General features: G+C 68.4%; 48 protein-coding genes. 31 read left to right on the plus strand and 17 right to left on the minus strand.

Translation table 11 applies throughout. The features are described 5' to 3' along the window. Positions 1–292: 292 nt before the first annotated feature. The 3 genes from ACFCV3_RS17350 to ACFCV3_RS17360 form a co-directional block, all read right to left on the minus strand. On the minus strand, positions 293–1,435 hold the full coding sequence (locus ACFCV3_RS17350) for a methyltransferase domain-containing protein (RefSeq protein ID WP_376030986.1): 1,143 nt from the start codon (positions 1,433–1,435) through the stop codon (positions 293–295). Between the two features lie 9 nt (positions 1,436–1,444). Continuing rightward, positions 1,445–2,041, minus strand: a complete 597-nt coding sequence (locus ACFCV3_RS17355) for a peptidoglycan-binding protein (RefSeq protein ID WP_376030987.1) — start codon at positions 2,039–2,041, stop codon at positions 1,445–1,447. Positions 2,042–2,109: 68 nt separating this feature from the next. Further along, a complete protein-coding gene (locus ACFCV3_RS17360) occupies positions 2,110–2,583 on the minus strand; it encodes a peptidoglycan-binding domain-containing protein (RefSeq protein ID WP_376030988.1) in 474 nt (157 codons plus the stop codon). A gap of 270 nt (positions 2,584–2,853) precedes the next feature. Here ACFCV3_RS17360 and groES point away from each other — a divergent pair, with 270 nt between their 5' ends. Together groES and groL (ACFCV3_RS17370) are read left to right on the plus strand one after the other, a co-directional pair. Then, positions 2,854–3,150, plus strand: a complete 297-nt coding sequence (gene groES, locus ACFCV3_RS17365; protein WP_130384566.1) for a co-chaperone GroES — start codon at positions 2,854–2,856, stop codon at positions 3,148–3,150. 128 nt (positions 3,151–3,278) lie between these two features. Then, complete coding sequence (gene groL / locus ACFCV3_RS17370; RefSeq protein WP_376030989.1) at positions 3,279–4,898, plus strand: chaperonin GroEL; 1,620 nt, start codon at positions 3,279–3,281, stop codon at positions 4,896–4,898. A 56-nt stretch (positions 4,899–4,954) separates the two neighbouring features. Here the strand turns inward: groL (ACFCV3_RS17370) and ACFCV3_RS17375 are convergent, their stop codons facing one another. Together ACFCV3_RS17375 and ACFCV3_RS17380 are read right to left on the minus strand one after the other, a co-directional pair. Further along, positions 4,955–5,278 (minus strand): hypothetical protein, encoded by a 324-nt coding sequence (locus ACFCV3_RS17375; RefSeq protein ID WP_376030990.1) that lies wholly within the window; start codon positions 5,276–5,278, stop codon positions 4,955–4,957. A gap of 2 nt (positions 5,279–5,280) precedes the next feature. Next, positions 5,281–5,856: an SRPBCC family protein gene (locus ACFCV3_RS17380; RefSeq protein WP_376030991.1), complete on the minus strand. Its 576-nt coding sequence runs from the start codon at positions 5,854–5,856 to the stop codon at positions 5,281–5,283. An 89-nt stretch (positions 5,857–5,945) separates the two neighbouring features. On the opposite strand from ACFCV3_RS17380, the gene ACFCV3_RS17385 reads away from it, so the two are divergent. The 7 genes from ACFCV3_RS17385 to ACFCV3_RS17415 all read left to right on the plus strand — a co-directional run bounded on the left by ACFCV3_RS17385 (position 5,946) and on the right by ACFCV3_RS17415 (position 12,468). After that, the gene (locus tag ACFCV3_RS17385) at positions 5,946–6,500 is read left to right on the plus strand and encodes a TetR/AcrR family transcriptional regulator (RefSeq protein ID WP_376030992.1); all 555 of its coding nucleotides are present in this window, start codon (positions 5,946–5,948) and stop codon (positions 6,498–6,500) included. Positions 6,501–6,598: 98 nt separating this feature from the next. Continuing rightward, positions 6,599–7,210, plus strand: a complete 612-nt coding sequence (shbA, locus tag ACFCV3_RS17390; protein WP_376030993.1) for an RNA polymerase sigma factor ShbA — start codon at positions 6,599–6,601, stop codon at positions 7,208–7,210. Further along, positions 7,203–8,528 (plus strand): hypothetical protein, encoded by a 1,326-nt coding sequence (locus ACFCV3_RS17395; RefSeq protein WP_376030994.1) that lies wholly within the window; start codon positions 7,203–7,205, stop codon positions 8,526–8,528. Before shbA ends, ACFCV3_RS17395 begins: the two co-directional genes overlap by 8 nt. Positions 8,529–8,658: 130 nt before the next feature. Further along, positions 8,659–10,170, plus strand: a complete 1,512-nt coding sequence (gene guaB / locus ACFCV3_RS17400) for an IMP dehydrogenase (RefSeq protein ID WP_376030995.1) — start codon at positions 8,659–8,661, stop codon at positions 10,168–10,170. 25 nt (positions 10,171–10,195) lie between these two features. Then, positions 10,196–11,302 (plus strand): GuaB3 family IMP dehydrogenase-related protein, encoded by a 1,107-nt coding sequence (locus ACFCV3_RS17405; protein WP_376030996.1) that lies wholly within the window; start codon positions 10,196–10,198, stop codon positions 11,300–11,302. Continuing rightward, on the plus strand, positions 11,299–12,018 hold the full coding sequence (locus ACFCV3_RS17410) for an alpha/beta fold hydrolase (RefSeq protein ID WP_376030997.1): 720 nt from the start codon (positions 11,299–11,301) through the stop codon (positions 12,016–12,018). Before ACFCV3_RS17405 ends, ACFCV3_RS17410 begins: the two co-directional genes overlap by 4 nt. Positions 12,019–12,069: 51 nt before the next feature. Beyond that, positions 12,070–12,468: a hypothetical protein gene (locus ACFCV3_RS17415; protein WP_376030998.1), complete on the plus strand. Its 399-nt coding sequence runs from the start codon at positions 12,070–12,072 to the stop codon at positions 12,466–12,468. Here ACFCV3_RS17415 and ACFCV3_RS17420 read toward each other — a convergent pair. Further along, on the minus strand, positions 12,465–13,931 hold the full coding sequence (locus ACFCV3_RS17420) for a hypothetical protein (RefSeq protein WP_376030999.1): 1,467 nt from the start codon (positions 13,929–13,931) through the stop codon (positions 12,465–12,467). The two genes, ACFCV3_RS17415 and ACFCV3_RS17420, sit on opposite strands and share 4 nt — an antisense overlap. Before the next feature lie 125 nt (positions 13,932–14,056). On the opposite strand from ACFCV3_RS17420, the gene ACFCV3_RS17425 reads away from it, so the two are divergent. The 3 genes from ACFCV3_RS17425 (at position 14,057) to bioB (ending at position 18,941) form a co-directional block, all read left to right on the plus strand. Then, on the plus strand, positions 14,057–15,649 hold the full coding sequence (locus tag ACFCV3_RS17425; RefSeq protein ID WP_376031000.1) for a succinic semialdehyde dehydrogenase: 1,593 nt from the start codon (positions 14,057–14,059) through the stop codon (positions 15,647–15,649). Positions 15,650–15,669: 20 nt separating this feature from the next. Further along, complete coding sequence (locus ACFCV3_RS17430; RefSeq protein ID WP_376031001.1) at positions 15,670–17,379, plus strand: GMC oxidoreductase; 1,710 nt, start codon at positions 15,670–15,672, stop codon at positions 17,377–17,379. A 566-nt stretch (positions 17,380–17,945) separates the two neighbouring features. Next, positions 17,946–18,941: a biotin synthase BioB gene (bioB, locus tag ACFCV3_RS17435; RefSeq protein ID WP_376031002.1), complete on the plus strand. Its 996-nt coding sequence runs from the start codon at positions 17,946–17,948 to the stop codon at positions 18,939–18,941. A 172-nt stretch (positions 18,942–19,113) separates the two neighbouring features. Here bioB and ACFCV3_RS17440 read toward each other — a convergent pair whose 3' ends face one another. Further along, a complete protein-coding gene (locus ACFCV3_RS17440; RefSeq protein WP_376031003.1) occupies positions 19,114–20,547 on the minus strand; it encodes a S8 family serine peptidase in 1,434 nt (477 codons plus the stop codon). Between the two features lie 168 nt (positions 20,548–20,715). Here ACFCV3_RS17440 and ACFCV3_RS17445 point away from each other — a divergent pair, with 168 nt between their 5' ends. From ACFCV3_RS17445 to ACFCV3_RS17470, 6 genes are read left to right on the plus strand one after another with little or no spacing between them, the layout of a single operon-like run. Next, a complete protein-coding gene (locus tag ACFCV3_RS17445) occupies positions 20,716–22,017 on the plus strand; it encodes an adenosylmethionine--8-amino-7-oxononanoate transaminase (protein WP_376031004.1) in 1,302 nt (433 codons plus the stop codon). Next, the gene (locus ACFCV3_RS17450) at positions 22,017–23,138 is read left to right on the plus strand and encodes an 8-amino-7-oxononanoate synthase (RefSeq protein ID WP_376031005.1); all 1,122 of its coding nucleotides are present in this window, start codon (positions 22,017–22,019) and stop codon (positions 23,136–23,138) included. Before ACFCV3_RS17445 ends, ACFCV3_RS17450 begins: the two co-directional genes overlap by 1 nt. After that, positions 23,135–23,797 (plus strand): dethiobiotin synthase, encoded by a 663-nt coding sequence (bioD, locus tag ACFCV3_RS17455; RefSeq protein ID WP_376031006.1) that lies wholly within the window; start codon positions 23,135–23,137, stop codon positions 23,795–23,797. The genes ACFCV3_RS17450 and bioD overlap by 4 nt, the downstream gene beginning before the upstream one ends. Beyond that, complete coding sequence (locus ACFCV3_RS17460) at positions 23,794–24,849, plus strand: hypothetical protein (RefSeq protein ID WP_376031007.1); 1,056 nt, start codon at positions 23,794–23,796, stop codon at positions 24,847–24,849. Before bioD ends, ACFCV3_RS17460 begins: the two co-directional genes overlap by 4 nt. A 2-nt stretch (positions 24,850–24,851) precedes the next feature. Then, entirely contained in the window at positions 24,852–26,402 is a 1,551-nt protein-coding gene (guaA, locus tag ACFCV3_RS17465) for a glutamine-hydrolyzing GMP synthase (RefSeq protein WP_376031008.1), read from the plus strand. A gap of 24 nt (positions 26,403–26,426) precedes the next feature. Beyond that, complete coding sequence (locus ACFCV3_RS17470) at positions 26,427–28,268, plus strand: tetratricopeptide repeat protein (protein WP_376031009.1); 1,842 nt, start codon at positions 26,427–26,429, stop codon at positions 28,266–28,268. Here the strand turns inward: ACFCV3_RS17470 and ACFCV3_RS17475 are convergent, their stop codons facing one another. Together ACFCV3_RS17475 and ACFCV3_RS17480 are read right to left on the minus strand one after the other, a co-directional pair. Beyond that, positions 28,269–30,923, minus strand: coding sequence for a hypothetical protein (locus tag ACFCV3_RS17475; RefSeq protein WP_376031010.1), 2,655 nt, complete (start codon positions 30,921–30,923; stop codon positions 28,269–28,271). It lies immediately after the preceding gene. Continuing rightward, positions 30,920–32,689 (minus strand): HSP90 family protein, encoded by a 1,770-nt coding sequence (locus ACFCV3_RS17480; protein ID WP_376031011.1) that lies wholly within the window; start codon positions 32,687–32,689, stop codon positions 30,920–30,922. Before ACFCV3_RS17480 ends, ACFCV3_RS17475 begins: the two co-directional genes overlap by 4 nt. Positions 32,690–32,779: 90 nt before the next feature. Here ACFCV3_RS17480 and ACFCV3_RS17485 point away from each other — a divergent pair, with 90 nt between their 5' ends. After that, positions 32,780–33,742 carry an endonuclease/exonuclease/phosphatase family protein gene (locus tag ACFCV3_RS17485; protein WP_376031012.1) on the plus strand — a complete coding sequence of 321 codons (963 nt, stop codon included), beginning with the start codon at positions 32,780–32,782 and terminating at the stop codon, positions 33,740–33,742. Here the strand turns inward: ACFCV3_RS17485 and ACFCV3_RS17490 are convergent. Next, positions 33,728–34,486, minus strand: a complete 759-nt coding sequence (locus tag ACFCV3_RS17490; protein WP_376031013.1) for a TetR/AcrR family transcriptional regulator — start codon at positions 34,484–34,486, stop codon at positions 33,728–33,730. The genes ACFCV3_RS17485 and ACFCV3_RS17490 overlap by 15 nt on opposite strands. Positions 34,487–34,558: 72 nt before the next feature. On the opposite strand from ACFCV3_RS17490, the gene ACFCV3_RS17495 reads away from it, so the two are divergent. Further along, positions 34,559–35,392, plus strand: coding sequence for an NmrA family NAD(P)-binding protein (locus ACFCV3_RS17495; RefSeq protein WP_376031014.1), 834 nt, complete (start codon positions 34,559–34,561; stop codon positions 35,390–35,392). A gap of 85 nt (positions 35,393–35,477) precedes the next feature. Next, positions 35,478–36,593: an Rv2578c family radical SAM protein gene (locus ACFCV3_RS17500; RefSeq protein WP_376031015.1), complete on the plus strand. Its 1,116-nt coding sequence runs from the start codon at positions 35,478–35,480 to the stop codon at positions 36,591–36,593. A gap of 868 nt (positions 36,594–37,461) precedes the next feature. Here the strand turns inward: ACFCV3_RS17500 and map are convergent. Then, positions 37,462–38,229, minus strand: a complete 768-nt coding sequence (gene map / locus ACFCV3_RS17505) for a type I methionyl aminopeptidase (RefSeq protein WP_376031016.1) — start codon at positions 38,227–38,229, stop codon at positions 37,462–37,464. Positions 38,230–38,360: 131 nt separating this feature from the next. On the opposite strand from map, the gene ACFCV3_RS17510 reads away from it, so the two are divergent. Then, complete coding sequence (locus ACFCV3_RS17510) at positions 38,361–39,527, plus strand: CapA family protein (protein WP_376031017.1); 1,167 nt, start codon at positions 38,361–38,363, stop codon at positions 39,525–39,527. Positions 39,528–39,659: 132 nt separating this feature from the next. Then, positions 39,660–40,130, plus strand: a complete 471-nt coding sequence (locus ACFCV3_RS17515) for an rRNA adenine N(6)-methyltransferase family protein (protein ID WP_376031018.1) — start codon at positions 39,660–39,662, stop codon at positions 40,128–40,130. Between the two features lie 52 nt (positions 40,131–40,182). Here ACFCV3_RS17515 and ACFCV3_RS17520 read toward each other — a convergent pair whose 3' ends face one another. Together ACFCV3_RS17520 and ACFCV3_RS17525 are read right to left on the minus strand one after the other, a co-directional pair. Beyond that, positions 40,183–41,919, minus strand: coding sequence for an ABC transporter ATP-binding protein (locus ACFCV3_RS17520; protein WP_376031019.1), 1,737 nt, complete (start codon positions 41,917–41,919; stop codon positions 40,183–40,185). Next, complete coding sequence (locus tag ACFCV3_RS17525) at positions 41,916–43,649, minus strand: ABC transporter ATP-binding protein (protein WP_376031020.1); 1,734 nt, start codon at positions 43,647–43,649, stop codon at positions 41,916–41,918. The genes ACFCV3_RS17520 and ACFCV3_RS17525 overlap by 4 nt, the downstream gene beginning before the upstream one ends. A 78-nt stretch (positions 43,650–43,727) precedes the next feature. Between ACFCV3_RS17525 and ACFCV3_RS17530 the strand changes: the two genes are divergently transcribed. Next, positions 43,728–44,357 (plus strand): lysoplasmalogenase, encoded by a 630-nt coding sequence (locus ACFCV3_RS17530; RefSeq protein WP_376031021.1) that lies wholly within the window; start codon positions 43,728–43,730, stop codon positions 44,355–44,357. Here ACFCV3_RS17530 and ACFCV3_RS17535 read toward each other — a convergent pair. Then, positions 44,292–45,440 (minus strand): DUF418 domain-containing protein, encoded by a 1,149-nt coding sequence (locus tag ACFCV3_RS17535; RefSeq protein WP_376031022.1) that lies wholly within the window; start codon positions 45,438–45,440, stop codon positions 44,292–44,294. The genes ACFCV3_RS17530 and ACFCV3_RS17535 overlap by 66 nt on opposite strands. A 96-nt stretch (positions 45,441–45,536) precedes the next feature. On the opposite strand from ACFCV3_RS17535, the gene ACFCV3_RS17540 reads away from it, so the two are divergent. After that, entirely contained in the window at positions 45,537–46,502 is a 966-nt protein-coding gene (locus tag ACFCV3_RS17540) for a glycerophosphodiester phosphodiesterase family protein (RefSeq protein ID WP_376031023.1), read from the plus strand. On the opposite strand, the gene ACFCV3_RS17545 is transcribed toward ACFCV3_RS17540, so the two are convergent. After that, entirely contained in the window at positions 46,499–47,755 is a 1,257-nt protein-coding gene (locus ACFCV3_RS17545; protein ID WP_376031024.1) for a M48 family metalloprotease, read from the minus strand. The two genes, ACFCV3_RS17540 and ACFCV3_RS17545, sit on opposite strands and share 4 nt — an antisense overlap. A 23-nt stretch (positions 47,756–47,778) precedes the next feature. Further along, positions 47,779–48,111 carry a PspC domain-containing protein gene (locus ACFCV3_RS17550; RefSeq protein ID WP_376031025.1) on the minus strand — a complete coding sequence of 111 codons (333 nt, stop codon included), beginning with the start codon at positions 48,109–48,111 and terminating at the stop codon, positions 47,779–47,781. 155 nt (positions 48,112–48,266) lie between these two features. Here ACFCV3_RS17550 and ACFCV3_RS17555 point away from each other — a divergent pair, with 155 nt between their 5' ends. Genes ACFCV3_RS17555 through ACFCV3_RS17570 form a run of 4 tightly spaced genes read left to right on the plus strand, consistent with a single transcriptional unit; the run spans position 48,267 to position 50,903 of the window. Beyond that, positions 48,267–48,758, plus strand: a complete 492-nt coding sequence (locus ACFCV3_RS17555; RefSeq protein ID WP_376031026.1) for a SigE family RNA polymerase sigma factor — start codon at positions 48,267–48,269, stop codon at positions 48,756–48,758. Continuing rightward, the gene (locus ACFCV3_RS17560) at positions 48,755–49,597 is read left to right on the plus strand and encodes a PASTA domain-containing protein (protein ID WP_376031027.1); all 843 of its coding nucleotides are present in this window, start codon (positions 48,755–48,757) and stop codon (positions 49,595–49,597) included. Before ACFCV3_RS17555 ends, ACFCV3_RS17560 begins: the two co-directional genes overlap by 4 nt. Before the next feature lie 33 nt (positions 49,598–49,630). Next, positions 49,631–49,966, plus strand: coding sequence for an MmcQ/YjbR family DNA-binding protein (locus tag ACFCV3_RS17565; RefSeq protein ID WP_376031028.1), 336 nt, complete (start codon positions 49,631–49,633; stop codon positions 49,964–49,966). A 13-nt stretch (positions 49,967–49,979) separates the two neighbouring features. Continuing rightward, positions 49,980–50,903, plus strand: a complete 924-nt coding sequence (locus tag ACFCV3_RS17570) for a zeta toxin family protein (RefSeq protein ID WP_376031029.1) — start codon at positions 49,980–49,982, stop codon at positions 50,901–50,903. Here ACFCV3_RS17570 and ACFCV3_RS17575 read toward each other — a convergent pair. After that, the gene (locus tag ACFCV3_RS17575) at positions 50,870–51,742 is read right to left on the minus strand and encodes a GlxA family transcriptional regulator (protein WP_376031030.1); all 873 of its coding nucleotides are present in this window, start codon (positions 51,740–51,742) and stop codon (positions 50,870–50,872) included. The genes ACFCV3_RS17570 and ACFCV3_RS17575 overlap by 34 nt on opposite strands. Before the next feature lie 114 nt (positions 51,743–51,856). On the opposite strand from ACFCV3_RS17575, the gene ACFCV3_RS17580 reads away from it, so the two are divergent. Together ACFCV3_RS17580 and groL (ACFCV3_RS17585) are read left to right on the plus strand one after the other, a co-directional pair. Further along, on the plus strand, positions 51,857–52,231 hold the full coding sequence (locus tag ACFCV3_RS17580; RefSeq protein WP_376031031.1) for a Rid family hydrolase: 375 nt from the start codon (positions 51,857–51,859) through the stop codon (positions 52,229–52,231). Positions 52,232–52,442: 211 nt separating this feature from the next. Next, positions 52,443–54,068: a chaperonin GroEL gene (gene groL, locus ACFCV3_RS17585; protein WP_376031032.1), complete on the plus strand. Its 1,626-nt coding sequence runs from the start codon at positions 52,443–52,445 to the stop codon at positions 54,066–54,068. Positions 54,069–54,211 lie beyond the last annotated feature (143 nt).

Raw genomic sequence — 54,211 nt, forward strand, 5'->3', positions numbered from 1 at the left:
GAGGGGGTGGCGCGGGGAAGGCGCGCGCGGAGGAGGGCGCCGGGGTGGAGAGGTGAAGACCTGGGGCGGTGTTGCCGCTTGGGCCCCAGGTAAGCGGTCAGCGGCCGACCGGTTCTGCTCCAGAGGGTGCCGGAGGTGGGTGAACGGGGCGCTGCGGTGGCGTGACGTCTTAGTGGCGGGCCCCCGGGGAGTGCATCAACTGGACGCAGCACCTCGTCCGCCGGCTAATCACCCGGGGGCCCGCTCGTGACTCGATCATATGTTCGAGTGTGCTCCGAGCGCAAGTCCGGGGTCAGGCCCGGCGGCAGGAGTAGGCGACGGCGTCGCGGCCGATGCGGGTGATGACTAGGGTGGCCGCGGTGGTGCCTTTGGGGGCGAGCTTCTTGCGGAGTACGGCGGGGTCCAGGTCGACGCCGCGTTTCTTGATCTCGAGGGTGCCGATGTCCTGAGCGCGAACCCAGGCGCGGAGGGCCTTCTCCTTGTAGGGCAGTTGCTCGACGATCTCGTACGCCGAGGCCAGCGGCGTCGGCACGAGCTTGTCCGCGGTCACGTAGGCGATCCGCGGATCCAGCAGCCACCCGTCGACCGCGGCGGCCACAGCTGTGACCAGACCGGCCCGTACGACGGCGCCGTCCGGCTCGTACAGGTAGTTGCCGACCGGACCGCTCTCCGTCTCCGGCGCCTCCGTCACAGTCGCGCCACCCGGCAACAACGTCGCCCGTCGCGCAGTACCGGAGTACAAAGCACCGGACCACAGTGCGGCCTCTTTGACCTCACCCGCGTCGCTGATCCACTCAGCCTCAACCCCATCCGGTACGGCGTCGTGCGGGATCCCGGGTGCGACCTTCACACAAGCGGTCCGCTCCAGCAGTCCCGTGATGAAGGTCCACGGCGGCGAGTAGGCGTTGTGATCGAACACGCGCCGCCCGTCCGCTCGCCGTGCCGGATCGGCGAACACCACGTCGTACGGCGTGAGGTCCGCGATCTCGGCGTCGCCGACGAGCACCTCGCCCGGCAGATCCAGCGCTGCGAGGTTGGCGCGTGCTGCTGCGGCCGTCTCGGGATCACGCTCGACACCGGTGACCCGCAGGCCGGCGCGGGCGGCGCTGATCAGGTCACCGCCGATTCCGCAGCCCAGGTCGATCACCCTGCTCCCCGGCAGGGCCGCAGCGATCCGTGCGGCCCGGTGGGTGCCCACTACGGTTCGGGTGGACTGCTCGTAGCCGTCCGGGGTGAAGTACATCCGCGCTGCGTCCGCACCGAACTTCGCGACCGCCCGGTACCGCAGTGCGGCCTGCGTGACCGCAGCACTGACCAGGGCGCCGTCGTACCGGCGTCGGAGCTTCTCGACGACCTGTAGCTCTCGACCCACCTCGTACTCCGCACAGGCGGCTGCCAGGACCTCAGGGTTGTCCAGCAGGGAGGTGACGGTCACCCGCACACTTTAGAGCGGGCTGGAACAGGTCTTGCTCCAGCTGCGGGTGGAGGTGGAGTAGAGGCGCCAGTTCATCGCTGAGCGGGTCTTGGGGCCGTAGATGCCGTCCACGACGATCTTGTGCTTGCGCTGAACCATGGTGACCACGGCGCGGGTGTTCTTGCCGTAGATACCGTCGACGGTGAGTTTGGTGCCGTAGCAGGAGTTCAGGTTGCGCTGCAGGACCTGGATGGCGGTCAGCGGATCACCGGTCCGGTCGGAGCCGCGGTGCGGGGTGTCGCCGTACTTGAGGTTGCAGTTGGTGCTGGAGCTGCCGTTGACCGACGGCATCGGGATGCCCCAGGTCTTGCTGACCGGGATGAGCCGTGCGGAGCGGCACTGACCTAGCTTGGCTTCGGCCGCGGCTGCTGCCTCGAGCGAGACGTGGTCGCCGGCCTTGTCCGTGGTGAGCGGAGCGGCCTGGTCGCTGGCCGGCTTCGGCGCTGCCGCCTGCTGCTTCTTGGAGGCGTTCGCCGCGACCGCACCGACCGCCAACGCACCTACGGCGGCGAGCACCACGAGGGTGCGGCCGGAGAGTTTCGGCAGTTTGGGGAGCGTGAAAGCCATGAGAAGACGGTCCCACGCCGGCCCGGCTTAGGCCAGCGCGTGACCACTATCTGCACACGCCCGGATGCTCAGAGCTTGTCGTAACAGCCCTGGCTCCAGACCTTCTTCGACGGGTTGTACATCCGCCACTTCATCGCCGACCGCGTCTGCGGACCGTAGACGCCGTCCGCGGGGAGCTTGAGCTTCTTCTGGACAGCCTTCACGGCATCGCGGGTCTTGGCGCCGTACCGGCCGTCCTTGGCCAGCTTGGAGCCGTAGCAGTAGTTGAGGTTGCTCTGCAGTGCCTGGATGGCCCGGGCCGGGTCGCCGAACGGGTTCTTCGGGTCGCGGTGCGGGTTGTCGCCGTACTTGAGGTTGCACGTGGTGCTGGTGCTCTCCCACTCGCCCGGGACGAACACCGTCCAACCGCTCCCGACCTTCTTGAAGGTCGCGGAGTCGCACTGGCTGAGCGGTGCGGCGGAGGCGGGGGCTGCTGCGGCGACCAGTGGCGTGACGGCGAGAGCGGCCACGGCGATGGTGGACTTCAGTAGGCGCATGGACATGGTGACCCTCCAACGTCCGGACCCCGTCCGATCGGGTTCCTGTGGGGGGTCAGACTCCGGTGCGTGGTCAAGAGTTGCCCGGAGTGAGCGCTCCTGGCGAGATTGATCTGGCACTCGAGTTGACCGAGTGCTAATCGCGGCCTAGATTCGGTGTTGGCACTCTCCTAGTGAGTGTGCCAACGGTCCGGCCTCCTGAGCCCCGCGACGGCAGGGGAGCGCGACCGCGCAGCACCACAGACAAAAATGCGAATCGACCGTGGAGGTCAGCAAGTGTCGGTCACGATCAAGCCGCTCGAGGACCGTGTCCTCGTCGCGCCGCTCGAAGCCGAGCAGACCACGAAGTCCGGCCTGGTGATCCCGGACACCGCCAAGGAGAAGCCCCAGGAGGGCGAGATCCTCGCCGTCGGTCCGGGCCGGATCGACGACAACGGCAACCGCGTCCCGCTGGACGTCGCTGTCGGCGACAAGGTCATCTACTCCAAGTACGGCGGCACCGAGGTCAAGTACGACGGCCAGGACTACCTGATCCTGGGCGCCCGCGACATCCTCGCAGTCGTCAGCAAGTGACGACCGCCCACTGTTCCTGACTGACACCGCCCCGGCCGCCTCTGGCACCGGGGCGGAGCCGGTCAGGACAGTGGGACCTGGATCGAAGCCTGCTACGCGAGACATTCAGAAAAGGACTGGTTTTCTTCATGCCGAAGATCCTCGAGTTCGACGAGAACGCTCGGCGCGCGCTGGAGCGTGGCGTCGACAAGCTCGCGAACACGGTGAAGGTGACGCTGGGCCCGAAGGGCCGCTACGTCGTCCTGGACAAGAAGTGGGGCGCCCCGACCATCACCAACGACGGTGTGACCGTCGCCCGTGAGGTCGAGCTGGACGACCCGTTCGAGAACCTTGGTGCGCAGCTGGCCAAGGAGGTCGCCACCAAGACCAACGATGTCGCCGGTGACGGCACCACCACCGCGACGGTGCTGGCGCAGGCACTGGTGCACGAGGGCCTGCGGGCCGTCGCCGCCGGGGTCAACCCGATGGGCCTCAAGCGCGGGATCGAGGCGGCTGTCGAGGCCGTCTCCGCGCGGCTCGTCGAGACCGCCCGGCCGGTGGACGACAAGGGCGACATGGCCCACGTCGCCACCATCTCCGCCCGGGACGCCGAGATCGGCACCCTGATCGCGGACGCGTTCGACAAGGTCGGCAAGGACGGTGTGATCACCGTCGAGGAGTCGAACACCTTCGGGACCGAGCTCGAGTTCACCGAGGGTATGCAGTTCGACAAGGGCTACATCTCGCCGTACTTCATCACCGACGCCGAGGCCGGCGAAGCGGTGCTGGAGGACCCGTACATCCTGATCCACCAGGGCAAGATCTCCGCGATCGCGGACCTGCTGCCGCTGCTGGAGAAGGTCGTGCAGTCCGGCAAGACGCTGCTGATCATCGCCGAGGACGTCGAGGCCGAGGCCCTGTCCACCCTCGTGGTGAACAAGATCCGCGGCAACTTCACCTCCGTCGCCGTCAAGGCGCCGGGCTTCGGTGACCGCCGCAAGGCGATGCTCGAGGACCTCGCCGCCCTCACCGGCGCCCAGGTCATCGCGCCGGAGGTCGGGCTGAAGCTCGACCAGGTCGGCCTCGAGGTGCTCGGTACGTCGCGCCGGATCGTCGTCACCAAGGACAACACCACTGTTGTCGAGGGTGCCGGCAAGGCCGACGACATCGAGGGCCGGGTCAACCAGATCAAGGCCGAGATCGAGCGGACCGACTCCGACTGGGACCGCGAGAAGCTGCAGGAGCGGCTGGCGAAGCTCGCCGGCGGCGTCTGCGTGATCAAGGTCGGCGCGGCCACCGAGGTCGAGCTCAAGGAGAAGAAGCACCGGATCGAGGACGCCGTCTCCGCGACGCGCGCCGCGATCGAAGAGGGCATCGTCGCCGGTGGCGGCTCTGCTCTGGTGCACGCTGCCACGGTGCTGGACGACGGCCTGGGCCTCGAGGGCGACGAGCTCGCGGGTGTCCGGATCGTCCGCAAGTCGGTCGTCGAGCCGCTGCGCTGGATCGCCGAGAACGGTGGCTACGAGGGGTACGTCGTGACCTCGAAGGTTGCCGAGCTCGAGATCGGCAGCGGTTTCAACGCCGCCACCGGTGAGTACGGCGACCTGCTCGCGCAGGGCGTCCTGGACCCGGTCAAGGTGACGCGTTCCGCGCTCGCCAACGCCGGCTCCATCGCCGCGCTGCTGCTGACGACCGAGACCCTGGTCGTCGACAAGCCCGAGGACGAAGAGCCCGCCGCAGCCGGTCACGGCCACGGCCACGGTCACTGACCTCAGGCAGTAGTTCCACCGCACCGCCCCGGCACCTCGCGTGCCGGGGCGGTGTTTCATTTCCTGCGCCGTACGACGGTTGTGGCGAGTGCGACGGTGATTCCGGCGGCTGCCAGTAGGTAGGTCATGAGCGGGGTCATGTACTTCGTGAGGCTGGGGGCGTCGCTGGGGCCGAGTTGCCAGAGGGCGACTGGTACGGCGTAGGCGGTGGTGAGGGCGGCGGCCCAGAGCCGGACGGTGTGCTGGCGGAGTGCGTTGATGAGGACGACGAGGACTGGGATGCCGGCGAGGAAGGCCCAGCCGGTGAGGACCATGACGGGGAAGGCCCAGGCGGCGATCAGGATGGCGCGTGAGGGGACGCGGGGTGCGGTGGTTGTCATGGTCAGCGGGCCTTCTCGGCGGTGGTTTTGAGGTCGGTGAGCCAGGTGTCGAGGCCTTGGCCGAGGAACTGGCGGGAGAGGGCGGGCATGGACTCGACCTGGGCGCCGGTCCAGGTTTCTTCGGTGCGGACGATGGTGCCGCCGGGGACGGGCTCGAAGGTCCAGACGTGGACGCCGCGGTCGATCCGCAGACCGTCGCCGATGGCCGGGCCGGTCCAGCGCAGGCAGCGGTTGTGCTTGAGCTGGTGAATCGTGGACGTGATCACCAGCGTGGTCGCGGGGGTCACCGGTGTCGCCGGTACCGGCGTGGTCCAGCGGAAGGCTGAGCCCGGGCGGAGCGGGCCGTGGCCAAGGCGCTCGATCGTGGCCACCGGCTTTTGCCAGCGTGGCCAGTTCTTCAGGTCGGTCTGCAGCTTCCAGACCGACCGCACCGGCGCCTTGATGAAGATCTCGTTCCGGTAGCTGATCTTCGCGGCCCGGTCCACGGTCTGCCCCAGGCAGCTCAGCGGAGGTGGCGTGGTGGCGGGCGCCGGACCGGCGAGAAGTGCGGTAGCGGCGATCAGGGCGGTGATGCTCATAGAAGATTCTCCTTAGTAGTTATCGCGTTGGTTAGAAGCTATAACAGCCCAAGCTTGAGAGTCAATAAGAAAAGTGAGAGGTTCTAACCATGGGTCCGAGGGAGCGGTACCGCGAGCAGGTGCGGGACGAGGTCAAGCAGCACGCGTGGGAGCAGATCGCCACGGCAGGTGTCCCGGCGCTCTCGCTGAACGCGATCGCCAAGCAGATGGGGATGAGTGGTCCCGCCCTCTACCGGTACTTCGCCAACCGCGACGAGCTGATCACCGCGCTCATCCGCGACGCGTATCAATCCTTGGCGGACGCTGTGATCACCAAGGAGACCGATCTGCTCGGGCTGGCCGAGACGATTCGGGAGTGGGCCCTGGCTGACCCGCACCGGTACCTGTTGATCTACGGAACGCCGGTGCCGGGCTACCACGCGCCGGCGGACACGACCGCGATCTCCGACCAGGTGATGCAGGTGATTGTCGAAACGGCCGGCGACCCGGCGACCGCCGTACATCGGGGGTTGCTGTTCTGGACCCGGCTGCATGGTGTGCTGTCACTCGAACTGGCTGGGCACTTCACCGGGATGGACGTCGATCCGGCGGCGCTGGTCGCCGAGGAGATCAAGGCGCTACGGGCCGGTAGTCACAGATCGTGATGAAGTGGCCAGTAGTGGCCACGGATTGCCACTAGGCAAGCAGAGATGAGAGCCGTACCATCTTTCACGCTGACCGGTCCGACACGAGGGGGCGAGGGGTGACTGAGGTCCGAGTACCGCACACCCACGACCGGGTCGAGCTCAGGGATCTAGCCGCACTTGCCGGCAACGGGGACCGTACAGCTCTTAACGACCTGCTCACACGGGTGCGCGCCGTCGCGCACCGCTATGTTCGGTCCCGTCTGTGGACCTATCCCGGTGGCGCCGACATGGTCGATGACGTCGCCCAAGAGGTTTGTGTCGCGGTCTTCGGCGCGCTCGGCCGGTACCGTGACGAGGGAAGGCCGTTCGAGGCCTTCGTCTACGGCATCGCCGCCCGCAAGGTCGCCGATGCCCAGCGTGCGTTCGCGGTCGCCGACGTCACCACGCCGGACCTGCCGGACGGTGCGGACGAGTCGCCGACGCCTGAGGAGCACGCGGTCCGGCACTCGGAGGTCCAGCGCATCACGGACCTGATGGAGAAGCTGCCGGAGAAGCTGCGGGAGATCCTGCGGCTCCGGGTGGTGGCGGGAATGTCAGCCGAGGAGACCGGCCGGGCACTGGGGATGACACCGGGGGCGGTGAGGGTCGCACAGCATCGGGCGTTGAACACGCTCAGGGGGTATGTGGGGCATGAGGGACGAGGAGCAGGGGAGGGGCATCATGGCTGACCGATTCGACCTGGACGCGATCGACGCCGATGACGCACTGCTCGACCTGCTGGCTGCTGGAGGGGAGTCCGCGCGGTTCGCGGGCGAGCACGACCCGGCCGTCGCGCTGCTGGCCGAGCTACGGCTGGCCGTGGAGGTCGAGGACGAACTCCCGGTGGAGACGATCGACGACCCGGAGAGCTTCCTGGCGCGTTGCGCCGCGCTGAACCCGGTGACGGACCCGTTCGCCCGCAAGATGGCGGCGCGTGGTCTGGCCCTCGGTGTCGCCGCGGTGGCCGCGCTGTCGGTCTCCGGGGTGGCCGCGGCCGTCAACGGCAATCCGCTGTCGCCGTACGAGAAGGTGATCGAGAAGATCACCGAGGCGGTCACGCCGTCGACGGACTTCCCGAAGGAACAGCTCGACGGGTTCCCGGTCCTCGACAAGGCCAAGATCGTCAAGGTCCAGAAGAACTTCCAGAAGAAGCAGGAAGAGAAGGCCGCCGAGGCCGAGGCCGAGCAGGACAAGACGCTGGCCAACGGTGAGCTGCCGCAGGCGAACGTCGAGCCGCAGCCGCCGCTGTTGCGGCCGCCGGTGGAGACCAAGCCGTCGGTGATCGAGCAGCCGGTTCCGCAGCCGACGCAGCCGACGACCACCCAGCAGCCGCCGGCCGACCCGGAGCCGGGCGACCCGACGACCAAGCCGACCGACCCGGCCCCGACCGACGGGCCGACGACGGAGCCGAGCACACCGCCGGAGACCCCGCCGCCGTCCACGCCGACCGATCCGCCGTCCACGCCGCCGTCGACGGACCCGACCACGCCGCCCACCACGCCGACCAACAACGGCGAGACGGGTAACAACCCGAACCCGGGCAGCACCGACCCGACCACAGTGCCGAGTACGGCGCCGACGGGTGACACCGGCAGCAACCCGGGCCAGGACACGGGGAACACCGACGACCCGGGCGATGGCAAGCCGACGGGTGAGGTCAAGCCCAGTACGCCGCCGCTCGGTGACCAGCAGTCGGGCGACACCAAGCCGGCCGAAAACCCCGCCGAGCCGGGCAAGGTCGTCGTACCGGTGTTGCCGACGCCGTCCGGTGCGCCACCCGAGGTGGCCAGTGCCGTGCAGTTCTTCGGCAAAGGGCTGGAGCTGATCGGCAAGCACTCCAACGGCAAGGTGACGACGGGCTCGGTCCGTGAGCAGTACGCCAAGGGCAAGCACTCCACGGGGTCGTACGCGGAGGGTAAGCACGCGGCGATCGCGCGTACCCACGGCTCGCTCGACGACGCGACCGTACTGCGGATCCTCGGGGTGCTGAACCAGCGCTCCAAGTGAACTGAACGCCGATTCAGGGCCCGGGTGACCACCCGGGCCCTGGTCATGCGTGGAGACCGATTCTGACTCCGGGTAGCGGCGGCATACGATGGTGGTCCGTTCTCGCCGGACAAAGGTGCACGTTTTTCCCATGGACATCACAGCCGCTGGAGTTCCCGACAAGTTTGCCGCGCTCGGCCTGACCTTCGACGACGTGCTGCTGCAGCCCAACGAATCCGATGTCATCCCGTCCGAGGCTGTCACCCGGTCGCGGGTGAGCCGCAATATCGAGGTCAACATCCCGCTGCTGTCCAGTGCGATGGACACCGTCACCGAGGCGCGGATGGCGATCGCCATGGCCCGCCAGGGCGGTCTGGGCGTGCTGCACCGCAACCTGTCGATCGAGGACCAGGCCCAGCAGGTCGACCTGGTCAAGCGCTCGGAGTCTGGGATGATCGCGCAGCCGATCACCATCGGCCCGGATGCCAGCATCGGCGAGGCCGACGCGCTCTGCGCGCAGTACCGGATCTCCGGCGTGCCGGTCGTCGACAACGCCGGCGTCCTGGTCGGCATCGTGACGAACCGTGACATGCGCTTCGAGAGCGACATGAACCGGCCGGTCCGCGAGGTGATGACCAAGCAGCCGCTGATCACCGGCAAGCAGGGCATCTCCGCCGACGACGCGATGGGCCTGCTCAGCAAGCACAAGGTCGAGAAGCTGCCGCTGGTCGACGCGGACGGCAAGCTGACCGGCCTGATCACGCTGAAGGACTTCGTGAAGCGGGACAAGTTCCCGCTCTCCACCAAGGACGAGACCGGCCGGCTCCGGGTCGCCGGTGCGATCGGCTTCTTCGGTGAGGCCTACAAGCGCGCGATGACGCTGGTCGAGGCCGGCGTCGACCTGCTCGTGGTGGACACCGCCCACGGTCATTCGCAGGCGCAGCTGGAGATCATCCGCAAGCTCAAGGCCGACCCCGCGACCCGCGGCGTCGACGTCGTCGGCGGCAACGTCGGCACCCGCGGCGGCGCCCAGGCGCTGGTCGACGCGGGCGCGGACGGCGTGAAGGTCGGCGTCGGTCCGGGCTCGATCTGTACGACGCGCGTCGTGTCCGGCGTCGGTGTCCCGCAGGTCACCGCGATCTACGAGGCCTCGCTGGCCTGCAAGCCGGCCGGTGTCCCGGTGATCGGCGACGGCGGCCTGCAGTACTCGGGTGACATCGCGAAGGCGCTCGTCGCCGGTGCGGACACGGTCATGCTCGGCTCGCTGCTGGCCGGTTGCGAGGAGTCGCCCGGCGATCTCGTCTTCATCAACGGCAAGCAGTTCAAGGCCTACCGCGGGATGGGCTCGCTCGGCGCGATGCAGTCCGGCGGGCTGCGCAAGTCGTACTCCAAGGACCGCTACTTCCAGAGCGATGTCGGCAGCGACGAGAAGCTGATCGCCGAGGGCGTCGAGGGCCAGGTCCCGTACCGCGGTCCCCTGTCGGCCGTCGCCCACCAGCTGATCGGCGGCCTGCGCCAGTCGATGTGGTACACCGGCGCCCGCACCGTGCCCGAACTGCAGGACAAGGGCCGGTTCGTCCGGATCACCTCGGCCGGCCTGCAAGAATCGCACCCGCACGACATCCAGATGACGGTCGAAGCGCCGAACTACTCCGGCCGCTGATCCGCCGGCAAGCGAAGGACACCAGATGACCGAGATCGAGATCGGCCGGGCCAAGCGCGGGCGGCAGGCCTACGCGTTCGACGACATTGCGATCGTGCCGTCGCGCCGGACCCGGGATCCCGAGGAGGTTTCGGTCGCCTGGCAGATCGACGCGTACCGGTTCGAGCTGCCGATCCTGGCCGCGCCGATGGACTCGGTGATGTCACCGGCGACCGCGATCGCGATCGGTAAGGCCGGCGGTCTCGGGGTGCTGAACCTCGAAGGTCTCTGGACGCGGTACGAGGACCCGAGCAAGCTGCTCGAGGAGATCACCTCGCTCGATCGTGAGCTGGCCACACACCGGCTGCAGGAGATCTACTCGGCGCCGATCAAGCCCGAGCTGATCTCGCAGCGCGTGCAGGAGATCCGCGACTCCGGTGTCACGGTCGCCGGCGCGTTGTCGCCGCAGCGGACCAAGCAGTTCGCGAAGCACGTGGTGGACGCAGGGGTCGACCTGTTCGTCATCCGCGGTACGACGGTGTCGGCCGAGCACGTGTCCGGTCAGGCCGAGCCGCTGAACCTGAAGCAGTTCATCTACGACCTCGATGTCCCGGTGATCGTCGGCGGCTGCGCCACCCACCAGGCCGCTCTGCACCTGATGCGGACGGGGGCGGCCGGCGTACTGGTCGGCTTCGGTGGTGGTGCCGCGCACACGACCCGCAAGGTGCTCGGGGTTGCGGTGCCGATGGCGTCCGCAGTGGCCGATGTCGCTGCGGCGCGGCGTGACTACATGGACGAGTCCGGTGGTCGCTACGTGCACGTGATCGCGGACGGTTCGGTCGGCCGCTCCGGCGATGTCGCGAAGGCGATCGCCTGCGGTGCCGACGCCGTCATGGTCGGTTCGCCGCTGGCTCGCGCCAGCGACGCGCCCGGCGGTGGGTACCACTGGGGTGCCGAGGCCTGGCACGCCGATCTGCCCCGTGGCGAGCGCGTCGAGGTCGGTGTCACCGGCACGATGGAGCAGATCCTCTTCGGCCCGTCCTGGGTCCCGGACGGCACGATGAACCTGGTCGGTGCCCTCAAGCGCGCGATGGCGACGACGGGCTACACCGAGGTGAAGGAGTTCCAGCGGGTCGAGGTCGTCGTCGGTTGAGTACCGGGGTCCTGATCCTGCACGGCTCCAGCGGTACGCCGGACGTGGATCGGGCCCGGATTCTGCGTGCCGAGGGGTACGACGTACTGGCCCCTGCCTGGGCTGTTCGGGCCGAGGTGCCGTTGGAGTCGTTTCCGCTCGACGAGCTTGCGGAGCGCAACGATCGGCTCGTGCTGATGGGTAGCTCGTGGGGTGCCGAGGCCGCGCTGCTGCTCGGGGCACTCGACGAGCGGGTGGACGCGGTGGTCGCGTTCGCCCCGGGCGCTTACGTGTGGGATCGAGTGCAGCAGGACGGCGGCCAGCGGTCGGCCTGGACGTGGCAGGGTGAACCGTTGCCCTTCGTGCCGTTCGATTCGAGCTGGCGGGCTGATGAGGATCCGCCGAGCTACACGTCGATGTACCGGCAGAGCCTGCGAACCTGTGCTGACGTGCAGGCGGCCCGGATTCCGGTCGAGCGCATTCGCGACGTACTGCTGATCGCCGGTGGCGACGACAAGGTCTGGCCGTCGGTGGACTTCGCGGAAGAGATCGTCCGGCGGCGCGGCCCGTTGCCGACGCGCGTGGTGACGGGGGCCGCGGCCGGACACCGGGTGGTCCTGCCGGGGGAGACGCCGAAGACGGCCGGGCAGACGATGGCCCGGGGCGGGACCGATGCGGCCGATCGTGAGCTCGGTGAGCGAGCGTGGCCGGAGATCTTGAGTTTCCTCGCGGACTGACACGACGTGCGGTGAGCGGCACGGCTTGGTGAACTCTGAAAGGATTGCCGCATGGGATTGTTCAGCCGCAAGCGCGACCAGGACTCCGACAACACCGCCCTCGCGGGGGCACGCGCGAAGCTGACCTCGGACGACGTGGACCAGATCCGGTTCCTGATCACGTCCCGGCGGCTGGTGAACGCCACGAAGCTGGTGATGGACCGGACCGGGCTGGACCTGAAGAAGTCGAAGCAGATCGTCGACGAGATCCGGTACGGGACGTACGTGCCGCCGATTTCGAAGACACCGCTGATGCGCACGCCGGGGACGAACCTGGCCGAGCGCACCCGCGCGTTGAAGGCGGCCGGTGAGCTGCACCAGGCGACCGCCCTAGTGGTCTCCGAGACCGGCATGACCGAGCTCGAAGCCGGCCTGTTCGTCGGTGCTCTCAAACCCCAGCAGGACAACTAACCGATGCGGCGTTCCGGGCCGATCAGGAGTTGCTGAGCTGCCTCGTGGGCGTGCTGGGACGCGGTGAGGTCACCGGTCGCGGCCAGCAGGTCGCCGTGGTGGCGGTAGCAGTCAGCGGCCAGATCCTTCATCTCGGGATCGTCGTCGGTGAACGGGATCAGGGCCGTGGCCACCTCGGCACACCAGATCGCCAGGTCGAGAGCGAGCTCCAGCCGGCCGGACTGGTAGTAGGCGTTGGAGATATCGCGCAGCAGCTTCGCCCAGATCGGGGCGTACGTGCTCGTCTCGTAGCGCATCCGCTGTGACTCGCGCTCCGAGGAGATCGCGAACAGGTAATGCGCCTCCACGCCCAGCGTCAGCGCAGTGTCCACGTCCTGCACCAGCAACTGCGGGACGAGCTCAGCCAGCTCAGTCGCGCGCACTGCGGCCGACTCGGGGTCGGTGCGGCCGGAGACGGTCGCCAGCGTCATGCCCGGCGCCGGCTCGGCCAGGGCGAGCAGGCGGAAGTACTGCTCGTACGGGCCGAGCTTGATCTCCGCGTTCTCCAGTGCGGTGACCAGGGTGAGCGGTAAACCGCGCTCCAGCTCCTCGGTGACCCGGGCGGCCGTCTCAGCGTCGGTGTCGAACGCGGTGCGCAGGCAGGTCTCGCCTTCCATCACCCGCCCGACGATCCCGAGGTGCTTGCCCTTGCGGGTGAGCGCGGCGACCAGCGTGCGCATGTCGGTCGCGGAGTCCGAGTCGGCGAGGGTGTCTGCCGTGGTCAGGCCGATCTCGTCCGCCTCTAACGCCAGGTCGAGCCGGCCCTCGGCTGCATGGACGTCGGCGGATACGGCGGTCGCCGTACAGAGGTAGCGCGCGTAGGACAGGGACTGCGGGCTCTCGTTGATCTGGTCGGCGAGCTGCAGGAACAGCTGGGTGGCCGCGTCCGCGGAGGCGACGGCCAGCGCGGGATCGCCGTACCGGCGCAGGATGAGCGCGTTCATCGCGAGCACGCGGGCGAAGTCTGGCTGGTGCCGTAGTCCGTCCTCGCCGCTGACGAGCTGCCCGTACGAGATGACCGCGCCATCCATCTCCAGTACGGCGGTGGCCCCGCGACCGCGGTGTGCCTGCGTCATCGCCCGCCGGGCCCGGATATCGGCCAGGAACGATGTGGCGTCGAGCACACCGGCGTCGCTCAGTTCGGTGTAGCCCAGCTGCGCCTCGTGCAGCGCGGCCAGCGCCTCCTCGTGCCGTCCGGAGGCGTTCAGTGAACCGGCCAGCTCGTACTGGGTCGCGGCCATCAGATGCTTGGCCTCGTAGTGGTTCGGGCTCCCCTCGGCCCGCTCCCTGGCCAGCTCGATCACGCGCTGCTGGTAAGGCCCCGCCTCGTCGGCACGGCCTTCCTCGATCAGTACCTGGGCTGTCTGCAGCGCCTCACCGAGCTCGTCCTCAGGAGGCGTGAAGAGCCCCCCGCTGTCCACCATCTTGTCGTTCCACCCCTTCGAAGCTTCAGCCGTCCAGCCTAGGGCAATGCATCTGCACGTGCAGGAGGACACGAACACGACTTCCACTACTGACACTTCCTATTACTGGCAGGTAGCCTGGACAGATGAGCGAGCAGACGTCGATTCCTGCTGACCCGGAGCTTGATCCGACCGCGTCGTACGCGACCGATCAGTCGGTCATCCGGCGGTTGTCGGGGTTGCTGCGGGCCTCGGCCGGGACGCGGACGTCGTACGCGCCGGCCACCGGGCAGCCGATCGCCGACCTGCCTGTCTCCAGTCCGGACGACGTGATCGCCGCGGTGCGGTCGGCGCGGAAGACCCAGCTGAGCTGGAAGCGGGTGCCGCTGGACGAGCGGGCCGGGATCCTGCTGCGCTACCACGACCTGGTCCTGGACCACCGGCACGAGCTGGTCGACCTGGTGATCCGGGAGTCCGGCAAGGCGCGCAAGCAGGCCTTCGAGGAGGTCGCGCATGTCGCGCTGACCGCCCGGTACTACGGCCGCAAGGCGCACGAGCTGCTCGACCCGCAGCGCAAGCTCGGCATGTTCCCGGTGCTGACCCGCGCGGAGCAGCGGTTCGTCCCGAAGGGTGTCGTCGGCATCATCTCGCCGTGGAACTACCCGCTCAGCATGGCGATGGCCGACGGTCTCCCCGCCGTCCTGGCCGGCAACACCGTTGTCCACAAGCCGGACAGTCAGACCCCGCTGACCGCATTGCGGGCGATCGAGCTCCTGTACGACGCCGGCCTGCCGCGCGAAGCGTGGATCCCGGTGAACGGGGACGGCCCGACGGTCGGCGGCGCGATCATCCAGAACACCGACTACATCTGCTTCACCGGCTCCACGAAGACCGGGCGGCTGGTCGCGCAGCAGGCGGCCGAGCGACTGATCGGTTTCAGTCTGGAGCTCGGTGGCAAGAACCCGATGCTGGTCCTCCGTGACGCTGACGTGCAGCGCGCGGCCGAGGGCGCCGTACGGGCTTGTTTTGCGAGTGCCGGTCAGCTCTGTGTGTCGATGGAGCGTCTGTACGTCGCCGACCAGGTGTACGACGCGTTCGTGACAGCGTTCGTCGCCCGGGTGAACAAGCTGAAGCTGTCGGCCGGGACCGGCTGGGACGTCGACATGGGTTCGCTGATCTCGAAGGCGCAGCTGGAGACGGTGACCCGGCATGTCGAGGACGCCAAGTCCAAGGGCGCCGTGGTGCTGGCCGGTGGGAAGGCGCGGCCGGAGATCGGCCCGCTGTTCTACGAGCCGACCGTGCTGTCCGGCGTGACGCCCGCGATGGAGTGCTTCGACAACGAGACCTTCGGGCCGGTCGTGTCGCTCTACCGGTTCTCCGACGAATCCGAGGCGATCCAGCGCGCCAACGAGGGTGAGTACGGGCTGAATGCGAGCGTGTACACCCGGGACACCCGCCGCGGCCGCGCGGTCGCAGCCCAGCTGGTGGCCGGCACGGTCAACGTGAACGAGGGCTATGCGGCGACGTTCGGCTCGATCGACACCCCGATGGGTGGCATGCGCTCCTCCGGCGTCGGTCGCCGTCAGGGCGTCGAAGGCATCCGCCGGTACGTCGACCCGCAGGCGATCGCCACCCAGCGGCTGCTGCCGATCGCGGCATCGCACGGCTTGTCCGACCAGGCGTACGCCGAGGTCATGACCGGCGCTCTCCGCGTCCTCAAGAAGCTGGGCCGCGCTTGATCTTCTAGCTTGGAGTTCACATGTCCTTCGACTATGACGTGCTCATCATCGGGTCCGGGTTCGGCGGATCCGTCAGTGCGCTCCGGCTGACGGAGAAGGGCTACGACGTCGCCGTGCTCGAGGCCGGCGCGCGGTTCGAGGACTCCGGGTTCGCGAAGACGTCGTGGGACAAGAAGCGGTTCCTGTTCGCACCTAAGCTCGGTATGTACGGAATCCAGCGGATCACCGCGCTCAAGGACGTGATCATCCTGTCCGGCGCCGGGGTCGGCGGCGGCAGCCTGGTCTACGCGAACACGCTCTACGAACCGCTGGACGCGTTCTATTCCGACCGCCAGTGGGCGCACATCACCGACTGGAAGTCCGAGCTCGCGCCGTACTATGACCAGGCGAAGCGCATGCTCGGCGTCACCACCTACCCCGGCTTCACTCCGGCGGACGAGGTGATGAAGCAGGTCGCCGACGAGATGGGCGTGGGGGAGACCTTCCACCCGACCCCGGTCGGAGTCTTCTTCGGGTCGCCCGGTGTCGAGGTCGATGATCCGTACTTCGGTGGCGCGGGCCCCCGCCGTACCGGCTGTATCGACTGCGGCGAGTGCATGACGGGCTGCCGGCACAACGCGAAGAACACGCTGACCAAGAACTACCTCTACCTGGCCGAGAAGGCCGGAGCGCAGGTCTACCCGCTGACCACGGTGACCTCGGTCGAGCCGCTGGCCGAAGGCGGGTACGCGGTGGACACCCGCGGGACCGCGGATCGGAAGAGCACGCGGCGGTTCACCGCGCGGCAGGTGATCTTCGCGGCCTCCGCCCTCGGTACGGCGAAACTCCTGCACCGGTTGCGGGACGAGAACAAGCTGCCCCGGCTGTCGACCCGGCTCGGAGTGCTCACCCGGACGAACTCCGAGTCCCTGCTGGGCGCGATGGCGATCAGCCGCGATATCGACTACACCCGCGGGGTCGCGATCACCTCGTCGTTCCACCCGGACGAGATCACCCACATCGAGCCGGTCCGCTACGGGCGCGGCAGCAACGCGATGTCGCTGCTGCAGACCGTCCTCACCGACGGGGACGGCGACCGGCCGCGCTGGCGGACCTGGCTGCACGAGCTGCGGGTGGAGTGGCGGAACCTCCGCCGGCTCTACGACCTGAAGCACTGGTCCGAGCGGACGGTGATCGCGCTGGTCATGCAGACCGCGGACAACTCGATCACCACCTTCGGCAAGCGGGACAAGCTCGGCCGCTGGCGGCTGTCGTCCGAACAGGGACACGGCGCCCCGAACCCGTCCTGGATCCCGGTCGCGAACGAGGTGGTCCGCCGGATGGCGCGGGTGATGAAGGGGACGCCGGGCGGCACCATCGGTGAGCCGTTCAACGTGCCGATGACCGCACACTTCATCGGCGGCTGCGCGATCGGCGACTCCCCGGCCACCGGCGTGGTCGACCCGTACCACCGCGTCTACGGGTACGACGGCCTGCACATCATGGACGGATCCGCGATCTCGGCCAACCTCGGCGTGAACCCGTCGTTGACGATCACCGCCCAGGCCGAGCGGGCACTGTCGTTCTGGCCGAACAAGGGGACGGCCGACCCCCGGCCGGCCGTCGGCAAGTCGTACGAGCGGTTGCAGCCGGTCACTCCGGTCTCCCCGGTGGTCCCCGCGGATGCGCCCGGAGCACTCCGGCTTCCGATCGTCCAGATCAGTACAAAGCATCCTGTGACGAAGTCGTAACGCATTCCTGATCTTTCATCGAGGTAATTCCCCGGGTGCGTTGCGAACCCCGATGAAATGAAAGAACCTCAGTCCCCGGAGGGGCTGAGGCCATTCTGAAAGGTGCCGTCACTGAAAGGTGCCGTAAAAGGGAGCGAGCCCCTCGGGAACGTTTCCGCCCAAATCGTTTCCCGAGGGGCTCACTCAAGCCGGGGTGAGGCGCCCGGCGCTTTGGGATCGGGTCACCAACCATGGCTGGCGACCCGAGCTCTTGGTCACTACCTTACATCCGATTCCGTGAGTTTCGAGCCCTGCGGAGTGGTTGTTATCACTCTGCGTGCCGTTCGTAATGATCGGCTGCTCGTTGCTCTTTGTTACCGGGTGGCGGTCTTCCTTGCGGTAACCGCCTCTGCTCACATCAACGAGCCCTTCTACAGGGGGTTACGAGGTTCCCAGCAAAAATCCAAAAACTTTCTCCGGGACCTTGCGGCAGTCGCGCAGAGTTGCTGTGACGCGGGCCGCAGCCGCGCCGTACCGGCCTGCCCTAGGGTGAGCCGACCCACCGGTCCGGATCAGGTAGGAGAACCATGGGCGACATCGTGGACGTGGCACGCGAGCAGGTACTGGAGCAGGGCGTCGGCCTGAGCCAGGAGCAGCTCGTCGAGGTGCTGCAGACACCGGACGACCGGTTGCCGGAGCTGCTCGCGCTCGCGCACGACGTCCGGGTGAAGTGGTGCGGCGAGGAGATCGAGGTCGAGGGGATCATCTCGCTGAAGACCGGCGGGTGCCCGGAGGACTGCCACTTCTGCTCCCAGTCGGGCCAGTTCACCTCTCCGGTGCGCGCTGTCTGGCTGAACATCCCCGAGCTGGTCCAGGCTGCTAAGGAGACCGCGGCGACCGGTGCGACCGAGTTCTGCATCGTGGCGGCCGTCCGGGGCCCGGATGCGCGGCTGATGTCGCAGGTGAAGGCCGGTATCGAGGCGATCAACGCTGCGGTCGAGATCAACATCGCCTGCTCGCTCGGCATGCTCACCCAGGAGCAGGTCGACGAGCTGAAGGCGATGGGGGTGCACCGCTACAACCACAACCTGGAGTCGGCGCGCTCCTACTTCCCGGACGTTGTCACCACGCACTCCTTCGAGGAGCGCTGGGAGACCTGCCTGATGGTGCGCGAGTCCGGTATGGAGCTGTGCTGCGGCGGACTGGTCGGAATGGGCGAGTCCCTGGAGCAGCGTGCCGAGCTGGCCGCGCAGCTGGCCGAGCTGGAGCCGCATGAGGTCCCGCTGAACTTCCTGAACCCCCGGCCGGGCACGCCGTTCGGGGACATGGAGGTGATGGACGGCAAGGACGCACTGCGCACCATCGCCGCGTTCCGGCTGGCCATGCCGCGCACAGTGCTCCGGTACGCCGGTGGTCGCGAGCTGACCCTTGGTGACCTGGGTACCCGCGACGGACTGCTCGGTGGGATCAACGCCGTGATCGTGGGGAACTACCTGACCACACTGGGCCGCCCGGCCACGGCTGACCTCGACCTGCTGGCCGAGCTCAAGATGCCGGTCAAGGAGCTCCAGAAGACGCTATGAGGTTCTGCGGCCACTGTGGACTTGCTGAGACCGACGGCAGTCATGAGGACTGCCGCCGGGCGCTGGTGATGGAACCACCGCGGTACTGCGCCGAGTGCCGCCGGCGGATGGTCGTGCAGGTCCACCCGATGGGGTGGACCGCCCGCTGCTCCGCCCACGGCACTCTGTCGAGCTAGCGGATCGCGTCCGAGGCTGCGACCACGTCGACCAGGCCATGGCCCTTGTCGTACGACGTTGTGCCGCCACCGCGGCTGTCGGGCTCGTACGCCGCGCCGTTCGTGTATTTGTGAGCGGTCGAGATCAGTGCGGACTCGATCTGCGCCGGAGTCGCCGACGGGTTCGCCTGGAACAGTTGGGCGACGATCCCGGCGATGTGGGGCGCAGCCATCGACGTACCGCTGATGGTGTTGTAGTTGCCGCCGTCCAATGGGGCCAGACCGGTTGTGCAGATCGGCAGATAGATCCGGCAGGACGAGGTGATGTCCTCACCGGGTGCCGACAGGTCCGGGTAGGTGGACTGCGTGCCGTTGCGGCCGCGTGACGAGAAACTGGAGACCTGTCCGGCCCGCGTGCCGGTGCCGAGGTCGTAGTACGAGGCGACCGACAGGATGCCGCCGGTCGGGTCCTGCCCGGGCGGGTTGGTCAGCGACGTGGTGCCGTCGCCACCGTCGTTGCCGGCCGCCCACACCGTGACGACACCCTCAGCAGCCAGTGCACGCTGGAGTTTGACGGTTGCCGAGTTCGGATCGAAAGCACCGCCGCCGGACGGGCCGTACGAGTTGTTGGTGACCTTGATCGGCGGACACTTGCTCGCCGGAACCCCAGCGCCACAAGGGGCGGAGTGGTTCTCCAGCACCCAGTTGAGTGCCGCGTCCGCACCGACGATCAGCAGCGCCGCACCGACCGAGACGCTCACCAGTGAGGCGCCGGGGGCGGCGCCCTGCAGATTGGTGCCGTCGGGCAGCGTGACCTTGCGTCCGGCAACGATGCCGTTCACGTGCGTGCCGTGACCGCCCAGCGACAGCAGGTCGGTGTCGAGCGAGCCGGCGTCCGCCGGGAGGCAGAGCGTCTCCAGCAACGGGTCGCAGACGATCTTGAGGTTTTTCACCACTGCGGAACTGCCGTCGGCCTTCTTGAAGAACGGATGCGTCGGGTCCACGCCGCTGTCGATCACTGCGACGCTCACGCCACTACCGTCCAGCGCCAGCCCGTTGGCGCCGGTCCTGGTATCCGCGGCCTCCGCGCCGCGGGTGGCCAGGTGTGAGGTCGAGGTGCTGACCTTGATCGGCTGGTTGCCCTCGAGATAGGTGACGCCGGGCTTGGTCCGAGCGGCCAGGATCTGCGAGCGGGTGCCCTCGGCAACCACCACCCCGATCCGGTCGTACGACGACAGCCGGCGCAGGCCGGCTGCCTTGACGGCTGCGTTGGCGGCGGCCACGTCGGTGCCGTGCACCAGCACGGTGGTCCGCTGCAGCTTGGTGAGCTCCTGGCTCAGAAACCCCTGGAGTGGTGCGGAATTCTGGGCCTGGGCGTTGATCGGGACACTGACGGTGAGTGCCAGCAGACTGACGGCGGCTGCGGCGGTCAACGGACGGGATCTGCGCATGGTTGCTCCTCACAAAGGCCTGACAACGTGGGCGGGTGACGGCCAGTAGCGGTTGCTGGGCTCAATGTAAGGCTGTGCCCCGGTAGGCGGAAGTGATTAGCGCAACGTCAGAACTATCAGATGGGCCTGATCTGCGATGCTTCGGAGATCACGGATCCGGGAGGCACGGTGGCACGGTCGGTTGGCGAGTGGCTGGAGCGCGACGCTCAGCTGCTCTGGCATCCGTACTCCTCGCTGAGTGAGCCGTCACCGGTGCGACTGGTCCGGGGTGCGTCCGGTGTGCGCCTGCAGCTGGCTGACGGTGTCGAGGCGATCGATGCGATGTCTTCGTGGTGGAGCGTGATCCACGGCTACCGGAACCCGATCCTGGATGCCGCGCTGAAGAGCCAGGTGGACGACTTCAGCCATGTGATGTTCGGTGGACTGACGCATGAGCCTGCGATCCAGCTGGCGGAACGGCTGGTCGAGATCACGCCGGCGCCGTTGGAGCACGTGTTCTTCTGCGACTCCGGCTCGGTGTCGGTCGAGGTCGCGATCAAGCTGGCGCTGCAGTACCAGGTGGCCCGTGGGTACGTCGGACGGTCGCGGATGCTGACTGTGCGTGGCGGGTACCACGGCGACACCTTTGCGCCGATGAGTGTCTGTGACCCGGTGAACGGGATGCACTCGCTGTTCACCGGAGCCCTGCAGGAGCAGGTGTTCGGACCGCAGCCACCGGCCGGATTCGACCGCCCTGCTGACGATCCGGAGCTACAGGCCTGGGCGGCTGCCATGGCTGCTGTTGCCTCCGAGCGAGCTGATGAGGTCGCCGCGATCGTGGTGGAGCCGATCCTGCAGGGCGCGGGCGGCATGTATCCCTACAGTCCGGCATGTCTGCGGGTCCTGCGCTCATTGGCTGATCAGCATGGCTTCCTGTTGATTCTCGACGAGATCGCCACCGGCTTCGGCCGGACAGGTGTGTTGTTCGCGTCTGAGCACGCAGGGGTCGACCCGGACATCCTTTGTCTCGGCAAAGCCCTGACCGGCGGCTATCTGTCGCTGGCAGCGATGCTGTGTACGGCGGAGGTCGCGCAGACCGTGTCCAACGGTCCTGGCGGTGCTCTGATGCACGGGCCGACGTTCATGGCCAATCCGCTGGCCTGCTCGGTCGCGCTCGCGTCGATCGAGCTGCTGCTGGCTCAGGACTGGGCCGCGCGAGTAGCTGGGATTTCTGCTGGTCTGACGGCCGGGCTGGCCCCGGCTGCCGATCTGCCGAGTGTGAAGGACGTTCGGGTGCTCGGTGCGGTTGGCGTGGTCCAGCTGGCCGGTCCGGTCGACATGGTGCGGATGACGGACGCCGTACTGCGGCGTGGTGTGTGGGTGCGCCCGTTCCGCGATCTCGTGTACACGATGCCGCCGTACGTGTGTACTGACGAGGAGATCGCCACTATCGGGTCAGCGATCGCCGATGCGGTTCGAGAGGTCGGCTGATGCTGGAGGAATGGCTCGCGCCGAAAGCTGCGGCGCTTGAGGTTCGTGGGCTGACCCGACGGCTCCGGGCACGTGCTGCTGATGACGACCTGATCGACCTGGCCGGCAACGACTATCTGGGCCTGGCGCGGGACTCTCGAGTGATCGAGGCTGCCGCCGAAGCAGTCTGTCGCTGGGGGACCGGTGCTACCGCCTCAAGGCTGGTGACTGGTACGACGACGCTGCATGAGGAGCTGGAGTCGGCTCTGGCGGCGTACGTCGGTCAGGCGGCCGGACTGGTGTTCTCGTCGGGCTATCTGGCCAATCTGGGTGTTGTGACCGCGCTAGGTGGTCCGGGGACGCTGCTGGTGTCCGATGAGCACGTGCATGCGTCACTGATCGATGCGGGCCGGTTGGCTCGGTCGCGGGTGGAGATCGTTCCGCACAACGACGTCGATGCCGTCACCAAGGTGCTTGCTGAGCGCAACGAACCGCATGCGGTGGTGGCGACCGAGTCCGTGTTCAGCGTGCTCAGCGATGAGGCGCCACTGGAGTCGCTGGCTGAGGTTGCGGCGGCGCACAACGCCGTACTGCTGGTGGATGAGGCACACGGTCTCGGAGTGACCGGTGACGGACGTGGTTCGGTGCAGGCGGCCGGGCTGGCCGGGCTGGATCATGTGATCGTCACCATGACGTTGTCCAAGGCGCTGGCTTCGCAGGGCGGCGTCGTACTCGGCCCGGCTGTGTTGCGTGCGCATCTGATCAACCGGTCCCGGCCGTTCATCTATGACACGGCTCTCGCCCCGGCTGCCTGTGCTGCTGCGCTGGCCGCTCTGCAGGTGCTTGAGGCCGAGCCCGAACGGCCTGCTGCGATTCACTCGGCCGCTCGCCGGCTGGCCGCGGCTTGTGAGGTTCCGGTCGCTGCTGGGGCGGTGGTGTCGGTCGCGATGCCCGGTCCGCGAGAGACTGTCCGGGCAGCGGAGCTTTGCCGGGACAATGGCGTACTGGTCGGCAGTTTCCGGCCGCCGTCGGTTCCGGACGGCATCAGCCGGCTGCGGCTGACCGCCCACGCCGGTCTGTCCGACGACGAGCTGGCCAGGGCCTGCGCCGTTATCAGTCAAGCCATCAGCGAGGTTTCATGATCACCATCGTCACCGGTACCGACACCGGCGTCGGCAAGACCGTCGCCACCGCCGCACTCGCCGTACGGGCTGCCGTGCACGGCAAGGTCGCAGTCGTGAAGCCGGCCCAGACGGGTGTCGGCCCTGACGACCCCGCCGACCTGGACGACGTCAACCGGTTGACCGGGATCACCACCCTGTACGAGGGCGTCCGCCTCCGGGACCCGCTCGCGCCGACTACCGCTGCGCGCCGGGAGGGTGTCCCGTTGCCGACGGCTGAGGTTCATGCGAAGTCGGTCGATGGACTCGCCGCCACCCACGAGAACGTCATTGTTGAGGGCGCCGGCGGTCTGCTCGTCGGACTGGACGCCGAGGGCGGGACGCTGATCGACCTGGCGAAGGCTCTGACCAAGCCGTACACCTTCGTGGTCGTCACCCGGTCCGGGCTTGGCACGCTGAACCACACCGGTCTGACCGTCGAGGCGCTGCGTGCCCGTGGCCTGCCGGTCGAAGGACTGATCATCGGCTCCTGGCCGGAGAAGCCCGGCCTGGCCGAGCAGTGCAACCTCGAGGACCTCCCGGCCACCACTGGACTCAAGGTGCTCGCCAGCATTCCTGCTGGTGCCGGTGACTACGACCAGGAGACGTTCACGAAGGCTGTGCCCGGCTGGTTCGCGTGACTGGCTGCCCAGCCCGGTACGACGCCGATCTGGGGTACTGGGTGGTCGACGACCCGGCGCAGGTCCGCGCCGTGATGCTGGACCCGGCGACGTTCCGGCCGGATAACGCCGTACTGGCTCACACGCCGCTGTCGGTGAAGGCGCTGCGGGTGCTGTCGGGCGTGGGGTTCGCCTTACCGCCAACCCTGGCTAACAACGCCGGCGCTTCACATCGGGCGATCCGCGCTGCTGTTGCGCGCTTCTTCAGCCCAGCCCGAGTGTCCGCCGTCGAACCGCTGACTCGCTCCCTGCTGACCGACCGGGTGGCGGCCGCCTCCGAACGCCTCGCGGCGGGCGAGGTGGTCGACCTGGTGGAGGCAATCGCCGCCGAGCCACCAGCACTCGTCGTACTGCACCTGCTCGGACTCAGCGACGTGCCGCTGGCTGAGCTAAAGGCTTGGAGCCTCGACTCGCTTGAGCTGTTCTGGGGTTGCCCGGATGAGGACCGGCAGCTGGAGCTGGCCCACAGTGCGGCCGAGTTCTACGGCTGGCTGCGGTCTCGGACGACGGCAGCTCGTGGTCGGAGCGGTGGTGCGGACCTGTTCAGTGTCTTGGTCGGCCTGGGCCTCACAGACGAAGAGGTGTGTGCGGTCGGCTACTTCCTGTTGATTGCCGGCCAGGAGACGACGACCCAGCTGATCTCCACAGCGTTCCACCGCAGAGCAACGTCGGTGGAGGAGGTGCTGGCGGAGGCGTCGTCGGTGCCGACCTGGCGCCGGGTGACCGTCTCAGCGGTTGCTGTCGGCGACGTGGACCTGCCAGCTGGGGCGCCGGTCCTGCTGGGGCTCAGTGGGCACGGCGGTCCGGCCGACCTGGCCTTCGGAGTGGGCATCCACCGGTGCCTGGGGGCCGGTCTGGCCCGGCTGGAGACCCGGGTGGCCCTGGAATGCGCATCGGACCTGCTGAGCGCCGTACAGCTCGTCGAGGAGCCGCCGATGATCGATCTGCTCTCGTTCCGGGCCCCGAAGCGGCTGCTGGTTACAGCCTTGCTGACCTGCACCGATACGCTTTGACGGTGGCGGAGCATGAGTTGGTCCTGGTTGTTGACTTCGGAGCGCAGTACGCGCAGTTGATCGCACGGCGGGTGCGTGAGGCGAAGGTGTACTCCGAGATCGTGCCGCACTCGATGCCGGTCGAGGAGATGCTGGCGCGGCAGCCGAAGGCGATCATCCTGTCCGGCGGACCCCAGTCGGTCTACGCCGAGGGAGCGCCACGGGTCGACTCCGCACTGTTCGACTCCGGCGTCGCGGCGTTCGGAATCTGCTACGGCTTCCAGGCCATGGCTCAGACGCTCGGTGGCGAGGTCCGCCGTACCGGGCTGCGTGAGTTCGGCCGGACGCCGGTGACCGTGAGCGAGTCCGGGACGCTGCTGGCCGGCATCCCGGCGGACCTGAACGTGTGGATGTCGCACGGTGACGCGGTGCACGCGCCGCCGGCCGGCTTCGCCGTACTGGCTGCGTCCGAGGGTGCGCCGGTGGCAGCGTTCGAGGACGTGGAGCGGCAGCTGGCCGGTGTCCAGTGGCACCCCGAGGTGCTGCACTCGCAGGCCGGACAGGCCGTGCTGGAGCACTTCCTCTACGACATCGCCGGCTGCGTCGGCGACTGGACCACCACGAACGTCGTCGACGAGCAGGTCGAGATCATCCGTCAGCAGGTGGGTGACAAGCAGGTGCTGTGCGCACTGTCCGGCGGTGTGGACTCCGCAGTGGCCGCCGCACTGGTCAGCAGGGCTATCGGTGACCAGCTCACCTGTGTGTACGTCGACCACGGCCTACAGCGCGCCGGTGAGTCCGACCAGATCGAGAAGGACTTCGTCGCGGTCACCGGGACCCGGCTGGAGGTAGTGGACGCGGAGGACCAGTTCCTCGGCGCACTGGCCGGTGTCACCGACCCGGAGCAGAAGCGCAAGATCGTCGGTCGCGAATTCATCCGCACCTTCGAGGCGACCGCCCGCAAGCTGGACGCGGAGCGCCACATCGAGTTCCTGGTCCAGGGCACGCTCTACCCGGACGTCGTCGAGTCCGGTGGCGGCGCCGGCACCTCGAACATCAAGTCGCACCACAACGTCGGCGGACTGCCCGACGACCTGCAGTTCAGCCTGATCGAGCCGCTGCGCACCCTGTTCAAGGACGAGGTCCGCGAGCTCGGCATCGCCCTCGGACTGCCCGAAACCCTGGTCTACCGGCACCCGTTCCCCGGACCGGGCCTGAGCATCCGCATCATCGGCGAGGTCACCCGCGAGCGCCTCGACATCCTCCGCGCCGCCGACCTGATCGCCCGCACCGAGCTGACCGCAGCCGGCCTGGACCGGGAGATCTGGCAGTTCCCGGTAGTCCTGCTCGCCGACGTCCGCTCCGTCGGTGTCCAAGGCGACGGCCGCACCTACGGCCACCCGGTCGTTCTGCGCCCGGTCACCAGCGAGGACGCCATGACTGCCGACTGGGCCCGCCTCCCGTACGACGTGCTGGAGCGCATCTCCACCCGCATCACCAACGAGGTCGACGAGATCAACCGAGTCACCGTCGACATCACCAGCAAGCCCCCGGGCACCATCGAGTGGGAGTGACCCTGCCGTCGCCATACTTGCCGGGTGAACGAAGGGGTAGGGGATCCGCGGCTGACCGCGGAAGGTGAAGTCAGCCTGGCCAGACTGGCGCTGGACGACAACGAGCTGAGTCACGCCGCCGACCACGTCGCGAGCGCGCTAGGTGCGTTCCCGACGTTGCCGGAGGCACATGAGGTGCTGGGCGTGCTGGTGAGTCGCCCGGACGGCGGCCCGGATCTGTGGCCGCTCGACGGCGAGCTCTACATCGGTACGGCGGTCGCCCGGGCGCATGCGCTGGCCTACCAAGGCCAGTACGCCGAAGGGCTGGAGCTGCTGGTGTCCGCGCAGGGGCACGAGCCTGCGATGCCTTGGGCGGATGCACCTTGGGTGCTGGACGCAGCCACGCCCGCGAAGATTGCACCGGGCGATCTGGTCAGCGTGTTCGCGCGACTGTTCCGCGTGATGCCCGAGCTGCGGCAGGACGACGTACGGGCGGCTTTCGCGCCGTACCTGGCGCTGGCGCGGAACATGACTGCGGCGCATCCGGAGTCCTCGTGGCTGTGGTGGGCAGCGTCGATCTACCTGCGGCGCAGCGGCGAGTACGTCGAGGCAGCGGCCGCGGCGGAGCGTTCTGCTCAGCTGGAACCGAGTGACCGGGCCGATATCGCGCTGGGCTACGCCCTGCGTGAGCAGGGCCGCACCGACGAGGCTCTGGTTGCTTTGCAGCACGGACTGACGTTCGACCCGAAGAACGTGTCGCTGTACGCCGACATCGCCGGTCTGCTCGGTTCGGCGGGCCGGCTGGACGAGGCGATCGAGTGGGCCGACCGAGCGCTCGCCATCGAGCCCGGTCACGACTGCTCGCTGGTCGAGCGGCACGGGCTGCGCTACCGCCGCGACGGTGACGTGGACGAGCTGGTGGCGATCGCGGACCTGCGCCGATTGGCGGAGCCGGGCAGTCACGAGGCCGAGCATGCGGACGCCGAACTGACCGACCGGTCCCGGCAGACGTGGCTCGGTGGGATCGCGGTGCCGACCGAGGCCGTGGTCAACGTGATGGGGCAGTTCTTGGAGAAGCACAGCCCAGGTGACGAGCCGCCACAGCTGTCGCTGGCGGTCTCCTCGATCGAACCACCGAGCGCATTGCTCTCCGTCGAGCGGATCGCCCCCGGATCCGACGTGACGTTCAACGAGATCCTGGCGCCGGACCCACGACAGCCCGCGTCGCTCGACGGCCGGGCGGTGCGGCAGATCGAGGTGTCGGTCTGGTCGTACGACGGCACTACCGCTCGCCCTGCAGTGCCGCCGCCGTCCGAGGCGGGTGCGCAGGCGGTGGCGCGTGTGGCCGAGTGGGAGTGGCTGCACTTGCCGGCGGCGTACGACCGGGCCGTGCTGCTGGCCGACACCTCGCTCGACGACCTGCTCGGCGTACTGGTGCATCCGGTGCTGCCACCGTCGGATGACCTGGCCATCTGGCCGATGTGGATCCGGCAGCTGCAGACCTGGGCTTGTCTGGGGATCGCCCACCACCGGACCGACGAGCCCTGGCCGGCCTCCACTCGCAGACAGGTGCTCGCTGACCTCGCCTACGGTCCGGAGGACTGGATCACGGAGGCGGCGATGCTGGCGCTGAGTGCGACCGCCTGGGCGGAGCCGGCGACGCGCGAGGACGTGGCTGAGCTGGTGGGCTGGCGCTTCATGGCTGCGGCTGAGGCGTCACGTGAGCGGCCGGTGACGATCCTCGAGTCGCTGGCCCAGCTGGTTCTCGCGACACCGGCCATGAACCCCTCGGTCGCAGGTCTCGCCCGGGACGTCCTCAACCCAGTTCCCGAACCGGCCCAGGCCCCGGCCGCGAAAAAGCGGCGGGGCTGGTTCCGGCGCGGGTGATCAGGACTCGCTGTTGAGGCGGGTCTCCAGCGCGGCGGCGGCATCTGCCTGGCCGACGCCGCGGAGCCGGTCGACCAGGAGGTAGCCGGTGCGGTACCAGAGGTCGGTGTTGGCGGGGAGCTCGTTGAAGAGGTCTTGCAGAGCCTTCTCGTCCTCGGTGCCGTGTTCGGCCAGCAGGAGCTGGGCGTTCAGGTACTGATCTTCGTAGCCGCCGCGTTCGTAGAGGTCGGCGGCCTCGTCGGCGTGGGTGACGGCGGTGGTCTGGTCACCCTGCTGGAGGTGGATGAGAGCCAGGTCCCAGTGGACACCGGCGGACTGGAAGATGACGTCCTGGTCGGCGGACGGCAGCGCGTCCAGGATCGGCTGGGCTGAGGTGACCAGCTCGAGCGCCCGGGCGTGGTCGCCGGTGTAGCGGGCGGACTGGGCGGCCAGGCGGATGGCCTGGGCCTGCTGCAGCGGGGACTCCGCGGTGCCGAAGTGCTGGGCGGCGGTGAGGAAGACGTCGACCGCCTCGTCGTCGCGGTCGAGCTGTTCGAGCAGGATGCCCTCGTCCTGACGCAGGGTGGCCAGCCAGGCCGGGTGGGCCTCGGAGGAGACGTCGGCGAGCAGCTCACGGACCTTGGTCAGGGCCGACTCGTTCTCGCCGAGCATCCGGTAGGAGTCGATCAGTACGCCGCGGGCGTCGGCCAGGGCGTCGTCTGTCAGCACGGACAGCGACTCCTCGGCGGACTCTGCGGCCTCCAGCGGGCGGCCGGTCAGCAGGTAAGCGCGGGCGAGCATCAGCTGCGAGTAGGCGACGTGCGTCTCCAGACCGGGCATGCCGGTGGCGAGGGCGACCGCCTCGACCAGGTCCTCGGCCGCTTCGGCTGGGCGCTCCAGCTCCAGCCGGACGCGACCGCGCAGGTGGTGCGCGAACGACCGTTGGGCGTCGTGCTGCGAATCGAAGGCCACGGCGATCGCTGCCTCGACCTCGTCGAAACGTCCCTCCTGCAGCAGCAGGTTGGCCAGCAGGATCGCAGTACTCCCGGCGTTCTCGGGCCGCGTGTGCGCCGGCCCCGGCTCGGTCAGGACCTGGATGGCGTTGCTGAACCGTCCGGCCTGGGCGTACATGATGGCCAGCGAGTCCCGCTGCGACGGGCGTCGTTCGAGCTCGTCGTTCGCGATCAGCCAGCGGATCGGCTCCTCGCCCGCGGCCAGGCCCTCCTCGACCTGGCCCTGCTCGCACAGCATCCGGCCGATCCGCCCGCGGGTCCGGAGAACGCGGACCTCCTCGCCGAGCTCGTCGTACAGCGCCAGTGCCTCTCGCCATGCGTCCAGTGCGACCTGCGGGTCCTCGCTTGAGGCCAGACCGCGACCGTCCAGCACCCGGGCGCGGTCGAACGGAGTCCACTCGCTCTCCGGCACCTCACGCTCGAAGGCCTGCCATGCGGCAACTGCGTCCTCGGCAGCGAAGTTCTGCCAGTCCTCTTCGGCCCGGTCGAGCCAGCCACGGCCGGACACCGCAGGACGCTCTGGCTGCTGGGTGGTGGGGACCGTCTGCTCGGCCTGGGCCTGCTTACGCAGCTGAGCACGCCGGGCGGTCTCCGACAGCGGCAGGTACTCGACCCAGGGCTCAGCCGTCAGTAGGCGCTGGATGTGCTCACTGCGATGTGTCGTGCCGTTGCGGGCGTCGAATTGCGCCGCCAGCTCCAGTGCGCGCGCTGCGTAGCGTTCGGCGAGCGCACCGGCCGGCTCTGCGTCCGCCTGGGGTTGGCGGATCCGCATGTCACTGTCCACGCGGCTCAGCGCGAGCGATGCCGCTGCCGAGAACGCCATCTCGGCGTACGGCGAGGGCGGGTCGGCCAGCTCGGCGGCGTGCCGCTCGATCAGCTCGATCGCCTTGAGTTCGTTACCGGTGCGGGCCAGGAACTCGACGTGGTCCGCGTGCTCGCTCAGCTCGCCGACCCGGTTCCGCAGCAGGCGGTAGGCCTTGCGGTGCGCGTCGACGGCTTCGTCGTACATGCCCTCGGCAACATAAGCCGGGAGAAGCGCGGTGAGCATCTGCTGCGGCTGCTCGGCGCAGGTGAGCTGACCGTCCAGCACGTTCACGGCCAGTGCGACAGCATCCGCCGTCCGGCCGACCGAGGTGAGGTGGTGCACCTTCGAGGTCGGGTCGCAGCCGACGCAGTCGGACAGGTCGTCCCGCGGCGCGGTGGACCAGAGCCGGAACTGCTCGGCCGCAGTCTCTTGGTCGCCGATGTGGTGGGCGACCAGCCAACGGTGCTGGTGGACGGCGTGCATGCTGTGCCCGCTGAGCCGCCAGCGCTGCTCCATGTCGTCCAGTACGGCGTACGCGCGATCCAGCGGCACCTCGGGGAACTTGGCGAGGGTGCTGGGCGCGTATTTGTAGCACCAGTGGAACAGGTGCGAGTACTCGCGATACTTGTCCGGCTCCGCATCCCAGTCCGCCACACAGCGGGCGAACGGAACCAGCGACTTCCGCGGCTCGCCACCCATCACGTACGCGGTGACCAGAGCAAGGCGACTGTAGAACGCCAGGTCTGCCTCGCTGGCCGCATCCGCCCGCCGTACGACGTCCTCGAGCAGGGCCGACCGGACCTTCCCGTACGGCGCGCTCTCGGCACGTTGGAGCAGGTCGATGAGTTCCGCGTTCATGGCGTCTGGTCCTCCGGCGTGGGGACGGCCTGGTCGAGCAGGCCGAGGAAAGAGCGGTTCACAAGAGCAGAGTCGGCCGGGGTGATCGGGTGGTAGCCGAGCATCAACGCGTGCCCGTACAACCCTTCCACCGCCAGCTGGGTCAGCTCACGATCGTTGAGTGACGCCATCCGCCGTACTAGCGGGCTGCGGTAATTCAGCACCAGCTGCGGCCGGCTGTCGTCCTGGGTGTCGAGTGCACCGAGCACCTCGGACCAGAGCGCGTCAGCCCGGTCCTTGGTAGCGCGCAGCTCGCTCGCGAACTGGGCGGACCGGTCAACCAGGTAGAGCGCCGGCAGTCCGGCCGGCTCGAACGCCCGTACGACGATCTCGCAGCCCACCGCGTCCAGTGCGTCCTGCGCGAGCTGGACGAACGGCCGCAGCCGCAGCTCGGTGTCCGGGTCCAGACTGTCGAAGCTCGTGCTCAGCTCGGTCGGGTCGAACCGGCTGGTGGTCAGCTCGGGCACCACCTCAGGCAGCCGGGCCAGCAGCTCACTGTCGTAGGTGTAGCCGCCGTTCACCACCGTGATCTGCTGCGCGGCTGCGACAGCCGCGAGCTGGCGGAACTCCTCGACCGTAGTGACGTACCGGATCTGGTTGGTGCGCTGCTGCAGCTCCGCCGTGGTCATCCGGCCGTGGTTGGTCTCGAAACGCAGCCAGCGGTGGACCAGCTGGAGCATCTCGTCGTCGTGCAGGGCCAGCGCCTTCACACCTAGCTGGTGGATGCTGAGGAACCGGTCCAGCTTGGCGGGGTCGGTGTTGCCGAGCCGGACCAGCCAGCCGCGCAGCTGGTCGCCCAGCGCGTCCCGCGTGGCCTCCAGCGTGCCATCGTCGAACAGTGCCTCCCGGCTCGCGGTCGGCCGCAGCTCGGAGGTGTCGATGACCGCCCGGACGAAGAAGGCCCAGTCCGGCAGGAGGCCCTCGACGTTCTCCGCGAGGAGCATCCGCTTCAGGTACACGCGGTGGGTGGCGCGCTCGGCCGGGTTCGCGGCGAACGGCAGCACGAAGGCCACGCCGGTGAGCCCAGCGCCCGGATTGTTCAGGTGGATCACGTCGAACGGGGTGAACCCGAGCTTGTCCTGCGCATAGCCCACCAGCTCGGCCCGCTGCAGTGCGCCGGTGTTCTCCCAGGGCGCCTTGCCGTCGGTCACCTGCTCACCGTTGACGCGGATCTCGATCGGCAGCAGTGCACCGAACAGGCGGATCAGCTCCACGACAGTGGCGTGTTTGTACCACTGCTCCGCACCACGCCGGGCCTTCAGCGTCACCGTCGTACCGGTCTCGGCACGGTCCGCTGTGGCGGCGAGCTCGTAGCGGCCGTCCGCCGTACCGAGCCAGCGAGTGGCCGGGCCACCGGCCGGCTGGGTGACGACCTCGATCTCGTCGGCGACCATGAAGGCCGACAGCAGGCCGATCCCGAACTGGCCGAGGAACTCCGAGCGGGCGAACCCGATCTCGTCCCGCTTCGAGCTACGGCCGATGGTGGCCAGCAGCTCGCGCACCTGGTCCGGCAGCAGGCCGATCCCGGTGTCGGCGATGCTGAGAGCACCGTCGGTCGTCTGTACGTCGATGCGCCGCGGCGCCCCCGCCTCGACGGCCTGACGTGCGGTGATCGCGTCGACGGCGTTCTGCAGCAGCTCCCGCAGATACACCCGCGGACTGCTGTACAGATGGTTGCTCAGCAGGTCGACGATGCCCTGGAGGTCGACCTGGAAGTTCTCACTCACCCCAAACCCCCTTGTTCGCCGCCAACCTACCCAATCACCAGTTCGCGCCGTACTTTGAGAGGAGTCCGGGGAGGACGCAGGGAGGACGCTATGGCATTGACGGTGGGGACCTTCAATCTCAACAACCTGTTCGACCGCTGGAACTTCGCCGGTGCGGTCGACGTACTCGCACAGGGCACCAGCACGGTGCCGGCCACCTACACGTTCGACGACGAGCATCGTCGCCGGCTGCAGCTGGACGGCCGGGGGAAGCTGCTGGTGTCCAAGAAGCCGGAGGACACCGACCGGGTTGCCGAGCGGCTGCTGACGGCCGATGTGGACGTCTGGGTGGTGCAGGAGGTCGAGAACATCGACGTCCTGCGGGAATTCAACCGCGAGCACCTGAACGGCGCGTACCAGCACGTGATGGTGATCGACGGCAACGACGCGACCCGGTTCATCGACATCGGGATCCTGTCGCGGCGCCCGATCGGTGGGGTGACCAGCTATCAGCGGGTGTTCCACCCCGAGGTGCCGAAGCGGCCGATCTTCTCGCGTGACCTGGTCGAGGTGGAGATTCTGGACTCCCGTGGGCGCAAGGCGCTGACGGTGTTCGGGACGCACCTGAAGTCGAAGTTCGTCGACTTCACCGTGGCCAACCCGGTAGCGGCTGCGGCGGAGGCCGAGCTGCTGCGCACCCGGCAGGCCGACACCATCGTGCGGATCATCGCCGCGCGGATGAGCAGCCGGCAGCGGTACCTGCTCTGCGGCGACATGAACGACACTCCGGAGTCGCCTGCGCTGGCGGCGTACGCCCAGTCCGGACTGGTGAACGCACTGACCGCTCCGACCGAGATCGGTGCCGTGAAGACCACGGTCGAGCTCCCGGCCAGTCCGGCGTGGACATCGACGTTCAAGGGCGCAGGGCAGCCGCGGTCGTTCGACCTGATCGATCAGATCTGGTTGTCACCGGCACTGGTGCCACGGCTGAAGGGTGCGTTCATCGGTCGCCGGAAGAAGCTGGCGCGGGACGGTACCGACCATGACCCGGCCTGGATCTCACTCGACATCTAGGCGTTGCGCGATGCCGTCGAGGAGGCGGTCGAGGCCGTAGCGGTACGACTCGGCCGCCGCCTCGTCGGTGCCTGCGGTGAAACCACCTGCGTTCCAGATCGCGGTCATCGCGGGGTGCCGCTCGACGTCGAAGTACGTCTCCCACAGGTCGGAGCGCTCGATCCACCAGGAGTCATGGCTCTGACCGCTGGCCCGCTCGATCAGCCGGCCCTCCGCAGCCAGGCTGGCCGCGGAGTCGACGTACGTCGAGATCGCCAGTGCTGCGGTGTTCGTCTCGCGCGGTGTGAGCTTCAGGGTGCTCACCACGGACAACAGGTACTCGCTGCCCGCCATCAGCCCTGGTCCGGCGGGTGGTCGGACCGGGGAGACCTGTGACAGCCACGGGTGCCGATCGAACATCAGCTGGGTCTGGTCTGAGTACAGGTAGACCTGAGCACGCCAGTCGTCGGGGCGGGGCTCGCCGGGGCCCGGTAGGTCACGCTCGCCGAGCACCTGGTCGATCATGAGCTCCAGGAGATCGTCCTTCGACGGGACGTAGGTGTAGAGCGTCATGGTGCCGACGCCGAGCTCCTTGGCCACACCGCCCATGGAGGCCGCGGCCAGACCGTCACTGTCGGCCAGCCGGATCCCGGTGGCGACCACCTCGTTCACATCCAGCGACGGGCGTCGCCCTGCGCCCTTGGCGGCCGGGGCGAGTGGGCGGTGGTTGCGCCACAGCAGCGCAAGCGTGCGATCGACCGTCACATGCCAACCATAGGCGCTGATCTGAATTCTCGTATACCCTACGAGAATTACTCCAAGACTGAGGGGAACGGCATGACGATCTTGGTGACCGGTGCGACGGCGAGCGTCGGACGGCTCCTGGTGGACGAGTTGGTGGCTGTCGGAGCGCCGGTGCGGGCCCTGACGAACAAGCCTGCGCGGGCCGCGCTTCCGGAGGGTGTGGAGGTCGCTGTTGGGTACCTGGGGCGTCCGGAATCGCTACCGGCCGCGCTCACGGGCATCGATACGGTCTACCTGGCGCCGCTCCCGGCGTACGTGGACGACTTCGTGCGGTGCGCTCTGGAGGCCGGCGTACGGCGGGTGGTGGTGCTGTCGGGGGAGCCTGCTGAGTACGAGGCGCAGGGGGATCCGGCGAGCTGGCACTACTACCGGGTTGAGCGGGCTATCGAGGAGGCCGGGTTCGAGTGGACCTTCCTGCGACCCGGGCAGTTCATGAACAACACGCTGGACTGGGCGCCGTCGATCAAATCGGAGGGCGTGGTGCGAGCGCCGTACGCGAACGCCGTCCAGACGCCGATCGACCTCGCTGACATCGCCGCCGTGGCTCGCGTTGCGCTACTGGACGAGTCCTTCACCGGCCAGAAACTCGTGATGAGCGGCCCCGAGGCGCTCACTCAGCCGCAAGAGGTCGAGCACATCGCCGCTGCGATCGGTCGGCCGATCAAGTTCGAGGAGCAGACACCCCAGGAGTACCTCGACCAGTTGACCCCCTACACCGGCCTGGAAACGGCCCAGTGGCTACTCGACGGCTTCCGAATGATGGCCGAGCACCCCATGACCCCGGAGCCCACAGTGGCCAACCTCACCGGCCGCCCGGGAACGACGTACGCAGAATGGGCAGTCCGCAACGCGGAGGTCTTCCGCTGACCTCTGCGAGAACATGATGACCTGATACTTCGGACCTTCCTGAGGCAACTTGAATCTGGGTAGAACATGTGTTCGACTGTGGTGCATGAGGTGGGCCGGTCAGCAGTTGGACGTGGAGGCTCCGGGGGCGTTGCCGGGGCTGGGGCTGATTGCGGGGCTGGTTCGGTCGGTGACGACGCCGGAGTTTCGTGGGGTGACGTTCCATGAGGTGGTGGCGCGGTCGGCGCTGAACTCGGTGCCTGGTGGCGGGTTGCCGTTCAACTGGACGGTCAATCCGTACCGCGGGTGTACGCACGCGTGCCGGTACTGCTTCGCCCGGCCGACGCACAAGTACCTCGAGCTCGATCAGGGGCTGGACTTCGATCGGCAGATCGTGGTGAAGACGAATGTCGCCGACGTCCTGCGCCGGGAGCTGGCCCGGCCGTCCTGGGGGCGGGAGCAGGTTGCCTTGGGCACCAATACGGATCCGTACCAGCGGGCCGAGGGCCGGTATCGGCTGATGCCGGGGATCATCGGTGCGCTGGCCGGTTCCGGGACGCCGTTGTCGGTGCTCACCAAGGGGACGCTGCTCCGGCGCGACCTGGACCTGCTGGTCTCCGCGGCGACCGAGGTGCCGGTCGGGATCGGGGTGTCGCTCGCGCTCGGGGACGAGGAGCTGCGGCGGCGACTGGAGCCCGGCGTACCGTCGGTGCGCGGCCGGCTCGAGCTGATCCGTGCAGTGCGGGAAGCAGGGTTGCCTTGTGGGGTGATGGTCGCACCGGTCCTGCCCTGGCTGACCGACTCGGCCGACCAGCTCGACGACCTGTTCGGAGAGCTCGCAACAGCCGGCGCGACCGGAGTCACCACTCTCGTCCTGCATCTCCGCCCCGGCGTGAAGGACTGGTTCATGAGCTGGCTGGCCCACGACCACCCCGAGCTGGTCGGCCGCTACGAGTCCCTCTACGCCCGCGGTTCGAACGCAGCCCCCAGCTACCGAACAGCCTTCGAGCAAAAGGTCCGCCCGCTCCTCGACAAACACGGCTTCGGCCGCCGCTCCAAACACCGAGCCACCCCCAACCCGTACGGCGTCGTCGAAGCCGCCGGCCTGAGCTCCGACTCCGGCTGGGGCGAACCCGCCGCCACCCACCCCCGCTTCCGCTCACCCACTCGCCCTCGCACCACCCCTCCGCCGAAAGCGCCAGCACAAGACTCGCTGTTCTGACCCCGCGAGTCCTCGCCATCCCCGACACCTCCGGAGCCGGCGTACAGGTCAACCCCGAGGTACCGTTCCCGCCCGCCTCATTTGGGGCTCTTCTGGCCTGTCCGTGGGTCCCACGGGGTGCAGTTGCTGAGGGTGTGAACAGCAAATGGGGGCCCTGAACAAGGCATAACTTGTTCAAGCCCACCGCACAGGATGCACACCCCCGAGATGCGCCCCAAGGATTCCTGGAGCGGACCCGCGCCACTGTCCATCCTCCCCGTACCGCCACTCATTCAGGTCACGCTGAGCGTGAACCGCCCGAGCTGCACGGTGGTGGACAGTGCTGGCGGTCCGCCCCCGCCGCGTCCCCCTGCATCACCTCCGCTGGGGGCACGGTGGCTTCGGTCGCCGCGCACCAACAGCGGTCGGCTCGCTGAGTGGAAGAAGACTGCTGCCAGAAATCGATGCCCGGCAGCACAGTGCTTCCGGTCGACGATCCACTCCCCACACTCGCCGATCACACCAGCCGAGACCCTCCGATCGCACGGCGCCAACCGGTCCGACAGATGCGCGAGCCACCCACGGAACAGTCAGGAGAGTCCCACTTGGTGGGCTCGCCCATCCACTTGTGGGTGAGCCCACGGCATGCGGTTGGCCTACCCGCAACGCGATGGGTCAGCCCACCAAATGGCGCGAGAGAGTGGGCCCCACTGCTGCGGCCGGCTTACGGGGAGGGGGTGGCTGGGGAGTCGTACCGCCCGGAAACGACCGATAGGACTTTCCAACTCGCAACGATGCCGATCCGACGGCCGCAACCCAGTCCGTGGGCCCAGGCAGTCTGCGCGCGATAGCTGACCTCGGTTGTGGGACTGGTCCGTTCCGGTGGGAGTTAGGGGTGGGTGAGGATCTCGGGGCCGGTGGGGGTGATGGCGATGGTGTGTTCGGCGTGGGCGCCTCGGGTGCCGTCGGCGGAGCGGAGGGTCCAGCCGTCGGGGTCGATGAGGTAGGTGCTGCCGGGGCCGGACCAGAACCACGGCTCGATCGCGAAGGTGTGCCCGACCTGGAGTTTGAAGCCGCGGCCGGGGCGGCCGCCGTTCGGGACGTGGGGTTCCTCGTGCATGCAGCGGCCGATGCCGTGGCCGCCGAAGTCGAGGTTGGTGCCGACGCCGGCCTCCTTGCCGATCCGGCCGATCGCGGCACCGATGTCACCCAGCCGACTGCCTGGGACGGCGGCTGCGATACCGGCCGCCAAGGCGCGCTCGGTGATCTCGATGATCCGTAGGTCCTGCGGTCGTGGCGTACCGACGCAGAAACTGGTTGCCGCGTCCCCGCACCAGCCGTCGACCGAGGCGCCGCAGTCGACGTTCAGCAGGTCGCCATCGGCGAGCTTGAGGTCCGACGGAAGTCCGTGCAGGACGGCGTCGTTGACCGACGTACAGATCACTCCGGAGAACGGGCTGGTCGCGAACCCGGGCTGATAGCCCTCGAACAGGGATACGGCACCGGCCGCGCGCAGAACCTCCCGCGCCACCTCGTCGAGCTCGCGCAGCGAGACCCCGACTGCGGCTTCCTTCTTCACAGCGGCCAGCGCACTGCCGACGACCCGCCCGGCTGCGCGCATCGCCTCGATCTCTGCCGGTGTCTTCAGCTCAACCATCGCCTACGCCCTCGCTCCGTGATCTCTTGGCTGCAAACGGTACCCGCAAGGACACGATCGGGTTACCGGTCGAACTCAAGCGCACGCCAGGCCGTCCGATGAGTGATGGACACCGAATCTTGGGGGCTGTGATGGCGGTACGACGGCGCGCGGTGCTGGGTGCACTGCTGGCCGGGGCGGGGGCGACCGTCGTCGGAGGCTGTGCGGATGTCGGTCTGAGCTCGCCCAGTACGCCGTCGGACGGGGGATCGGTCGGCCCGCCGGCGAAGACCACTGACTCCGCGGCTCGCCCGGACCGGATCTCGATTGTTGCCACCGGCGACGTTCTCCTGCACGAACGGTTGTGGACAACGGCACGCCGTGACGGCCGTGGTGGCGCTTGGGACTTCGCGCCGTTGCTGGCCGGCGTGAAACCGCACGTCCAGCAGGCCGATCTCGCGATCGCGCACCTGGAGACGCCGCTGGCGCCGATGGGTGGTCCCTACAAGGGCTACCCGTTGTTCCTCGGCCCGCCACAGATCGCCACGGCGCTGAAGCAAACCGGCTACGACCTCTGCACGACAGCCAGCAACCACAGCTTCGACGGTGGCGCGGCCGGTGTCGACAGGACGCTGAACACCTTGGAGAAGGCCGGTCTCCGGACGGCGGGCACGGCGCGGAACCGGAAGGAAGCCGAGACTCCGACGATCATCGAGGTCGGCGGTGTGAAGGTCGCGTCGCTCTCGTACACCTTCGGGTTCAACGGCCTGCCGTACCCGAGCGGTCAGACCTGGCGTGCCGGCAAGCTCGACGCGGCCGCGATCAGCCGGATGGCGAAGGAGGCCCGCGATCGCGGCGCCGAGATCGTCGTGGTGAGTTGCCACTGGGGGACCGAGTACTCGGCGAAGATCAACGACCAGCAGCGCGAGCTCGCACCTCAACTACTTGCCGATAGCAATATTGACCTGGTGGTCGGGCACCATGCGCACGTCGTCCAGCCGATGGAACAGCACAACGGCAAATGGGTCGCGTACGGGCTCGGCAACCTGGTCGCGGCCCACCGGCAGCCGAACAGCACCCGCGCCGAGGGTCTGCTGGTCCGCTTCAGCTTCAAGCGGGACGGCGACAAGTGGACGACCGAGCAGGCCGGCTACGCGCCGCTGCTGATGACCGACACGTTGCCGGTCCGAGTTCTCGACGTACGGCGGGAGCTTGCGAAGCCGGGCCTGGTTGCGGCGAAACGCGCCCGGCTGGAGCTCGCACGGCGGCGCACCGACGAGACTGTGCTGTCGCTGGGAGCAACTCCAAAAATGCTTTGAGCGCTCGCAGTCCGGCGGTCTAGGGTCGGCGCATGACTACGTACTTTGTGATGGTCCGTCGTGCCCGGCTCCGGGCAGGCGCGGGGTGCCTGGGGATGGCATCCGCTCGATAGCCGGTGGGCTCAACGAGTAGTGGACGCTGCCGGGGTTGCACCTGGCGAGCTGATACTCGACGTAGGAGCCGGACTCGGTGCCTTGACCGGACCACTGGTTCGGGCCGGTGCCCAGGTGATCGCGGTCGAACTGCATCCTGGGCGTGCCGATCGGTTACGCCGGCGGTTCGCGGACGATCCGGTCACGGTGGTCCGTGCCGATGCCGGTGACCTGCGGTTGCCGTCCCGGCCGTTCCGGGTGGTGTCGAGTCCGCCGTACACGCTGTCGACCGCGTTGCTGAAGCGCTTGCTGGCACCGGGGTCTCGGCTGGTGTCGGCGGATCTGGTGCTGCAGCGGCAGGTGGTGAACCGCTATGTCCGCGGTGAGGCACCGGGCGCACAGCGCTGGTACCGCCACTACGAGCCGTCCCTCGGGCTACGCCTTCCCCGTAAGGCCTTTACCCCTCCTCCACATGTCGACTCCGCAGTCTTGCTGCTGCGCAAACGCTGAAAGGACAAGGCCCCCGCACGGTCAGAGGTGACTGTGCGGGGGCCTTGGTTTGTCAGCCGTGCCAGGACTTCCACAGCTTGGCGTAGGATCCCTGGCGCTCGACCAGCTCGTCGTGGCTGCCGAGCTCGGTGATCCGGCCGTCCTCCACCACGGCAACCCGGTCGGCGTCGTGAGCGGTGTAGAGCCGGTGGGCGATCGCGATCACGGTGCGGCCTTCGAGGACCGCGGCCAGCGAGCGCTCCATGTGCCGGGCTGCGCGCGGGTCGATCAGCGAGGTCGCCTCGTCCAGAACCAGCGTGTGCGGGTCAGCCAGCACCAGGCGGGCTAGCGCCAACTGCTGTGCCTGTGCAGGTGTCAGTGCGAGCTGACCGGACCCAACGCGGGTGTCGAGCCCCTCCGGCAACGCCTCGGTCCACGCACGTGCGTCGACTGCCGCAAGTGCGTCGTACAGCTCGGTGTCGGTCGCTGCCGGCCGTGCCATCGAGAGGTTGTCGCGCAACGTGCCGACGAAGACGTGGTGCTCCTGTGTCACCAGTGCGACCTGTCTGCGCAGCTCGTCCAGCGGGAGCTCGGTCATCCCGACACCGCCGACCGTGACAGAGCCAGTGCGCGGCGGGTGGATCCCGGCGACCAGCCGGCCCAGTGTCGACTTCCCTGCGCCGGACGGACCCACCATCGCGATCCGCTCACCCGGCTGCACTGTCAGCTCCACGCCGTGCAGTACGTCGCGGCCGTCGACGTACGAGAACCGCACGTCCTTCGCCTCGACCAGCTCACCCTCCGGAGTGCGGCCAGATGCCGTCCGGTCGTCCGGTACGTCGCTGATCCCCAGCAGGCGCGCGAATGCGGCCCCACCGGACTGCAGCTCGTCCACCCACTGGAGCAGGCGGTCGACGGGGTCGATCAGCTGGTTCACGTACAGCACGCCTGCCGTGACTGCGCCCAGTGTGACTTGCCCGTTGATGTGCAGCCAGCCGCCGAACAGCAGCGTGCCGACGATCGGCACGAGATACCCGACCTCGACGGCCGGGAACCACACTGTGCGCAACCGCAGTGTGTACCGCTCGGCGTTGTAGGAGCCGCGGACGTCGTCGTCACCGCGACGCACGCGGTCGTCGTACCGCCGGAGGGCCTCGACTGTCCGCGCACCCTCGACTGTCTCCGCGAGCGAGCTCGTCATCTGTGCGTATGCCGCGTTCTCCCGCAGGTAGCCGTCCTTGGCGCGGCGTAGGTACCACCGGGTGCTCAGCCAGAGCAACGGCACCATTGCCGCCAGCGGGAGCAGAATCCAGACGCCGACGAGCAGCGTGGCCGTCAGCGAGAACAGCAAGGTGACGATCGCGATGATCGTCTCCGGTACGGCGAAGCGCACCGTCCGCGACAGGGTGTCGACGTCCCGCGAAGTGCGGGACAGCAGGTCACCGGTCCCGGCCCGCTCGACCGTGCCGATCGGCAGCGCCAGGGCGTTGTCGACGAAGTCTTCGCGGAGCTCGGCCAGCACCTGCTCGCCGAGCGCGAACGAGCGGTAGCGGGCCCAGCGTGTGAGCAGCGACTGCACGACAACGAACCCAGCGATCAGCCCGATGATGAGGTTGATCTTCGCCGCGGTCGTCCCGTTCTGGACGTCCTGGACCAGGTCACCGATCAGCCGCGGTGCAGCGAGCCCTGAGACCGCGGCAACGGCATGCAGCCCGAGTGCGATCAGCAACGCCTTCGGATGCTTGAGTGCGAGCCGACGGGCATGACGACGGATCTCGGCGCTGTCCGCCACTGGAAGGATCTGCCTCATCGGTGCGCTCCTTCCGTCAGTACATCTTCTTCGGTTTCCCGGGTGACCGTCCGGCGGTACTGCGGTTCTCGGGCCAGCAGGTCACGATGCTTGCCTGCCGCAACCACTCGGCCGGCGGCGACGAAGATGACCTCGTCGACCCGGTCCAGTAGCAGCGGGCTCGCAGTCAGTACGACGGTGCTGCGGCCGGCCCGGTGTTCGCGCAAGCGGTCGGCGATCCGCGCCTCGGTGTGCGCGTCGACGGCGGAGGTCGGCTCGACCAGCACCAGCACCGCAGGGTCTGCCAGCAGCGCGCGAACCAGCACCAGCCGCTGCCGCTGACCACCTGAGAACGATCTGCCCTTCTCCTCGACCTCTGAGTCGAGCCCGTCCGCCAGGGCGACCAGGACGTCCTCGGCCGAGGCAGTCCTGATCGCGGCGAGCAGCTCCTCTTCGGTCCGGCGGCCCGTTGGGTCCAGCTCGGTGCGCAGGATGCCGGTGAACAGCTGGGAGCCGGCGTCGCTGACCAGGATCCGCTGCCGCACATCGGCGCGGGTCGCGCTGGCCAGGGTCACTCCGCCGAAGCGGACCTCGCTGCCCTCGTCGTACCGGCCCAGGCGGTCGGCGAGCACGGCGTACACGTCTGGCTCGGCCGCGACGATCGCGGTGAGCAGACCGTCCCGTGCCCGGACGCCGGAGACCGGGTCGACCAGGTCGCCCCGCTCGGGCAGGCGCACGGCGTCGGTCGGGTCGGTGATCTCGGGGCGCAGCGAGATGACCCGGATCACCCGGGCGCCCGCGACCAGCCCACGCATCAGCTGGTTGACGAACTCGGTCACAGTTCGCAGCGGTAGCACCAGGAACGTCGCGTAGCCGTAGAACGCGACCAGCGAACCGGCGCTGAGGTCACCGCGCAACGCGAAGTGGGCGCCGATGCCAACCACCAGCACCACGAAGGTGCCCGGCAGCAGCACCTGCGCCGCGTCCAGCACAGACTGGATCCGGGCCACTCGCACACCGGCCTGGCGGACCTGCTGCGACTCACGGCGGTACCGCTGCGAGAAGGAGTCCTCGCCGCCGATCCCGCGCAGCACCCGCAGCCCGGCCACGATGTCCGAACCCAACGAGTTCAGCTCACCGACCGCCTCGCGCTGGGCGGACTGCCGCCGGTGCAACGGCCGCAGCATCGGGCCGAGGCAGAACAACATCACCGGCACGCCGATCAGCACGACCAGACCGAGCGTGGTCGATGTCGAGAGCAGGATCGTCGCGACCACGGCGAACGCCACGATCGCACCGGCGAAGCGCGCGGCCACCTCCATCACCGTCCCGATCGAGGCGAGGTCGCTCGCACCGACGCTGACCACCTCGCCGGTAGCCAGGTGCTTGGGCAGCGTCGCCCCCAGATCGGCGGACTTCCGAGTGATCACCTGGACGGTCCGGTACGCCGCCATCAGCCAGTTCGTCACTGCGAACCGGTGCCGCATGATCCCGGCCAGCGCCTGCAAGACGCCGATCGCGGCCAGCACAGCGGTCCACTGCAGGAGCTTGTCCCAGTCCTTGGCCGCGACACCCTGGTCGATCGCCTTGCCCAGGACCGCCGGGATGAACGCCTGGGACGCCATCCAGAGGATCCCGAACGACATCCCGCCCGCCAGCGTGCGAGCCTGCCCGCGGGCGACCCACAGCAGGTAGCGGGCCGGCGAACGGTCATCGGGGATGCCGGGATCGGCAAGAGGGAGGTTTCGCATGGTTCCTTCAGGCTAGGCGCGCCCACCGACAACCCGCATGCGAATTAAAGCGGCCCCCTGACAAGGCACCATCAACGCATGAAACGAGGTTCGGGCTGGCTCGGCGCGTACGGCGTGATCACGGTCGTACACCTGGTCACGATCGCGATCGGCGAGCCGTGGCCGGAGGCGATCACCAAGGTCCTGCTGATGCCGGCCCTGGCCATCTGGGTGTGGCTGCGTGGCGCTCCGGTCACGCTGCTCATCGGGCTGGCCGCCTCACTGGTCGGCGACTTCCTGCTGCAGATCGACCACCTGGTGCCGGGCATGGCGGCGTTCGGCGTCGCGCATGTCTGTTACGTGCTGCTGTTCAGCCGTCGGTCAACGCAGCGGTCGCTGGTGGTGGTTGCGGCGTACGGCGTGCTCTGGGTCGGCGTGCTGGCGCTGCTCTGGCCCGATCTGGGTGACGTGCGCGTCCAGGTGGCGGCGTACTCGTTGCTGCTCATCGCTACCGCGGTGACGAGCGCCTGGAACGGCTGGCGGTCCGGAGTGGGCGGTGCGGTGTTCCTGCTCTCCGATGCGCTCATCGGGCTGGAGCTGGCCGGGCATGACTTCGGTGCGCGGCCGTATCTGGTGATGGCGACGTACTGCGCGGCGCAGTACCTACTGGCGAGCAGTCTGGTTGCGGTAGGTCAGCCGGCGGAGAAGGACCTCGAACGGGCCGCGTAGACCGCGGCGACGCATCAGGTCGGCCAGGAAGACAGTGAAGGCCCAGGTGGCGACGGCGAGGATGACCGACTGCCACAGTGTCATGGATCCGCCGAGGTCGAGCAGGAACGGCGCGAACATGACAGTCCAGACGACCGACTGGGTGAGGTAGCAGGTCAGCGAGCGCTGGCCGGTCGCCTGGATCGCGGTGATCACCGGAGTACGCCGTACTCGAAGTGACCAGAGTGCGATCAGAGCGGCGTACGCCGGACCGCCCGCGAAGCCGGTCAAGGCGTGCAGCCCGGCCACCGGGATGACGTTGGCGTCGGTAGCGGGCAGCAGACCTGTCGTGTAGAGGGCGAGCGGGATGCCGCCGAGGAATGCCAGCGGTACGCCGACAGCGACCATCCGGCGCAGGGTCTGCTGGTGCTGCTCCGGGTGCTCGTACAGACCGCGCCGCGCGGCCCAGATGCCGAACAGGAACGCACCGGCCGCCGTGACCGCCAGCACCGGGGCACTGATCGAGATGGCGAACGCCCGGCCTGCCATCCCCAGCAGCGGGTTGTGGTCGAGCGCCCCGGGGTACATCTCCGCGGCGGAGTCTGGTGGGTTCGGAGTGGCCAGGAAGGCGAAGGCCCAGGACCCGAACAGCGCCAGGACCGCGGCCGAGACCAGCAGCCGCGGATCACTCCACCGGATCGCCGAGACCAGCACGAGCGCGATGAGACCGTAGGCGGTCAGGATGTCGCCGTAGTAGAGCAGCACTGCGTGCAGCAGGCCCAGCAGCATCAGCCACAGCGCACGGCGGCGGAGTAGCTTGCGGGTGTCCTTCCACTCGCCGGTCTGCCGTCGGGCGATCTGGACCATGCCGTACCCGAAGAGGGCGGCGAACATCGTGTAAGAGCGTCCGTCGACCAGAGTGGTCTCCAGAAACGCCACGATCCGGTCCGGCAGCGCAGTGGGGATCGGCATCGCCCGGATGTCTCCGACACCGGGTGGGTGCAGGAAGCCGTGCGTGTTGGCCAGCGCGATGAACAGCAGCAGCAGTCCGCGGGCCAGGTCGGGCCCGAGCGCACGGTCCTGGACTGCGGTCGGACCGGTCATGACGGAGAGCATAGGCCGTAGTTCGGTTCGGTGACCTTCATCTTGCGTTGGGCAACGAGTTCCCGGTCAGCCATGTGCGCCACCTGTCCTGGAACCATGCTGGTGATCGCGCATCGGGGAGCGAGTGGGTACCGTCCGGAACACACGCCGGCGGCGTACCGCCTGGCTGCCGCCCAGGGGGCGGACTACCTGGAACCGGACCTGGTCGCCACGCTGGACGGCGTCCTGGTCTGCCGCCACGAGAACGAGATCTCCGGTACGACGGACGTCGCGGAGCACCCGGTCTTCGCCGACCGGCGGATCACCAAGATCGTCGACGGCGAGGCAGTGACCGGCTGGTTCGTCGAGGACTTCACCTACGCCGAACTGCGGATGTTGCGGGCCCGCGAGCGGATGCCTGGCCTCCGCTCGGCCAACACCGCCTACGACTGCACCGAGGAGGTGCCCACGTTCGACGACGTGGTCGCACTGGCCCGGCAGGAGTCCCTGCAGCTCGGGCGCACCATCGGGGTGATCCCCGAGATCAAGCACCCGACGTACTTCCGGCGGCTCGGTCTGCCCCTGGAGGAGCTGCTCACCGAGCGCATCCTCGCCCTGGGCCTGCGCCCCGACGAGATCATGATCCAGTCGTTCGAGCCGACCAGTCTGCGCCGCCTGGCCGTCATGACCCGGGTGCCGCTCGTCCAGCTCGTCGACTGCGAGAGTTCGCCGTACGACTTCCTCCGGGTCGGCGACGGCCGCACCTTCACCGACCTGCTCGACCCGTCCGGCCTGCGCGAGATCTCGACGTACGCCCAGATCCTGGCCCCCCACAAGGACCTGGTCATCCCCCGCACCCCGACCGGTGCCCTGGGCGAACCCACCCGCCTCGTCGACCAGGCTCACCGCGCCGGCCTCGGCGTCCAAGCCTGGACCTTCCGCGCCGAACGCCGCTTCCTTCCCACCAACACCGACTTCCGCACCGAGCTGTCCCGCTTCGCGTCCCTGGGCCTCCAAGGCATCTTCGCCGACCACCCCGACATCGCAGCGGCCACTCTGAAGGCCGCCTCGCTGTCCGGCTAGAGCTCGGCCTTCACCTCGAGCAGCACCTGCTCCGCGGGCTCCATCAGCTCCCGGTCGATGGCACGTGACTGGTCAGTGCCGAGGACGACGCGTGCTGAGGTCGCCGGGCGGGTGCGAAGCAACTTGGTCCGCAGATAGGTCGGCGGATGCGTCGCGTCTGTGCGAGTCCCGTGCACCCGGCTTACTCGCAGTCGTCGCTCGATCTCCCGGGCAGGCACCTCGGTCACAGCGCGCCGTACGGCGTCCAGTGGCGCGAGCTCGCCCGGGAACCGCAGCGCTCGGAGCATCGCGTCGTAGCAGGTGTCAGCCAGCAGCGTGCGCTCCAACGCGTGCGCAGCGGCTTCAGAGCCGGCGACCTCACCTGCGCGGCGATCGGCGAGGTATTCGTTGCGCTGACCACTACGCAGCTCAAGACGGTTCAGTACGGCGCTCAGGCCGCGCACCACCACGCCGACCGTCGCATTGACCATGCGGTTCAACAGGGTCCCGCCGCTGAGCTCCTCGGCACCCCACTCGCGGCGTGCCTCATCAAGAGGGCTCTCGCTGAAGGTCGCACCTAGTCCTTCAAGGACGCTGCGCGCGTTGCCGATCAGCCAGCCGCTTCGCATGTCGCCATGGCTTCCATGGCCGAACTCGTGGGCCAGGATGGCGACCCGCTCCTGGGGGCGTAGCCCGATCCAGAGCGGCAGACCGATGCCGACGACCGGTCGGAAGCGCCAGCCGACCTGGGAGTACCAGATGTTGGCCTCGTCGGTGACTGCGACGGCCGTTGCGGGTTTGGCGCCGACGGCGGCGGCGACTTCGTCCAGTACAGCGAACAGGACGGGCGCCTGCTCGCGGTGGACGAGCTGGTGGTCGTCGAGCCGGCCGGCTCGTGGCCGGAACACGAAGGCGATGGTCAGAGCGAGCAGCGCCAGGATGATGCTGAACCACAGGGGCCGGTAGAAGAGCAAAAGCGCAATGCCGGTCAGGAACGCAGCGAGCGGCAGCAGGAGGATCAGTACGGAGAGCAGGTTGGCGGTGATCCGCGCAGCGTCCCAGCCAGGGCGGTGGATCGCACCCTGCTCGAGTTCGCGGTAGAGCGAGTCGACCAGCCGTTGCTCGACTCTGAGTCGCCAGGCGGGGGTCAGGTCGAGCAACGGCGTCGGATCGACGTTCCAGTCGCATTTCTCGCACCAGGTCACGTAGCGCCGGTCGACACGGATCTGATGTCCGCAGTCAGGGCACCTGGTGATCTCGTCAGCACTCTGCACAAGCAGAGTGTGACAGGCCGAGGTCAGGCGGCCGGGGGCTTGGGGGCGTCGTCGTAGATGCGGGAGGCGATGTCGCCTTCGGGGGTCTGGGTCTGGTGGTTGGTGGAGTGCTGGACGTGCTGCCAGGCGGCCTTGCCGTCGGACTCGGGCATCACGATCCAGGCGATGGCGTAGCCGAGGATGGCGGTGCCGCCGGTGATGATGGTGAGACCGACGATGCCGAGGCGGACCAGGGTGACGTCGATGTTCAGGTACTCGGCGAGGCCGCCGGAGACACCGGACAGCATCCGCTGGGAGCTGGAGCGACGCAGGGTCTTGCCGGACAGGTTCGAGAACGGTGCGTTGGAGTTCGTCATGGCTCTACTCTCCCGTTCGGAGACCCTCCAGCACATCAGGATCGGTACCGAGTGGCCCCTGACCTGACCCCGGGGTCCCTGGTCGGGCACCCTGACTACTTTCGTGGAACCGCAGGGGGCGGCCAGGCTGTCTTTACGGTGAGGGAGGGTGCCGAATGGATGACTTCACTGAGTATGTGGCGGCGCGCTGGCAGGTGCTGGTGCGGTCCGCGGTGCTGCTGGGGTGCTCGCATCCAGAGGCCGAGGACCTGGTCCAGACGGTGCTGGAGCGGTGCCTGGTGAAGTGGAAGCGGGTCAGCGCGGTGGACGACCGGGACGCCTACGTGCACCGGATGCTGGTCAACAGCTTCCTCTCGGCCCGGAGACGCCGCTGGACCGGTGAGAAACCATCGGCGGCGCTACCCGAGCAGGCCGACGACGACCGGACCGCCGGTGTCGACGACGCCGACCTGATGACGCGTGCCCTCGACCGGCTGCCGACTGATCAACGGACAGCCGTTGTACTGCGCTACTACGCACACCTGACCGAACAACAGATGGCCTCCGTGCTCGGCGTCGCCGCCGGCACCGTGAAGAGCCGCCTGTCCCGGGCCGTCAAGGCACTGGCCCAGGACCCGCATCTGGCAGAACTGCGAGAGATCCTATGAACGAATCGAAACTGTCCGAACTTCTCGAACAAGCCGGTGAGCGGACCGCCGTCAACCCGCCCCCGATCGACGCCATGCGCTCCGGTGCCACCCGCCGCCGACGCCGTCGTACCGCAGTCTGGTCCGCAGCCGGTACGGCGGTCGCTGTGGCGGCCGTGATCGGCGCATCGACCGCACTGACGAACAACGGCGCCACTCCGCTCGAGCAGCCGCCGGTAGCGGCCAGCCCGGTGCCGGAGAACCTGCGTCTGGTCGGCGTAGGGCACACCGCGATTGCCGTGCCGAAGAGCTGGGGGACGAACCAGCTGAAGTGCGGTACGCCGACCAAGAACACCGTCATCGTGGACCCCGGCCCGCAGGGCTACTGCTTCCTGGCGCAGGCAGCCGGCATCGTGAGCGTGCGGATCGGGACCAAGCCGGCCGTCGAGTTCCGTGCTGACGAGACCTTCCAGCTGAACGGCGTCGAGGCCCAACGGCAGCGGACTGTCTGCACTGCATGGGACGCCGACCGTCCGACGACCTGCACTGGGGCCGTGCTGATTCCCTCTCGGAACGTCTGGATCCGGGCGGTGTCGTCGGCCGGTGACGAAGCGGTCGGCAATGCTCTCGAGCAGATCTGGTTCGTGAAGGACTCGATCGGCGTACCGGGCTTCCGCTCGCTCGATCTGGAGACGTCAACCGACAAGTACCTCGCAGAGCTCCGGGCCGCCGGGTTCGAGTGGACGATCAAGACCAAGGTCGAGCCGGGTGCGCCCAAGGGATCGGTTCTGGCAGTGTCGCCCGCGCCCGGCACGATGGTGCCGAACGGATCGACCCTGACGTTGACACTCGCCGGCTGAGAACTGTCGGTGGCGCTGCTTAGCGTTGGCGGTATGGATGCGCAGGTGGTGCTGAAGCTGGTGCGGGGGCTGCCCGGGGCCGAGGAGCACGAGGGCTGGGCCGGGCAGCCCGCGTTCAAGGTGCGCAAGAAGGGCTTCGCGTATCTGTCCGAGGACGAGACCCGGCTGATCGTGAAGGCCTTCCGCGAGGAGCAGCAGGCGCTCATCGCGGAGAGCCCGGAGGTCTACGCACCGTCGTGGGAGAGCGGCCGCTTCGCGTGGCTGGACGTGACGCTGGCTGTCGCCGACGAGGACGAGGTGGGCGAGCTACTCACCGAGGCCTGGCGGCTGACCGCCCCGAAATACCTGATCGCCCAGCTGGATAACTGAATAAGCTGGCCGAGTGGACGGAGCCCTGACGGCAGCGGAGCTGCAGCAGGCGTTTGCCGAGCGACTGGCTCAGCTCACGCCGAGCGAACCGCCGGACCGGGCTCCGGGCGTGCGACCGCGCGCGGTCGTATTCGGTGGCCAGCCTGCCGCGGGCAAGTCGACGATGTCGCGGGTGGTCCACGCGGCGCTGGGCCCCGACCGGGTCGTGCGGTACGAGGCGGACGACAGCCTGCGAGTGCATCCGCGGTACCACGTCCTCCGGCGCGAGCACGGGATCCAGGGACTCGAGATGGTGGCCGACGCCCTGGAGAACGGCCCGGACGCCCGCCTTCACGAGGCCATCCTGGCGCACGTCTGCGCAGGGGACCCGCGGTACGACCTTGTGGCCAGCCATCCGCTCGCCCGGCAGAGGTGGGCGCGGCGCCGGGCCGGTGACCTGCGGGACCTGGAGTACCGCTGCAGTTTCGTCTACCTGATCGTCAACCACGCGGACAGCGCCATGGCACTCGCCGAGCGCCATCAGACGGCTCTGGACACCGGTGGAGACGGCGGCTGGTTCGACCCTGAGCTGCACGACGAGTTCTACACCGAGCTGCCCGAGACGGCACAGGCACTGGAGACGGAGGGCCTCATCGACGACATCTACCTCGTCGACCGTCGCGGTTGCGTCTTGTACGAGAACAACCGGGCCTCGGACGGGAGCTGGTCCCGACCGCCTCGAGTTGAGCAGGCCATCCTCGAAGAGCGTGCTCAGCCGCCGACTCCGGCATCGCATGAGCACCTGATCCGGACCGCCGAGCTGCTGCTCGCACGCCAGGACCTGGCGCCGAAGGTGCGTGTGACGGTGGAGAGCGCCGTACGACGAGAGTCGGAGCGCCCGGAGCCTCAGCCGAACGACCGCAGTCAGGACATCGCCGCCCGGCTTTCAGCGCGGTAGCTGGAAGGGGAGGTGCCCAGCTCGCGGCGGAAGGCTTCGCGGAGTGACGTGGCACTGCCGAAGCCGCTGGCGGCGGCGATCCGGTCGACTGTCCAGTCGGAGGTCTCCAGCAACCGCCGAGCGCTCAGCAGACGCTGGAGGACGACCCAGCGCATCGGCGGCAGACCTGTCTCGTGCTCGAAGCGGCGGATGAAGGTGCGGCGGGACAACGCGGCCTGGGTGGCCAGCTGGTCGACTGTGATCGGCTCAGCCAGGTGGTCCTGGACCCAGGCGCGCACCGGTCCCAGGTCGGATCGCAGTGGCGTGAGCACGTCGGCGTACTGGCGGTGTTCTCCGCCTCGCTCGGGAGCTGCGAGGACCCATTTACCGACCTCGTGGGCGGCGGCTGCGCCGTAGTCGGTGCGGATGACGTGCAGGCCGGCGTCGATACCGGCGCCGCCGCCACCAGAGGTGAGCACTCTGCCGTCTTCGACGTACAGCCTGTTCTCGAGCACGGTGACCTGTGGGTGCAGGCTGCGCAGCTGGTCGGTGTAGTGCCAGTGCGTGGTGGCCTCACGGCCGTCCAGTACGCCGGCCGCGGCCAGGGCGAAGGTGCCGGTGCAGATGCCGAGCAGCCGGGCCGGGGTGTCGCGGAGCAGCTCCAGGTACGGCGCGGGCGGCGGCCGCTCAGGCTCGTCGAAACCCGGTACGACGATGATGTCCGCCCCGGCCGCGGTCACGGGGTCGCTGTCCTCGATCACCCGGTAGCCGTCGTGGCGGCCGAAGACGTGGGCGGCGATGCCGAGGTCGAGCGGGATCGCCCGTGGCAGGTTCAGCAACGCCACCACCAGCTCAGCCACGACCGCTCCTCCGCAGGCACGAATCCGGCGGTTCCTGGCACCGCAGCCGATGGCCGCGGCCGGTCCGCCCTCCCTAGGTTAGTTGAAAATGAATCTTTCCGAAGGGGAGTACACGTGATCGAGAACTTCGGCCTGCCGTGGGAGAGCGACTACGGCTACGTCCAGGCGATCAGGTCGGGCGACACCATCTACCTGTCCGGCCAGGTGGGCAACCGCGGTACCGAGATCCTCGAGGGGGTCGAGGCGCAGATGCGGCAGGCCTACGCGAACGCCGAGGAACTCCTCCGGCGGTACGGCGCCTCGCTGGCGAACGTGGTCGAGGAGACGCTCTACGTCCGCGACATGGACGACGCCTTCCCGTATGCCGGTCCGGTCCGCAAGGCGGCGTACGGGCGCCCGGACCCGCAGGTGGCCAGCACCATCGTCGGGACCACCCGGCTGGCGTTTCCGGAGCTGCTGATCGAGATTTCGTTCACCGCGCGGGTCTGACCTGGCTTGCACTCGTTTGGGGCGAGTGCTAATACTTGGTTAGCACTCCATGGGTGAGAGTGATAAGACTCGCGCCCCGGAATGCGAACGAAGACGGCCCTGATGAGGTGCCGGGAGCGGGGCGGGACATGAGCGCCACGACTCCGGTGCCGTCCGTCGCGGGCATCTGGCCGGCTGATCAAAAGACTCGACGCGGGAGGACTCGCGGAGAATGCCCAAGCTTATTGCTTTCAACGAAGAGGCGCGCCGCGGCCTCGAGCGGGGTATGAACACCCTCGCCGATGCCGTGAAGGTGACGCTCGGCCCGAAGGGCCGCAACGTCGTCCTGGAGAAGAAGTGGGGCGCCCCCACGATCACCAACGACGGTGTCTCGATCGCCAAGGAGATCGAGCTCGAGGACCCGTACGAGAAGATCGGGGCCGAGCTCGTCAAGGAGGTCGCGAAGAAGACCGACGACGTCGCGGGTGACGGCACCACCACGGCCACCGTGCTGGCTCAGGCGCTCGTGCGCGAGGGTCTGCGCAACGTGGCCGCCGGCGCCAACCCGATGGGTCTGAAGAAGGGGATCGAGAAGGCGGTCGAGGCCATCAGCGAGCAGCTGCTGGCACTGGCCAAGCCGGTCGAGACCCGGGAGCAGATCGCGGCGACGGCGTCCATCTCGGCCGCCGACACCCAGGTCGGCTCGATCATCGCCGAGGCGATGGACAAGGTCGGCAAGGAAGGCGTCATCACCGTCGAGGAGAGCAACACCTTCGGCCTCGAGCTCGAGCTCACCGAGGGTATGCGCTTCGACAAGGGCTACATCTCGCCCTACTTCGTGACCGACACCGAGCGGATGGAAGCGGTCCTCGACGACCCGTACATCCTGATCGTGAACAGCAAGATCTCGAGCATCAAGGACCTGGTCCCGGTGCTGGAGAAGGTCATGCAGACCGGCAAGCCGCTGGCCATCATCGCCGAGGACATCGAAGGCGAAGCGCTGGCGACCCTGGTCGTCAACAAGATCAAGGGCACCTTCAAGGCCGTCGCCGTCAAGGCGCCGGGCTTCGGTGACCGCCGCAAGGCCATGCTGGTCGACATCGCCGTCCTGACCGGCGGTGAGGTCATCTCCGAGGAGGTCGGCCTCAAGCTCGACACCGTCGACCTGGAGCTGCTCGGCCAGGCCCGCAAGATCGTCGTCACCAAGGACGAGACGACCATCGTCGAGGGCGAGGGTGACGCGGACCAGATCGGTGGCCGGGTCAACCAGATCCGCGCCGAGATCGAGAAGTCCGACTCCGACTACGACCGCGAGAAGCTGCAGGAGCGCCTGGCCAAGCTGGCCGGTGGCGTTGCGGTGATCAAGGTCGGCGCGGCCACCGAGGTCGAGCTGAAGGAGCGCAAGCACCGCATCGAGGACGCCGTTCGCAACGCGAAGGCCGCCGTCGAAGAGGGCATCGTCGCCGGTGGTGGCGTCGCGCTGCTGCAGGCTTCGGTGATCGCGTTCGAGAAGCTGGAGCTCGAGGGTGACGAGGCCACCGGTGCCGCGATCGTGCGGTCCGCGGTCGAGGCCCCGCTGAAGCAGATCTCGGTGAACGCCGGCCTCGAGGGCGGCGTCGTGGTGGAGAAGGTTCGCAACCTCGAGCCGGGACACGGCCTCAACGCCGCGACCGGTGAGTACGTCGACCTGATCGCCACCGGCATCATCGACCCGGCCAAGGTGACGCGCTCGGCGCTGCAGAACGCAGCCTCGATCGCGGCCCTGTTCCTCACCACCGAGGCCGTCATCGCCGACAAGCCGGAGAAGGCTGCTGCCGCTCCGGGCGGCGCGCCCGACATGGGCGGCATGGACTTCTGATCCACTGAAGTTCAGCAGGACAACGGCGGTGCCCGGCGGAGGGCCCGGCGCGCGGGTTCGGCAGGGGACCGTGGAGAACGACGCGGGGTGGGGGGGGGGGGTGTTGTCGTACGCCGGCGAGGGGCCCCGCGGGCCGCCCCCCC

The organism is Kribbella sp. NPDC056345 (genome assembly GCF_042262745.1).
Taxonomy (GTDB): domain Bacteria; phylum Actinomycetota; class Actinomycetes; order Propionibacteriales; family Kribbellaceae; genus Kribbella.

Coding starts and splice junctions, on each gene's coding strand:
- groL (WP_376031032.1), top strand. CDS start 52,443: ATGCCCAAGCTTATTGCTTTCAACGAAGAGGCGCGCCGCGGCCTCGAG.
- ACFCV3_RS17520 (WP_376031019.1), bottom strand. CDS start 41,919: ATGAGGCAGATCCTTCCAGTGGCGGACAGCGCCGAGATCCGTCGTCAT.
- ACFCV3_RS17500 (WP_376031015.1), top strand. CDS start 35,478: ATGAGGTGGGCCGGTCAGCAGTTGGACGTGGAGGCTCCGGGGGCGTTG.
- ACFCV3_RS17415 (WP_376030998.1), top strand. CDS start 12,070: ATGGGATTGTTCAGCCGCAAGCGCGACCAGGACTCCGACAACACCGCC.
- ACFCV3_RS17380 (WP_376030991.1), bottom strand. CDS start 5,856: ATGAGCATCACCGCCCTGATCGCCGCTACCGCACTTCTCGCCGGTCCG.
- ACFCV3_RS17360 (WP_376030988.1), bottom strand. CDS start 2,583: ATGTCCATGCGCCTACTGAAGTCCACCATCGCCGTGGCCGCTCTCGCC.
- ACFCV3_RS17440 (WP_376031003.1), bottom strand. CDS start 20,547: ATGCGCAGATCCCGTCCGTTGACCGCCGCAGCCGCCGTCAGTCTGCTG.
- ACFCV3_RS17530 (WP_376031021.1), top strand. CDS start 43,728: ATGAAACGAGGTTCGGGCTGGCTCGGCGCGTACGGCGTGATCACGGTC.
- ACFCV3_RS17565 (WP_376031028.1), top strand. CDS start 49,631: ATGGATGCGCAGGTGGTGCTGAAGCTGGTGCGGGGGCTGCCCGGGGCC.
- ACFCV3_RS17485 (WP_376031012.1), top strand. CDS start 32,780: ATGGCATTGACGGTGGGGACCTTCAATCTCAACAACCTGTTCGACCGC.
- map (WP_376031016.1), bottom strand. CDS start 38,229: ATGGTTGAGCTGAAGACACCGGCAGAGATCGAGGCGATGCGCGCAGCC.
- bioB (WP_376031002.1), top strand. CDS start 17,946: ATGGGCGACATCGTGGACGTGGCACGCGAGCAGGTACTGGAGCAGGGC.
- bioD (WP_376031006.1), top strand. CDS start 23,135: ATGATCACCATCGTCACCGGTACCGACACCGGCGTCGGCAAGACCGTC.
- ACFCV3_RS17550 (WP_376031025.1), bottom strand. CDS start 48,111: ATGACGAACTCCAACGCACCGTTCTCGAACCTGTCCGGCAAGACCCTG.
- guaB (WP_376030995.1), top strand. CDS start 8,659: ATGGACATCACAGCCGCTGGAGTTCCCGACAAGTTTGCCGCGCTCGGC.
- ACFCV3_RS17430 (WP_376031001.1), top strand. CDS start 15,670: ATGTCCTTCGACTATGACGTGCTCATCATCGGGTCCGGGTTCGGCGGA.
- ACFCV3_RS17385 (WP_376030992.1), top strand. CDS start 5,946: ATGGGTCCGAGGGAGCGGTACCGCGAGCAGGTGCGGGACGAGGTCAAG.
- ACFCV3_RS17420 (WP_376030999.1), bottom strand. CDS start 13,931: ATGGTGGACAGCGGGGGGCTCTTCACGCCTCCTGAGGACGAGCTCGGT.
- ACFCV3_RS17540 (WP_376031023.1), top strand. CDS start 45,537: ATGCTGGTGATCGCGCATCGGGGAGCGAGTGGGTACCGTCCGGAACAC.
- ACFCV3_RS17475 (WP_376031010.1), bottom strand. CDS start 30,923: ATGAACGCGGAACTCATCGACCTGCTCCAACGTGCCGAGAGCGCGCCG.
- ACFCV3_RS17375 (WP_376030990.1), bottom strand. CDS start 5,278: ATGACAACCACCGCACCCCGCGTCCCCTCACGCGCCATCCTGATCGCC.
- ACFCV3_RS17495 (WP_376031014.1), top strand. CDS start 34,559: ATGACGATCTTGGTGACCGGTGCGACGGCGAGCGTCGGACGGCTCCTG.
- ACFCV3_RS17395 (WP_376030994.1), top strand. CDS start 7,203: ATGGCTGACCGATTCGACCTGGACGCGATCGACGCCGATGACGCACTG.
- ACFCV3_RS17355 (WP_376030987.1), bottom strand. CDS start 2,041: ATGGCTTTCACGCTCCCCAAACTGCCGAAACTCTCCGGCCGCACCCTC.
- ACFCV3_RS17535 (WP_376031022.1), bottom strand. CDS start 45,440: ATGACCGGTCCGACCGCAGTCCAGGACCGTGCGCTCGGGCCCGACCTG.
- ACFCV3_RS17425 (WP_376031000.1), top strand. CDS start 14,057: ATGAGCGAGCAGACGTCGATTCCTGCTGACCCGGAGCTTGATCCGACC.
- ACFCV3_RS17525 (WP_376031020.1), bottom strand. CDS start 43,649: ATGCGAAACCTCCCTCTTGCCGATCCCGGCATCCCCGATGACCGTTCG.
- groL (WP_376030989.1), top strand. CDS start 3,279: ATGCCGAAGATCCTCGAGTTCGACGAGAACGCTCGGCGCGCGCTGGAG.
- ACFCV3_RS17450 (WP_376031005.1), top strand. CDS start 22,017: ATGCTGGAGGAATGGCTCGCGCCGAAAGCTGCGGCGCTTGAGGTTCGT.
- ACFCV3_RS17510 (WP_376031017.1), top strand. CDS start 38,361: ATGGCGGTACGACGGCGCGCGGTGCTGGGTGCACTGCTGGCCGGGGCG.
- ACFCV3_RS17560 (WP_376031027.1), top strand. CDS start 48,755: ATGAACGAATCGAAACTGTCCGAACTTCTCGAACAAGCCGGTGAGCGG.
- ACFCV3_RS17555 (WP_376031026.1), top strand. CDS start 48,267: ATGGATGACTTCACTGAGTATGTGGCGGCGCGCTGGCAGGTGCTGGTG.
- ACFCV3_RS17405 (WP_376030996.1), top strand. CDS start 10,196: ATGACCGAGATCGAGATCGGCCGGGCCAAGCGCGGGCGGCAGGCCTAC.